This window comes from Chryseobacterium sp. Leaf394 (genome assembly GCF_001424105.1).
In the GTDB taxonomy this organism is placed as follows: Bacteria; Bacteroidota; Bacteroidia; order Flavobacteriales; family Weeksellaceae; genus Chryseobacterium.
On the sequence record NZ_LMQH01000011.1, the window covers coordinates 963,487 to 1,008,545 of the forward strand.

Consider the following 45,059-nt stretch of genomic DNA (forward strand, 5'->3'; position numbering starts at 1 on the left):
TTGGATTTTGTTTTTAAACTGTTACCATTCACCGAAATTACTTCCAACGGAAACCCTATTGCAGTGCGCGGAGGTCTTTCGTATGAGAAAAACGTTTCCTACCAGGGTTATGAAGAGATTTTCAACGAACAATCCATCAGAACCAAAGTAAAAGCATCTTTAAAGAATGTGTATGAGCAGAAATTTATAGAAATCACCGGACTTTCGGATAAACTTTTGCTTGAAAATGTTCTTCCCGAAGAAATTCAGCATCTTGCAGATCAGGAATCTTTAGAGAAGTTTGTTTCCAGTAAAAATATGCTCTGGCTCACCATTAGATTTCCACCACAGTTTACTGCTGAGATTTTAGATAATTTTTCTTTTATTTTAAATGCTTTTCCTGTCTACAACAGAGGCTGGAAGAAAACTGAATACAGTCTTGACGTGATGGGCAACAATATCCCGCTGATTACTGATGTCGGTGAGCATTTTCTCTATGTGGATGAAGTACAGGACGGCGACGGAAATTATTATCAGGAAATTCCCTTTACCCCAAATGATCATCTTAAAAAAGGACTTTATACCGTTCGGAAAGGCGGAATGGAACGATTCAACAACAGAAATGCAGTTGATATGATTGCCAATGTTCTGGAATTGACAAGAGATGAAATCACAGCTTTTTCACTTTTAAACCGCGACAATGTGAAAACGGTTCTCAATGAAATTTCAGGTCAGATGAAAACCATGATGCAGAAAATTAATAACGTACGACAGAATACCAGACAGGATTTTAACTACGTCATTCTTGAACCTCTGGAAAACTCGCGACACACTTTTGCGGCTTTTTGGTACACCAACTGTACTTTAGCCAACCAAATGCGACCGGGAACCGAACTTTCAAATCAGAAAAAATCACAGTTTATGACACTGCTTACGGAAACTTTGGGTGGAGCAGAAGAGCAGACGGGAACAGACAGTATTCAGGCTTTTAAATTTGCTTTGACATCTACAGATAAAATCATTACCATTCAGGATGTGAAAAATTACTGCGAAATGGTACTGAAAGATGAGCTGAAGGAAATCCGCGTGACACGCGGAACGATGATCAGCAGCAAGCCGAAAGAAGGTTTCATCAGAACGGTTCAGATTCAGATTATCCCGCAGAATTATGCTTTTTATGGCAAAAGATATTGGGATAACATGGCGGGCGTGTTGAAAAATCAAATCATTTCCCGTGCAATTGACGGTCTGGAATACATTTTGGAAGTGAAAGACGAAGATGATTTACTCAACTAAATTTCGGGCAGACAATTTATTTTGCCTAAATTTGAATTAATAAAATTTAAAAAAATGAAAAATTATATCTTAGGTCTTTTAGGAGCTGCAACAATAGTTTCATGCGGATCGATGGGTGGAAGTTCTGCTTCATCCAAAGTAGGTAAAACTCAGGCTTCTATTGCCAATACAAAATGGGTTTTGGCGGACAAGGTAAAAGGAACTGTACCAACATTAAACATTGAAGGCGAGAAAATCAACGGTAACGGAGGCTGCAACAGATTTTTCGGAACTGTGGCTATGGATGCGCAGTCAGGAACATTTACACCATCAGGCGTTGGTTCTACAAAAATGGCCTGCGAAAATATGAGTGTAGAAAGCAATTACCTCGGAGCTTTGCAGAAAGTAAATAAATATGTGGTTACTGACTCAAGTCTTGAACTTTACCAAGGCAGTCTGTTGCTTTTAAAATTCAATAAAGCTGAATAAAGAATGTAAATTATAACAGAAAACCTGATCGTCGGTCAGGTTTTTCTTTTTTTTATTCTGTTACAATGGCGTCGCGCTGGCCGTCTTCCTTTTTGCCCTCTTCAATCATTTCTTCGGCTTCGGCTTTCTCTTCTGCATCGGCAGTATCTATTCTTTCTTCCTGATCATCATTCACATAATCGATTTTAAATTTACAGTATACCGGAAGATGGTCTGAACCAAAGTTTTCCAACGTTTTTAAAGTATCAATAAAAATTTCCTCGCTGTGAAACATCAGGTCAATCGGAAATCTGAAAAATCTGTATTTCGCATGGAAAGTCGAAATAAAAGCATGCCCAACTCTGGGATCGATCAGTTCACTTGTTTTTCTGAACAGGATGGATGATTTTGACCATGCCACATTATTAAAATCACCAACAACAATTACAGGCTTATCAATTTCTTTCACTCTTTTTGCCGTGCTGAGAAGGTCGCCGTCTCTTTCTTTTGAGGTTTTTTCTTCGGTAGGACTTGGCGGCGGAGGATGAACTCCGAAAAATACAAATTCAAAACCATCTTCCGTTTTCAGATGCGCTTCAATGCTCGGGATATCGTCAGCTACAAAGTAATGCGTCTTGGATTCTGAAATTTCCAGTTTAGAGTAAAAGTGCATTCCGTAAGTATTCTCCAAAGTAACTTTATGCTGAAACGGATAATCTTTTTCAAGAACTCTCAGTGCATTTTCCCAGTCACCATTGCTTTCCATGGTCAGGAAAACGTCTGGTCTGCATTTATTAATGAGACTTATAAACTGATTGTAATCGGTATTGAACTGATACACATTTGCAGAAATAAACTGTAAAGATTTTGAAGCTTTATCCGATGGCTTGTGATCCTTAACAGGATAGAGGGGTGTGTATTTGATCAGGACAATGCCGTGATAAATAATTAGAAAGGCCAGAATTCCCTGAGCAATTTTCCAGGTTAAATCTTTATCAAGAAAAAATCCGAACCCAAAAGTAAGTACTGCGATAATAAAAACCTGAATTTTACCGAAGTCCGGGACGCGAAAAACCCAATAAGTACCGGGAATTTTTGGAAGAACGGAAAATAAAACGATTAAAATACTCAGTACAAAATATAGTTCCCACATAGTTCATCAAACGAAAGCACTAATTTAGATATAATTAAAAATCTACCAAAAGAAAATATGTTACATTTAAAATAAAAAAAGCCGCCCATTTCTGAGCGACCTTAGGTATATTACCAAATCTTAATTCGTTCTTCAGGAGCTTTATATAATTTGTCTCCTTTTTTTACGTCGAATGCTTTGTAGAAAGCGTCAACATTCATTAAAGGTGCAAAACTTCTGAAATATCCCGGAGAGTGTGGGTCTGTTTTTACCTGATTGATCATGTATTTTTCGCTTGATAATGTTCTCCAGACAGTCGCCCAGCTCAGGAAAAATCTCTGATCCTGAGTGTAACCGCTGATAACACCAGGATTTCCTTTGTCTTTCAGATACATTTGTAATGCATCATAAGCGATATTTACACCACCTAAATCAGCAATATTTTCACCGTTGGTAAACGTTCCGTTCACGAAAGTTCCTTTTACAGGCTCGTATTTGTCGTATTGTGCAGCCAGAGCTTTTGTCGCTTTTTCGAAATTGGCTTTGTCTTCCGGCGTCCACCAGTCTACCAAGTTTCCGTCAGCATCAAACTGAGCACCGGAATCATCAAATCCGTGAGAAATTTCGTGACCGATTACAGCACCGATTCCTCCAAAATTTACAGCTGCATCAGCTTTAGGATTGAAGAAAGGTGGCTGAAGAATCGCAGCAGGGAAAACAATCTCGTTGTTTACCGGATTGTAGTAAGCGTTTACCGTTTGAGGCGTCATTCCCCATTCAGTTTTATCTACCGGTTTTCCTATTTTCTCCAGGCTTTTTCCGTATTGCCATTCTCCAATGTTCTGAAGGTTGGCATATAGATTTCCACCTTTTGATTCCGAAGTGATTTTCAGTTTAGAGTAATCTTTCCATTTATCTGGATAGGCAACTTTTACAGTGAATTTATTTAATTTTTCCAAAGCTTTAACCTTCGTTGTAGAAGACATCCAGCTTAATCCGTTGATGTGAACGACGAAACTTTTCTTTAAATAATCGATCAGTTCCACCATCTGAGCTTTTGCTTCAGCGGGGAAATATTTTTCAACATACAGTTTACCGAAAGCTTCACCAAGAGAACCGTTGATCAGTTCAAAACCTCTTTTGTTTAAAGCTCTCTGCTCCTGCTGACCTCTCAGATTTTTACCGTAGAACGCAAATTTCATATCACCTAATTTCTGACTCAGGTAAGATGCATTTCCGCTGATCATATGGAATTTCAAATAATCTTTAATTACAGGAAGTGTTTTAGCATTCACCAACTGATCAAAGTTTTTATAATAGCCTAATTCACTGATGATTACTCTGTCTGTGTCTACACCAACTTTTTTAAGATAGGCAGGAAGGTCTACATTTTTCACCAAAGTTTTCAGTTCAGACATCGTTTTAGGATTGTACTGAAGTGTGTTGTCACGGCTTTGCTCGTTGGTCAAAAGGTTTTTGGCAATGCTTTTTTCATATTCTACAATTCCTTTTGCAGCTGCATCAGCGTTGGTATAACCCAATTCTTTCAGCATGGAAGCCACATATTTTTCGTAATCGGCAAGAGCTTCGGTATTTTTAGCATCAACTTTCTGGTAGTAATCTCTTCCCATTCCCAATGAAGCGTCACCAAGGTAAACGGCATTCATATTAGAATTTTTAAGGTCAGAGTAAACGCCCCATCCGTAGAAATTATTTTCACCTTCTTTCGTTACAGAAGCTAAATAATTCTGAAGATCGGTAAGGTTTTTAATGGCATCAATTTTCGAGATATTGGCTTGAATAGGCTTGATACCGTCAGCATTTCTCTTCTCCATGTTCATGTAAGTCGCATAGAGATCCTGAATTTTTTTACCTTCACTTCCGTCAGCAAATTTGTCTTTCAGGAGAGAATTTAAAATCGTCATCGAGTTGTTGTCTGTATCATCAGCCAATTTGTTGAAACTTCCCCATGTTGGTTTATCAGAAGGAATTTTCGCAGTTTTCATCCAGCTTCCGTTTACATAATTGTAAAAGTCATCTTGTGGACGGACGTTTTTGTCCATATAACTCAGTTCCAAACCGGTTTCTGTAACCGTTTTAGCAGACTTCTGTGCCTGTACGGCAAAAGTTCCGGCTAAAAGAACTAAAGACAAAGTGAGTTTCTTCATTTTTTTATAATTTGTACTATAAGTAGTTTATGATTGAATATTGTTACTGAAAATCGCAATTATTTATTCAGAAATTAAGATCGAAACCAGATCCTGAATTACTTTCTGCGCTGTGAAATGCATGAAATCAAGCCTTTCGAGATGTGGCATGTATAATTTCGAATTTTGAATTTTGTCGCCGACTCTGATAGAGTAGTACACCAAACCGATGTCTTTACCGTCTTCACCTTTTCCGGGACCGGCGACTCCCGTTGTAGACAGTGAAATATCAGTTTTAAATAGAATCTGACAGCCCGAGGCCATTTCTTCTGCGACTTCCTCACTCACAACCGTATGTTGATCTACGGTTTCTTTTTTTACATTTAAAATATCAATTTTTTTCTGAGTATCGTAAGGTATGATTCCTCCCAGAAAATATTTTGAACTGCCGGGATTGGATGTGATTAATTTTGCCAGTTCGCCGCCAGTGCAGCTTTCAGCGGTAGATAAAGTCAGTTTTTTTTCTGCTAAAATTTCCGCCAGAATCTTTTCAATTTTATCCTCTGAAGTGGCAATTACATTTGGTTTTATTACAGGTAAAAGTTTTTGAATCTCCTCCTCAAGTTCCTGCTTGAGATCATTTTCGTTGTTTCCACTCGCTGTAATTCTCAATTTTACACGGGTTCCTACCGGAAGATAAGAAAGTGAGATGTGCTGAGGCAGGGCAAGCTCCCAGTCTTCAATCATATCTGCCAAAATACTTTCAGGAATTCCTACAACAGAAACAATTCTTGTCGTAAGATAATTTAAACTGAATTTTTCCTTTAAGTAAGGTACAATCTGATCTTTAATCAACGGTTTCACTTCGTAAGGAACGCCCGGAAGGCTGAAAACAATTTTTCCGTTTTCTTCCATCATCATGCACGGTGCTGTCCCGAAATGGTTTTGGAAAACAGTTGATTTCGTTGGAACAAAAGCCTGTTCACGGTTTCTTTCCAGAATTTCTATTCTTCCACGTTTTTCCATGTAGGCTTTGAGATGTTCAAAAGTGGTCTCATCCAGAGCAATATCATCATCAAAAAAATCAGCGATGGCTTTCTTGGTTTTATCATCTCTTGTAGGTCCCAAACCTCCGGTGGTAATCACCAAATCTCCCAATACAAAAGCAGATTTCAAAGTGTTTTTAATGATTTCGATCTCATCTGAAATGGTGAAAATCTGAACGGTTTTGATTCCGATATTTTTAAGTTCGGTAGCTATAAAATTCGAGTTGGTATCGACGGTATTTCCTGAAAGAATTTCGTCACCGATGGTGATAAGAACTGCGTTTTGCATGCTTTTAATTTTGAAAAAAAATTCGTTACAAATGACGTGAAAATCTCGGTAGCGAACAAAAGAAAATGATTTTTTATATCTTTGATTTCTACTGTTGACAACTATAATTATACTATGACAAAATACGATGATGCTTCGTGGCATACTGGCGGAGATTTTCCCGAAGAAATTCCCGGAAAAAACGGAGCAACACACACAGGAATGTTTCTCAACTGGTGCATTAGCCATAATCTGCATTCTGCCGAACTTCAGGAAGACCATGAAAATGAGATTGAAAGCCTTAAAAGACGTGATATCACAGGAGCAGAATTTGTAATGGAAGCTTTAGACGGAAAATTTTCTGAATCTGATCTGAATGATTTCGGAAATGCTTTTGCAAAAGATTATTACGTTGATGAAACGGATTTTGCTGACAAATTCAGTTCATTTGCGACTGATTACATCAATATTTTCGACAGCATTGCAGAAGAAAGTGATTTTGAATATGAAACTTTTTACCACATCGAAGATAATTATGAAAATTACGATGTACTGAAGCAGGTAATTGATCACCGTTTTGAGGAGTGGAAGGAATATAAAAATCTTAATTAAAATTTTGCGAACAAAACCTCACAGGTTGGCGAAAATCTGTGAGGTTTGAGAGCTGATTTAAACCATTAAGATTTGTTAGTTGTTTAGAATAATAAAGATGAGCTTCGCTTTAAGCTAATGCTTAATAAAACTTAACTCCTTAGATGTTCTTAATAGTTGACTTTTGTCAATAATTACGAAAAAACCTTTAGAAACTGCTCTTTAAAACTCCCGGAAACTTCAATTTCAGTTTGATCAGCCAATGTTGCTGTGCCGCTTTTGTGGTAAGATTTCACAAATCCTGTGTTGATGATATGCGAACGGTGAACTCTTACAAAAGGATTTTCCAGCAAGTCATCGAAGTGTTTCAAAAAACGGCAGACCATTTTCTTCGAGCCGTCAGTAAGATATACCTGTGTGAAATTTCCGTCTGCCTGAAGTCTCACGATATCTTCAGTTTTTACCACGTCAAAACCCTGTAAAGTCGGGAGAATGAGCTGTTGTTTTTCAGGTTTTAATTTTAAATTTTCTAAAAGAATTTTATTCCGGTTGAGTTCTTCTTTATTTTGAATACTTTCAGCCACTTTATTTACAGCTAAAATCAGTTCTTGAATATCGATGGGTTTTAAAATATAATAACTCGCAGATTTATTCAAAGCCTGAAGCGAATACTGCGAAAATGCCGTGATGAAAATAGTTTCGTAGGAAAATGCTTTGGTCGCTTCCAACACATCAAACGCGTTCCCGAAAGGCATTTCCACATCCAAAAAAACCAGTTGTGGCTGCATTTCAGCAATCAACGGTACAGCTTCTTTAATATTTTCCGCTTCGCCCAAAATCTTGATTTGAGGACAGTATTTGGTAAGATAGTTTCTGAGAACTTCTCTTGCAATTTTTTCGTCGTCTACGATAACAGATTTTATTTTCATGCTGGAAAATTTAATATTTTAGATTCAATATTTAAAATTAAAGTCAGTTGGACAGTTTAAAAGAAATCTCTACGCAAACACCCTGAGAATTTGGTTTGTCCTTGATTTTGCATTCAATATTTTGTTTATACAAGTCATTCAGTAAGGCAATTCTTTCCAAAGTATTTTTCATGCCGCGGCCTTTTCGGGTTTTCTGATGTTCGGTTTTTTGCTTTTTGCTTTCTTCAATGCCGATGCCGTTGTCTTCGATGGTAATTTTTAGATTCTCGGCGGATTTTTCGAATTTTAATTTCAAAAATCCTTTTGTAGTGCGGTAACGTAAACCGTGCCAGACAGCGTTTTCAAGGAAGGGCTGCACCAGCATTCCGGGAACTTTTAAACTTTGTGTATTGAGATTTTCGTCGACCTCAATTTCATAATCAAACTTATCTGAGAAACGTGTTTTTTCTAAAGCTAAATAGTTTTGGAGCAAATCTAATTCCTGCTGAAACGGAATAAAATCATCTGTTGAATTTTCCATTACGCCCCGCATCAGCTTTGAGAATTTGGTTAAATATTGATTGGCTTCGAGTTCATTATTCGTTGCAATAAAATGATTCACAGAGTTTAAGCTGTTGAAAATAAAATGCGGATTCATCTCACGGCGAAGCGATTGCAAAGCGATTTTTTTGTTTTTAATCTGAACTTTTTTCAGGGTTCTAAAAATAAATATTATTAAACCTATTAAAATAACCAAAGCAGCGATGAGGCTGTAGTTGAAAAGGTTTTTCTTCCTGATGAGCTCATCTTTCAGTTTCTTCTCCTGTTCGAGCTGTGAAATTCTCTGTTCCGTATCTTCAAGAATTTTATTGTCGACCAAACTTCGGTCTTTTGAAACCAAATCTGGTAATTTCCCAAGAAAATCTCTGTACAGTTGTACGGAAGCATCGGTGTTTTCAGAGATTGCATATAAACTGTCGAGTCTTTTCACACTTTTTTGAGCTTCCAAAGTATGACCTTTATTTAAAGCAATATCGTACGCATTTTTAAGTAAAGAAATTGCTTCCTGAGGATCATTTTTTTTGATGTAAATATCAGCAAGTTCCTGAATCTGTTCAACTTTTTTCTGAGAATTTCCGTTAACAAAATCTTCCTTTAGAACCTTCTTTTTAACTTCAATCGCCTTGTCAAAATCTTTATTAACAACATATAGATCGGTCAGTTTTTGGTTGATCGCCAAAGCCTGCTGTGGAGATTCATCTTTTGAAATTTTGTATGCCGTGGTGAGGTTTTCTTCTGCTTTGGGAATATTTTTTACCTCAAGATTGGCCTCGGCCATTTGAGAATATCCGGCCGCAAGATCTTCCTTATTATTTTCCTTTTCGCTGTTCTGAATGTTGTTTTGAATGGCTTCCATCCTCACAACCGGTGAATTGGAATTTAGCCTTGAGGCATCATTGGAATTCTGTACCTTTTTCGACCTAGAATAACCAACTTTTGAAGCGACTTCATAATTTTTTGCCGCCGCTTTCAGTTTATTCTGACTTTCCTGAGACTGTGCCAGTTTTCTTGTGACCTTTTCCAGATTCTGTTTGTCATTCAGCTTTTCATAGATATTTTTAGATTTTAAAAAGTATTCTTCACTTTTAGAAAAATTGGATGCATTAAAATAAGACTCACCGATTTTAAAATAAGATTCAGCTTCTGCAGATTCATCTTTTTTGTCGACGGCTTTTCGTAAAATTTTACTTTCACTGGTCACTTCTTCAACTACTTTATTGCTTTGAGAATACATTTTATTCCCAAGAAAAGTGAAGACCAGTGCGAAAAAGAAATAATAGAATTTCATAAAACAAAGATATACATATATTCAGTTCGCCAAAAACGATTCACCAAGCGAAAAGCTGTTTTTACCAAGTTGAAAATTTTATGAGCAACAACTTTTAATTAAAAACAGAATTGTGAATGGTGATTTTTAATTGTAGTTTTCCCAAAGATTTTAAGGATTGAGCAAATGTAATAGTTGAAAATTTGACCAATGAGTAAAATGTTTCTGACAATTGATTTTATTTAAACTGAAAATTCTTCTTAGTTGTCTCTTTTTTAATTCTACCAAGCGAAAGCCCTAATTGACCAAGTTGGCTTTAAATGGTTTCTCCGAGGCGATTAAGTTTGCAGTATAATCTTAAACTTAATCATTATGAAAAACATTTTATGCCTGGCTTCGGCTGTATTTTTTCAATTTAGTTTTGCACAGGTTTCGGGAAATATTAATTATCAAAATCAGGTACATTATCAGGAAAACAACATGAGCGTCAATGTTCCTTCAGAGAATAATTTAGTTATAAGTATCAAGGGAATGGCAAATGTAAAAGCGGATAAGTATGTTGCAATTTTTAGCCTGACACAGGTGGCAGAAACATCGGATGAAGTGAATTCGCTGATGGATAAACGCCTAAAGAACGCATTAGATCTGATCAGTAGTAATAAAGGAATTGAAACTTATGTTGATATGGTTTCTTTTGTTCCAGTTTATCAGTATGCGGTTGAGAAAAAGATTTTCAGCAGAAAAACGTACAATGAAGTTCCTACAGGTTTTGAACTTAAAAAAAATCTGCACATTAAATTCTCAAATCCTTCTCAGCTGAACGAACTCATTACAGTTCTATCAAAAAATGAAATTTATGATCTTGTAAGAGTAGATTATTTTGCAAACAGCCTCGAAACCATTAAAAAAGAATTGATGAATAAAGCAAAAATTGCACTACAGGAAAAAGTAAAAAACTATGAAACTTTACTTGGAGAAACTTTTGCCAACAGTAGAAAATCGATTAATGATGGCTTTCAAACCAAACTACCGACAGAAATGTATAAATCCTATGAGGCTTACAACAGTTCTTCCTTAGCCTTGACAAAGCTGGCAAATGTAAATCAGACCAATAAATCAACAACCCTGTATTATCAACCGGTTTTAGACAAAGAATTTGATTTTGTTATTAATCCTACAATTATGGAACCCGTTATTCAGGTAATGTACGAAGTAAAATTAGCAATTACTAAAGAGGAAAAGATTGAAAACAAGAACAGCAAATCTTTTATTCTGATCACGCCAAATGGAGAGATGAGAGATTTGAATGTTGGAAAGTAAGTACGTCTAAAATAAATCACCAGCTTCAAAGATATTTTATACAGGTCGTTTAGATGTGTTTTGCCTTCCATGGAAAACACCTTTCACATAAATAAGTTTTTGCTCTTCATCAATCTGATAGAAAATTACATATGGATATTTTTTGAATGGCAACCCTCTAAAGTCTTTATAATAAATTTGAAAAAATGGACTGCGCAGGATGGTTTGCAAAGTTAATTCATAATCTTTAACAAAATTCTGAGCAACTTTTAGTGAAGCAACTTTTTTGTAATAGGCAACAGCTTCTCTCACATTAAATTTTGCAACAGGAGATATTATTGCTTTACAGCCCATATTCCTTTTTTAGTTCATCTAAAAATTCATCATTGTCCTGATATTCAGATATATTCAAATTGGCTTGGCTGTCAAGTATTTTTTTTTGTTCGTCTGACAATTCAAAAGAATCTTCATTCTCCTTTTTGTATTGCGCACCAATTAGTTCTAAAAACTCCAGAAAGAAAGAGTTTTTGTCATCTGGTATAGAAACGTTGTAGGTTGTCATAATGCACAAATTGAATTATTAGAGTTGAATATAAACAAATTTAAGAAATAAAATTTAAAACAGATTTAAAGTAAAAGCCGAAGACGTCTACCAAGCCAAATCCCCATTTCACCAAGTCTGCAGATTTTCAGTTTTAAATCAGAGTAATTTTACTTTAGAAATTTAAAACAACAGAAACATATGAAACTGAAACACCTTTTATTAGTCGGAATTTTTGCAGCAGGAAGTTTAGTGAATGCGCAGGAAATTAAAAAAAATGCAATCGAGGTAACAGGAGTTGCCGAAATGGAAGTGGAACCGGATGAAATCATCTTCAACATCGGAATCAAAGCTGATAACAAGAATCAACTGGCTGATAACGAAAAATTATTGTTTGAAATCCTTAAAAACGATGGAGTAAAAAATGAAGATATCAAATTCAAATCGATGTATCAGAATTTATACTCAAAAACTACGAAGTTTACGAAGAGTTTTCAGTTTAAAATCAATGCGAAAACCAATGTGAGTAAGCTTTTTGAAGATTTGAACCAGAAATGGGTCAGCAATCTGAATATTGCAGAAATTAAAAACACAAAAATTGCAGAGTTCAGAAAAACCGTAAAGATCAATGCATTAAAAGCGGCAAAAGAAAAAGCAGATTATCTTTTGGAAAGCATCGGTAAAAAGACCGGAACTCCTCTGGAAATCACTGAAATTGAAGATTACATGAGCGATTCCGTAATGCCTGTTGCTTACCGAAGCAAAATGGCAAACGTACAGCTGGAAGCAGCCGACCAAAGTCTGGATTATTCTTTTGACAACATCGAAAATATCAAGCTCAAATTCAGCATCAAAACAAGATATGAAATTCTTTAGTGTGTGAAATGACAGTCAGAAATGGCTGTCTTTTTTTAAGCTGAAAACTTCCACCAAGTGAAAACCTTAGTTTACCAAGTCATCAAATTTCCGGTTTAAAATCAAAGTAATTTTACTGTAGAACTTTAAAATAATAAACAATGCGACAATCGATTTTAATACTAATGTTCACGTTTTCTTTATTTAAATCTCAGGAAATTAAAAAGGAAATCGATATAAAACAAGCCACTGTATTTTTGCAGGGAGCAAAAGTTTTCGGAAGCACCAACGTCAGTCTTCAAAAGGGGAGAAACGTGGTAAAAATCATCAATCTTCCAAACGATCTGGATGAAAACACCTACAAAATCAATCTTGAAAAAAACACAACACTTTTATCCATCACTCCACAAAGCAATTATCTGAAAAATGATGAGATGTCTGAAAGCGAAAAAAAACTGAATGATGAAAAGAAAAAATTTCAGAGAGAGGTCAACTTACTGAATATTAAAATTAAAAATCTGACGGGCGAACAGAATATCATCAATGACAATCTTAAAGTATCTACCAACGATAAATCGACTCCGCAGGAACAGATGATCAAACTGACGGAATTTTACAGAAAAAGAATGCTGGAAATCGACAATCAGGTTTTTCTTTTGAATGAACAGAAATCTGTTTTGGATGAAAGTATTGCCAAAATCAATAAGCAGTTTTCTGAGGAGCAGACACACAAAAATCAGAACAAAAAAGAACTTTTGCTTGAAATTCTCGCTGAAAATGAGATGAATCTGAATTTAGGCGTGAGCTACATCGTTTCCAATGCGGGTTGGGTTCCATCTTATGATTTGAGAGCATTATCGACCAAAAAACCGCTGGAAATTGTGTACAAAGGAAAAATTTATCAGAAAACCGGACAGGACTGGAATAATGTGAAACTTTTCGTTTCGACTTACAGACCTTCTTACAATCAGAACCGACCGATTTTGTCTCCACTTTATGTTGCCGAATATATAGCTCACAGTTACGATGATGCGAAAATGGGCTACATGAAAAAAGCTGAAATGTCAGCTGTTAATTCTTACCAGATGCGTGAGGAAGTTGCGGCTCCAAGCCAGATTCCGGTGGCAACGGTTTCAGACAGCCAGATGAATGTTTTGTATGAACTGAAATTTAACCAAACCATCGTCAGTCAGGAGAAAGAGCAGTATGTGATTCTGGATAAAAAAGATGTGGATGCAACCTATAAATATCACACGGTTCCGAAGCTGAACAATCAGGTTTTCCTGATGGCTTTTGTGAAAGACTGGCAGAATTTAAATCTGATTTCAGGCGAAGGAAACATTTATTTTGAAGATAATTACATCGGAAAAACAAATATCACAAGCAATTATGTGAAAGAAGAATTCCCAATTTCGCTCGGCGTTGATGAAAGAATTGTGGTGAAAAGAATTAAACTTGAAGATAAGACATCACAGAAAACGCTTAACTCAAACAAATGGGAAACTGAATCTTATCAAATAACGGTGAGAAACAACACCAAAGAAAATATCGAACTGGAAATTCTGGACCAGCTTCCTTTAAGTGAGAATTCAAAAATTACGGTCAAATCTTTAGAAATAGGAAACGGAATTCTGGATGACAAAACCGGCAGTATTCTTTGGAACAGAAACATTTCGAGCGGAGCTTCAGATAAAATCAATTTCTCTTACGAAGTAAAATATCCGAAAGAAATGCAGATTCAGTATTACAGTCGATAAGATTCAAATTCAAGGTTTAATATTTAAAATTAAATCAAACACGATAAAGTCCCGAAGGGACGATTTAATATAGGATAGGATGAAGTCCTATCAAAAAAATAATATAAGATTAAATAAAATCATTAAAAACATACGATATGAACACTTTAAAATTTTTAGCATTAACAACCGGTGCAGTTGCTTTTTTAAGCGCAGGAAAAATGTCAGACATCCGTTGCAGCAGCAAATCCAATGACAGAGAAGTGGTGGAAAGTAATATTTCTCCAAAACCGCAAATTACCGTTTCAAAGGACAATAAAATTCAGGTTGCATTGCTTTTGGACACGTCAAACAGTATGGATGGACTCATTGATCAGGCAAAATCCAGACTTTGGAATATTGTGAATACGCTGACCACTTTGAAGTACAACGGACAGGCGCCGCAAGTAGAAATTGCCCTTTATGAATACGGTAATGACGGGTTGAAAGATGAAAATTACATCCGACAGGTCACATCGCTCACTCAGGATCTGGATTTGGTTTCAGAAAAACTGTTTGCTTTGAGAACCAATGGCGGAAATGAATATTGCGGTGCAGTCATTCGGGACGCCGCAAGCAATCTGAGTTGGGACGGAAATGAGAAGAGTATGAAACTGATCTACATTGCCGGAAACGAACCTTTTGATCAGGGAAAAATCAGTTATAAAGAAACCATTTCAGGAGCGAAGAAAAAAAATATTTACACCAACACGATTTTCTGCGGAAGCCGTGATGAGGGAATTCAGACATTCTGGCAAAACGGAGCGAGTCTTGGCGACGGAAATTTTTTTAACATCGACAGCGACCAAAAAGTGATTTACATTGAAACTCCTTACGATGTGAAAATTGCTCAGTACAATTCGCAGTTAAATGACACCTACATTTCTTACGGCCGTAGAGGAAGCGAGATGAAAATGAAACAGACCACTCAGGATTCCAACGCCGAAATGCAGTCGGCATCAAATGCTGTGGAACGGGCCGTAAGTAAGTCGAAGAAAAATGCGTACAAAAACGATCACTGGGACTTGGTAGATAAAGTTGAAAAAGACAAAAGCTACATTTCATCCATCAGAGAAGAAGAATTGCCTTCTGAACTGAAAGGAAAAAGCAAAGCGGAAATCAATAAAATTGTGGCTCAGAAATCTGCAGACCGGGATAAAATTCAGAAAGAAATTGAAGTTTTGGCCAAACAGAGACAAAGCTTCATTGAATCTGAAATGAAAAAACGCGGAAATGCCGAAGGCGATGATTTGGGAAAAGCGATTGAGAAATCGATTGTTGAACTGGCGAAGAAGAATGGGTATAGTTTTTAACTTGAAATTTGAAGTTTGAGATTTAAAAATAAAAACTTCATAAATTGAATTGTAATTGTTGCGGAGCTGGTCTCAAAAGCAGTTTTCGCAAAATGATTGGAAGATATTAAAATAGACAGGTGAGTGTTAGTATTGTTTATTGGGTTTGGGGCTGCACATCGATGCCGCCCCAAACGTTTTGTTTACTAATGAATTTTTTATTGATATTTAAGTAACAATTATAAAATCCGGCCAATCAGCAAAATCAGCGTGAGATTTACTGATTATGTTTTACCCAAATCAGATTATCCGTATTATAACCCAGTTTCTGAGCTTTTTCGAGGAAACGGAGTCTGATGCTTTCAGGAATTTCGGTTGTTCTGGAAAGAATCCAGATGTATTTTAAATTGTGACCGACAACCAAGGCATATTGGTAATTTTCATCAATATCGATGACATTATAACCCGCCCAGATCGGCTTGAAAAAAGAAACTTTCAGTCGGGCTTCGTTCGGTGAGTTGACGAATCTTGCTTCACCTACAGACTCCTTCCATTCTTTTTTTACATAATTATAGCCACGGTTTTGAACTTTAATATTTCCTTTATCATTTAAAGAATAGGTTGCCGTGACATTGTCCATATCCTTCTCAAATTTATAATCGAATCTTGCAATTTCATACCATTTTCCGAGGTATTTGTCGGCATTAAAATTCTGCACGGCTACTGCATTTTCAGGAATTCCCACGGAGCATGAATTTAAAATTAAAAGTCCCAAAACTCCAGCTGCCACTGGCAATAATATTTTTTGATAGGTTTTCATAAAGAATATTTTGTGAGTTGATTTTTATTAAATTCAAAAATAATGCCTTGGAAATTTTAAAAGACTTTCCCCGTGTTTTCAGATATTTTTTTTATTTTTAAAATCATAAAACATTAAAAACCATGAAACAGATTGTTGCGTTGACGTTCATTCTGATGTCATCATTATTTACAGCTCAGGAAGTTACGTTTACAGAATCTCAAATAAGACAGAAGCTCGATTCAATCAAAGCAGAAGGTAATTTGCTGTTCTCACTCGAAAACTCGTCGTGGCATTCTACGGATCTTGCGAGAGAAAACAATAAAATCAATGCAGATTTTGGAGGTTATCTGACCTATAAAACAAATGATACGGTGAAGACAGCAATTCTGAATAAGAGGAAAAACAAAGTCATTGCAGAATATTCATTTAAAAGCAATGGTAAAAAACCTGTGATTGAAAATTTTTCTGAACGAAATCTGAATTCTTTTGAAACAGCCTTAAAAGACGTCCGTGAAAAGGTAATTAGCCAACTTTCAGACCCAAAATATGAAGTTGCAGTTCCCGAAGGTTTCAACCTGAATATTATCATAATTCCTTTTGGAGAGAAGTTTAAGACTTATCTAATTGCCGGAACGTCGGAATCCAATATTATCCCTTTCGGGAATGATTATTTGTTCATCACTGATAAAGAGGGAAAGATTATTTCAAACAAAAAATTTCACTCAAGACTGATTCCAATCATGACTTTAATGCCGAAGGACGGAACGGTTACCATGTCTTCACACAGTCATTTAAGAACCAGCCCATTTATTTCGGCTACAGATATATGTACTTTCAGGCTTTACGCACCTTTTACAAATCTCGAAGAATTTTCAGTTTATTCGACGGCTTTGGGAGCATATATGATTTATAATTACAAAAAAGACAGCCTTATAAAAGCGAAAGACATCAAATAATGAAAAAACTTCTTATCATTGTAGCTTCAGTAATCATTTTTATCGTTCTATCCATCACAATTTACTGGAATCTTCCCATAGAAATCACAAGAAAATCTGATATAGAATCTGGAAATAAAATAATTCAGAATATTGAAAATTACAAGAAGACCAACGGAAAACTTCCTGAAAATGGAGACTGGAAAACACTTGAAAAGTTAGGTTTTAAATTTGAAAAGGTTATCCCTTATCTTGATTATACATCTGATAATAAAGGTGTTTATGAATTAACGTACATTGAAGGTTTTGACGGCCCTTATCTGATGTGGAATTCAAACGAGAAAAAATGGACGATAGATTTTCCTAAAATTAATGATTAAGAGAAATGAGTAAAGTAAAAGGATTTAGTATATCAATTGTTAGTTTTATCTTAGGATTTATTTTAAATGGTCTGGCCTGGACAATTTTACCAGGGCCAAATTTGAATACATTAGCATTAATAGTCGGCTTACTTCTTATGCTGATTGGTGGATGTTTTTTTGTAGCAAGTTTTTTCTTTGAAAACTAAAAAAGACTGCTTTCCGGCAGTCTTTCTTAATATATTTTAAAGATCTTAAGCAATCACTCTCACCATGGCTTTTACTTCCACCAACTTCTCCATCAGTTCCTCGCGTGAGTCTGCCAAAACATTGATGTGTCCCATCTTTCTGCCGGGTTTGGTTTCTGTTTTTCCGTAAAGGTGAACGTAGGTTTCAGGAAGTTTTAAAACTTCTTCCATGCCTTCATAAATTACTTTTCCTGAAAAGCCTTCAGCACCAACCAAATTCAGCATGCCGCTGTAAATAATGGCGTCGGTATCAGCTAATGGTAAATTTTTCACCACACGGTACATTTGCTCAAACTGCGAATTGGAATTACCTTCCTGGCTTTGATGACCTGAATTGTGCAGTCTCGGAGCAGTTTCGTTCACCCAAACTTTCCCTTCTTTATCTAAAAACAATTCGATTGCAAACAATCCCGGGGAATTTACAGCATTTAAAAATTTCTCGGCGATGGAATCTATTTGATTTTCAATTTCTTCGCTTAAGAAAACCGGACAGATATTAAAGTCAAGCAAATTTAATTTCGGGTCGGCAACCATTTCTGTTACTGGGAAAGTCTGTGTTTCTCCCTTTTCGTTTCTGGCTACAATGACAGAAAGTTCCTTATCAATATCAACCAGTTTTTCCAATACAGAATCCTGAGTCCAGAGATTTTTCATGTCTTCGTTGGTGCGGATGACCTGTACACCTTTTCCGTCGTAACCGCCAGTATTCAGCTTTTGTACGAAAGGCAGTGCGATTTTAATTTCATCTTCCGTTCCATCCATAATTTCAAATTCAGGACTTGGAATATTGTGTTCTTCATAAAATTTCTTCTGAAGAATTTTCTGTTGAATCGTTTTAATAATTGCAGAATTCGGAACTACCTTCACCCCTTGATTTTCAAGTTCAGCCAAAGCGTCTGCATTCACGTGTTCAATTTCAATCGTCACCACATCTTTATCTCGTCCAAAATCCAGAACGGTGTCGTAATCATTAAAACTTCCCTGAGTAAAATATGAAATATTGTGACAAGGTGCATCAGCAGCCGGATCTAAAGTGTAAAATTCATCATCATACTTCAGCGCTTCCTGAATCAGCATTCTCCCGAGCTGTCCGCCTCCTAAAATTCCTATTTTCATTTTTATTTGATTTATTTTTTTAAATTTAATTTGATTGAACTGCTTAAAAGTTTTTAAATAATTTAAGCCAAAATCAATTCTTTATTTTCAGCTTTTACTTGATTTTATCAAGCATAAGGTAACCCAGAAAAGTATAATTCTGCTGATCTTCCGCCTCTGATTTTCTGATTTTCAGAGAATAATTCTGCTTCATTTCTTCAGGTAAAATTTCATTCACACTGAAAATATCATCAATATCAACCCCGAATTTTTCATCGATATGACTTCCGGCACCTTTGAATCCCATGGTCTGATAAAACTCTGTCGCCTTTGATTTTTTCACGACTTCACCCAGCGTTTTTCCAACCATCAGATGTTGCTCGTGGAATTCTTTGAAATGGTCTGCCTTGTAACCTCCCATATTGACGAAGAACAGTTTTTCCTCATTTTCAAAGCTGTTTTTAGGCTCTACCAAAATCTCGTATCCATCGGCAAACTTCACTTCCTGATAAGCGTCGATGTGAATCTTTCCCTTAGCTTCAGGCCAGAAATCCTTTATAGCGGGCACCAGATCTTTTAGAGTTTCTGCAATTCCGAAAAAAACATCGTGCTGTTCGATATTTCTGCCTTTGGGCGTAGCTCCCAGAATGATATAGAATAACTTCATTTTTGAATTTTACTTTTGCAAAAATACGGCAAAAAATAATCCTGAGTGAATGTTTGCATGAAAACGGCAGCACTTTTACCATAATGAAATCTGAGAATCATAAATCTTTGTAAAGAGGATTGTTTTGATAGCATTCAGTTGCTTACTTGATTGGAAACGAAAAGATTTACATTTTAAAATTTAAATACACTTTTTGCGTTAGAGGAAAAACTTCTCAATAACACATGAAATTTCTATTAAAAACTGCTGCAATAGCACTGCTCCTTTTTTCGGAAAAATACTATTCCCAATCTGATTACTCTTTGGGAATTACGGTAGGTTCAGGCATGAACATTTTTAAAAATAATCTATCCACTGACAAAACCCAGTTCAGTTCAAACAAACCTTTTTCGTTTTATTTTGGAGGAAAACTGGTGAAGAATTTAGACGACAAAAATAAATTGTTCGCGGACCTTCTGATCACAAGAAAGAAAATAGAATATGAGTATAGCCTCACTGAGTCGGAAATTCCATTTACAAATAAGGAAATTTTTGGACAGAAATATGACTGCATTTCAATTTACGTCGGATACAGAAGATTATTTCCATGGAAGGAAAGCTTCATTTATGTCGAAGGAAGTGTGGGTGCCGATTATAACAACAATGTAATGAGCTACAACAGGGGAAATGGCCAATCGCAGGACGCTCTTACCGAAACCATTTACTATGAAGGTTCCTACAACAGCAATATTGGTGAGAAAAGCTATACGATCAGTACAAATATAGGATTTGGTTTCAATTTTGGGTTTAGGAATCAGTTTGACTTAGGAATAACGATGAATGTACCGTTTCAAAAAATTCAGACCAAAGAATCTGATTTTCAATATACATGGAGTTATAAAGGTAAAGAATATGTGCACCAGCTGAAATATTTGGGGAATATCTATTACCCGAGTTTAAGATTTACGTATTATGTTTTTTAGGGATTTTTGTATAATTCATTTGCGAAAAATTCATTCTTTTAAACCGTTAAAATTTAAATTTAAACAAAATCAAAACGGCTTATACCAGCTTTCACGCTTCATCAAAGATGACAAAAAATAATCTTGAGTGAATGTTTGCCTGAAAACCTCAAAGGTTTTATATTTGTAGCATGTCGGAGATCATTATTCTTTTTCTTGGCGCTATCTCAGCAGGTCTTTTAGGTTCACTTACAGGTTTGGGAGGAGGAGTTATCATCATCCCTCTGCTGACGCTGGGTTTTGGCGTTCCGATGCATTACGCAATCGGTGCTTCACTGATTTCCGTTATCGGAACTTCTTCCGGAGCAGCAGTCGCTTTTGTGAAGGAAGGCTTTACCAATATGAGAATAGGAATGTTTCTGGAAATTGCCACCACTGCGGGAGCAATTGCCGGCGCCCTCGTTTCAGGAATGCTGAATCCGAATACCATCGGAATTATCTTCGCAAGTATTCTTTTGCTTACCGTTGTTTTAAATTTAAAAGGAAAACCCGATCATCAGGAACCGCGTATTAAAGGAACTTTAGAAGACAAATTAAAGCTCTACGGAACTTTTCCGGATAAAGGTGTTCTGAAAAGTTACTCTGCGCGAAACACTGTTCCCGGATTTTTTATGATGATGTTTGCCGGTGCGATGTCCGGACTTTTAGGAATCGGTTCCGGTGCATTGAAAGTGTTGGCAATGGATAATATGATGAGGTTGCCGTTCAAGGTTTCTACCACGACGAGTAATTTTATGATTGGCGTAACTGCCGTTGCGAGCTCATTAATTTATTTCCAGAGAGGCGAAATTATCCCTGTAATTGTTGCGCCGGTTTTGGTGGGCGTTGTGGTTGGAAGTTTCATCGGTTCAAAAACTTTAATGGTTTCTAAAACGAAAAAGCTGAAGACATTTTTTGCCATCGTGATTACGATTCTTTCAGTGTATATGATGTATAACGGAATTAGAAACAATTTCTCATGAGAAAGAATTTCACTGATGTAGACCTGAACCGTTCCGTTGGAAATCTCCTCCGTTTAGGCGTAATTTTATCGGTTATCACTTCCCTGATTGGTTTTATTAAACTATTCATGGAAGGTTTTAAAATGCCCCGAAAATACAAGCTTCTCGACATGGGAACCTCTTCGGAAAAAGTCTGGAGTCATTTTTGGGAAACGCTTTGCAAAGGTGAAGGAATGGCCATCATTCAATTGGGAATTCTAATGCTTATTTTCACGCCTTTAATGAGAATTATCTTTGCTCTGATTGGATATTTAAAGGAAAAAGATTATACTTATGTGATTATTTCTTCAATCGTGCTGGCGATTATGGCGGTGAGCTTTTTTACGGGTTATGCGCATTAAATTTCTATATAAATCGGTTTCCTTCATATTTCTTTTTACAGCAAGTATAATATCTGCTCAAACTAAAAGAGAAATGGAGAAAATATTTAAGAATAGCATTAGTCAACCTAAAAAATCAAAAATTATTGTAGGTCAAAATTCTTGGAAGATCTGTGTAGATATTAGTAGTAATACAATCAATCTCTTTGAAACAAAGTTTGAGAAATATGCAGATTGTTGTAGATATGATGAATGGACTTTTTACAAGAAGAATAAGTTTATAAAAAACGAAGCTTATAGTTGTAAAGAACCACCTTACTCAAAAGTTACAACACAAGACGATTGGTATGAAATTGAATATGTGGAAGCCGAAAATTTAGTTCTTGTGATTAAAAGTCAAAAAAGAACTGACAAGTTTATCGTCAAAGAACTTCAAAAACGAAAAGACAACTTACATATTATTAAATTAGTTAAGATATAGTTTTCATTCTTCATAAAACTCCAGCGGCAAACCATCAGGATCCTGCGTAAAGAAAAACTCTTTTCCGGTAAATTCATCAATGCGGATTTCCTCGCAGTTCAAACCTTTCTGAATTAATTCTTTACGTTTTTCATTCACATCTTCAACAGAAAAAGCAAGGTGTCTTAAGCCACACGATTCCGGTCTTGAAGGTCGTTCAGGAGGATTTGGAAATGAGAATAACTCAATCACATAATGATCTCCAATCCCTAGATCCAGTTTGTAGGACTGTCTTTCTTCACGGTACACTTCACGGAGAATGTTTAAACCTAAAATTTCGGTATAAAAGTTTTTTGAGACTTCATAATCTGAGCAGATGATGGCAATGTGATGTATTTTCATCTTCAAATATAAAATTTTTGAATGATAATTTTAGGTGATTATCTGTGATTAATATTGATTTACACAATAATTTTCAATATCAAATTGTTATATTTGGTACGTTTTTCAAAATCATAAATTAAAATTTTAATGAAAAAAATAAATATTGCAGTTTTGGCATTTGCAGGTCTTGTTTATTTAAACTCATGCGGTACCAACAAAAAAGTAGCTGTAAATACAGAAAAACCTGTTCCGGCAATGCGTGATTCCGTATTTGTAGGAGTGAAGGAGGAGGGCCTTAATCTCGCTTACATGGACAAATCTGTAAGACCTCAGGATGATTTTTTCACTTACGTCAACGGAAATTGGGTGAAAGAAACGCAGATTCCTTCTGATAAAGCCAGCTGGGGCTCGTTCAATGCTTTAAGAGAGAATGTAGACGATGCTTCTCTGGATATTTTAAACGGAATTTTAAGTGAAACATATCCCGAAGGTTCTGAAGGTCAGAAAATCCAGAATCTGTACGCGAGTTTTATGGATACTTCGAAAAGAAATGCGGAAGGTTTAACTCCTATCAAAGCAGACCTTGCAAAAATTGATGCCATCAAAAACGTCAGTGATCTTCAGAAATATTTGCTTGAAGCTACAAAACTGGGCGACAATTCTTTTTACGGCTGGAGAGTTTCTGCAGATTTGAAGGATTCTAAGATGAATGCAGTTTATTTGGGTGGTCCCGATCTTGGTTTAGGAAGAGATTATTATCAGAAAGTAAATGAAGCCAACACCAAAACACTGGCGGAATATCAGAATTATATTTCTCAGCTTTTTGTGGTCTTAGGCTATAAAAACCCAGATGTGGTTGCTAAAAATGTGGTTGATTTTGAGAAAAAGATGGCAAACGACCTTTTGACATTGGAGCAGAACCGTGATGCCAATCTGAGATACAATCCGAAGAAAGTTTCTGAGTTGCCTTCCCTGGTTAAAAATGTAAATCTGCCTAAATACCTCAAAGATGCAGGCGTAAATACTGACCGCGTCATCATTGGCGAACTGAAGTATTATCAGAACATGGATCAGATTTTCACTCAGAAAAATATTCCTTTGCTGAAAGATTATCTGAAATACCATATTATCAACGGTAATGCATCCAACCTTGATGAGAATCTGGAGAAAATACGGTTTGATTTTTATGCTAAATATCTGCAGGGGCAAAAAGAACAGCGTCCGATGAACAAAAGAGGTCTGGCAATGGTGAATTCTATTCTGGGTGAAGCTTTTGGCAAACTGTATGTCGAAAAACAATTCACACCGGAATCCAAACAGCAGATGGAAACCTATATCGAATACATCATCAAAGCTTTCGATAAACACATTACAGAAATCGACTGGATGTCTCCTGAAACTAAGGTAAAAGCCCATGAAAAGCTTTCTAAATTCAGTGTGAAAATTGCCTATCCCGATCAGTGGAAAGATTACTCCAAACTGAAAGTGGAAAAGGGAACTTCTTTATATTCAAATCTTCAGAATGTTTCGGCATGGCAATATGAGAAAAGTCTGGAGAAAGTTGGAAAACCGGTAGACAGGAAGGAGTGGGGGATGACACCACAAACCGTGAATGCCTATTATAGCGGTTCCAATAATGAAATTGTTTTCCCTGCAGCCATCTTACAACCTCCTTTCTACAATCCCAAAGCTGATGCAGCTGTGAATTTTGGTGGAATTGGTGCCGTAATCGGTCATGAAATTTCCCATGGCTTCGACGACAGTGGCTCAAGATTCGATGGTGACGGAAATTTAAATAACTGGTGGACAGCCGAAGACCGTAAAAACTTCGATGCAAAAGTGGCTCAGCTGGCTGCTCAGTATAATGCTTATGAACCTGTGAAAGGAAGTTTCGTCAACGGTAAATTTACAAGCGGTGAAAATATCGGCGATCTAGGCGGCGTTTCGGTGGCTTATGAGGCGTTACAAATGTATCTCAAAGACAAAGGAAATCCTGGTCTGATCAGTGGTTACAATCAGGATCAAAGGTTTTTCCTAAGCTGGGCTACCGTTTGGCGTACGAAATCTACCGAGCAGTACATGATCAATCAGGTAAAAACAGATCCGCATTCTCCGGGAGTTTTCAGGGCTTTTGGGCCTTTGGTGAATCAAGATTCATTTATCAAAGCGTTTGACATAAAGGAAGGTGACAAAATGTACAAAGCACCATCAGAAAGAATAATGATCTGGTAAAATATAAAGACCTGCAAAATTTTTGCAGGTCTTTTTTTGATTGTATCTCGCTGATTTTTCAGATTTTTCAGATTTTAAAATTAAATCTAATAATCTTAAACTGTTTCCTGTGTTGTGTAGGCCGTAAACGCTTCTTCCAAACTGTTGAATTTCCCTTTGAAATCTTCAATAGCACAGTCCTGCAGAATATTTCCTTTATGAATTAAAATGACTCTGCTGCAAAGCGCCTCAACTTCCTGCATAATGTGCGTTGAAAGAATAACGGTTTTTTTGTTTCCGATTTCTTTAATCACGCTTCTGATTTCAAGAATTTGATTCGGGTCTAAACCATTGGTCGGTTCATCTAAAATTAAAAGTTCCGGCTGATGAATGATCGCCTGCGCAAGCCCGACTCTCTGTTTGTAACCTTTTGAAAGCTGGCTGATTTTCTTTGATTTTTCTGGTGTCAAACCAACAGTTTCGATCACTTCATCCACTCTCGACATCGGAATTTTATGAATGTTGGCAACAAACTGCAGGTATTCTTTTACAAACATTTCCAAATAAAGCGGATTGTTTTCGGGTAAAAAACCAATTTTCTTTTTGGTTTCAATTTCGTTTTCAACAATATTTTTTCCGTCTAAAGAGATTTCGCCTTTTTCTATTTTTAATGCACCAACGATAGATTTCATTAACGTAGATTTACCTGCTCCGTTGGGTCCCAGAAGGCCGATGATCTCGTTTTTTTCTGTTGATATATTTACGTCATTCAGTGCGATCTGAGTTCCGAAAGTTTTGGTTAAATTATTTATGATTAATGACATGCTGATTTTGATATTTTACAAAAATAAAACAAAAAACTCATCCGTAAAGAATGAGTTTCAATATTGTTGAAGTCTGTGCTTATCTTCTTTTTTTCGAAGATTTTTTTACAGGCTGTGCTGCTGGCGTAGCATTGGGTTGTGTGTAAGTCTGCTGTACTGGCGTTGTTGGTTGGCTGTTCACCGCAGTCTGCTGTTTCACAGGCTTGTTGTAAAGTGCTGCCTTTGGTGTTCCAACTCCAAAAACCTTGTCCAGTTGTTTTTTGTTTAAAAACTGTGATTTCCCAACGTACTTTTTATTTTTGTTGATGTACTGAATAAACTGCATGGTTGGCTGACCGTAGTTTTTCTCAAAATGAAGCTCTATAATGTCATTCGGAAGTTCGAGAGAGATATTTCCCGAAGGCTCGTCGATGAATCCGTCTGAAATCATTTTGTAAAGTCCCATTACATCGCCATTCATGTCAATAAAAGAGAATGATCTGAATGTATTGAGATTTGAATTGTTGATATCCTGATAGTTGAAAGTATATCTGTTATCTTTTTTGTAAAGTCCCACAGAGTTATCTTTTCCGATCTCTACCAAAGTCTCATTTTTGAGAACTTTGATCTGTGAAAATGCAGTAAAACCAATCACTGTGGCGAATAGTAAAAATATTTTTTTCATGCTTCTTCTTTTAATATTTTTTGGTATAGTAACGCTAAATTAGCGATAATAACAAAAATGACAATTTTTTTTCTCCGGCAAAAGTAATATTTTTTTTTCAACAAGATTTTAAACCAAACATGATATTTATTGAAGTATTGGATTACTGTAGAATTACTTTCATTTCTTTCGATCTCATTTTTAAATATTTAAAGTAAAAAAATGATTATGATTAAAATAGTATTAAATTTAATTCAAATAAATTCAAGGGAAGTATTTCCAGCAAAATTTTTCAAAGTATTATGAACAATCTTTAAGCCAGTTTTCGTTAAAAAAAGAAATATTTCTAATTATAGTGATATTTTTTGTTTTACGCAGCCGAAAAAATGTACAGAGATGATTTACTTTTAATTAGATAACTGATGAACTGTGTAAAATTTTATTTTTCAAACTTTACCAGACTAACTTCATAAGGCTTCAGTTTATATGATAATCGGAAATGTGATTTTATTTAAAAAAACCATTCAATAATTGTTAATTTTGTACGCTAAGATTTACAGCATTGAACACCATTTTAATCATCGACGACGAAGCAAAAATAAGATCGCTTCTCTCCAGAATTATCAGTCTTGAAGGTTTTGAAGTCTTCGAAGCAAGCAACCTGAAGAGCGGATTAAAAAAGCTTGAAACCTCAGAAATCGATATTGTGATCTGCGATGTGAAGCTCCCCGACGGAAACGGAGTGGAGTTTTCTAAAATCATAAAGGAGAAATTCCCGGTGGTGGAAGTGATTCTCCTCACCGCGTTCGGCAATATTCCGGACGGCGTTCTGGCGATTAAAAACGGTGCGTTTGACTACATTACAAAAGGTGACGACAATACCCGAATTCTACCACTCATTTATAAAGCTTCTGAAAAGGTAGCGTTGAACAAGCGCGTTCTCCATCTGGAAAAGCAGCTCAACAGAAAACAGTCTTTTGACAGCATTATCGGAAAATCATCAACTATTACAGGTGTCGTAGATTCTGCCAGAAAAGTCGCTAATACTGATGCTACAGTTCTTCTTACTGGTGAAACGGGTACCGGTAAAGAGGTTTTTGCGCAGGCGATTCATCACGCAAGCAAGAGGAATAAAAATAATTTCATTGCCATTAATTGCTCGGCTTTCGGAAAAGATTTGCTGGAGAATGAACTGTTTGGTCATAAAGCTGGCGCTTTTACAGGTGCTCTTAAAGACAGTAAAGGTATTTTTGAAGAAGCCAATCAGGGAACAGTTTTCTTAGATGAAATCGGTGAGATGCCACTGGATTTGCAGGCAAAACTGTTGCGTGTTTTAGAATCTGGTGAATTTCTAAAAGTAGGCGACAGTAAACCGATTAAAACAGATGTCAGAATTGTAGCGGCAACAAACAGAGATCTGGAAACTGAAATTGCAAATGGAAATTTCCGTGAAGACCTTTATTACAGAATCAATATTTTTCAGATTAAACTACCTTCTTTAAGAGAAAGAGTAGCTGATATTGAACTGCTGGTTCAGTTTTTCCTTAAAAGTTTTTCACTTAAGACTGGCAAAAATATATCTTCCGCCTCACAGGATTATTTACAGGCATTAAAAAATCATCCCTGGAAAGGCAATATCCGTGAACTTCGAAATGTGATCGAACGCAGCGTGATTCTCACAGATTCTTCGGAGCTGGATGTCGAAAGTCTGCCTTTGGATATTTCAATCAGCAATGACCAAAATTCTTCTCAGACCAAAATAATGTCCGCTTTTTCTATGGCGAGTGCTGAGAAAATGCAGATTCAAAAAGTTCTTAATCATACCAAAGGCAATAAAGCCGAAGCTGCCAGGTTGCTCGAAATCGGCATTGCGACGTTATACAGAAAGGTGGAAGAGTACAAAATTTCATAAAAAATATTTTCATTCTGATAAAGACCCTATCATTTTGATAGGGTTTTTTGTGTTTTGAAATGTTTTAAAATTTATTTAAGTCGTTGTATTTCAATTATTTGTATTCTATTTTCATTCTGGGGAACAAATCTTGGCATTAGAGATTCAAAACAAACCAAAATGAATCATACAGAAGCCATCAGGGAAATAGTAGAAGTAATTCCTGAAACGCAGGAAGAATTTGATGAATCTTACAAGACAGCCAGTCCTTACATGGTCATCAATGTTTTCACCAAACAAATCAAAAAACTTATTAAAAACAACGAGCAAAAAATTCTGAAAAAATGTATTCGGAAAATGAATAAACTGTACAGCAAAGGCGATCAGAAACTGAAAGGAGCCATCGAAAATGTTTTCGTGTATTCCATAGACAGTTTTACATTTTGTTGCGAGCCTGCTTACAAAAAAATGATCTTCGATAAAATGTCAGTAAGTCTGCAAAACAATTATTTACATCAGGTTTACAAATCAGGAATTTAAATTGAAATAAAATGAAATCAAAAATCAGAAAAATTGGAGACTGGAAACTTCTGAAGTCTACCCGTGAAAAACACGATTTCGAAGTGATCACCATCAATATTGCTGTAATCCTCAGCGTTTTTGTCGCTGCTGCAATTCTGCAGGTTAATTAAAATCAAAAATCAAAATGATAACAATTATTCTATTAATCACTGCAATACTGTTATTCGTATTGTTTTACCGCCTCGTTGAGTATTTTGAAAACATTTAAATTAAAAAAAAATGACTCTACTATTTTTTATATCAATAGCCATATTCATTTATATCTGCTATGTGCTCGTAAAGCCGGAAAAATTTTAAAACCAATTAATAAGCAAATGAACCGTAAGATTATACATCAAATAAAAGAGTGGGGAATTCTGATTTTTTGGATCAGCTTCATCATCGCTTTTTTATATCTGTTGATTACCGTGAAAAAATTTTTACTAATTCATTAAACAAACTATGAACACTGAAATTTTAGGCGTTGTTGCGATGTTTATCATAACATTGCTTTTGGCGATACCTTTTGGAAAGTATATTTCAAAAGTTTACACAGGAGAAAAAACATTTCTGGATCCTGTTTTCAAAACCGTAGAAAGATTTTTCTACAGAATATCAGGAATCGATTCTGATCATGAAATGAACTGGAAACAGCATCTGACCGCACTTTTAACCATCAACTTTTTATGGTTTTTCATCAGTATGCTTGTTCTGATGAATATGAGCTGGCTCCCACTCAATCCAGATGGAAATCCTGATATGTCGCCGGATCTGGCATTTAATACAACCATTTCCTTTTTAGTCAACTGTAATTTACAGCATTATTCAGGCGAAACGGGATTGAGTTATCTTGGTCAAATCTGGTTAATGTTCCTGCAGTTTGTTTCTGCTGCAACGGGAATGGCTGCTTCTATCGTTATTTTTAAAGCTTTCAGAGAAAAATCTACAGAAAAGCTCGGGAATTTTTATGACTACCTTCTAAAATCAACTACAAGAATTTTATTGCCGCTTTCAATGTTGATGGGCGCAGTAATGGTATTTCAGGGAATGCCGATGACTTTCAGTGGGAAAGATAAAATGATTACGTTGGAAGGTAAAAATGTGGAAGTTTCTACAGGACCGGTCGCAGCTTTTGTTCCTATAAAACACATTGGAACCAATGGTGGAGGCTTTTTTGGAGCGAACGGAGCGCATCCTTTGGAAAACCCGAGCTACTTTACCAATATGGTTGAGATGTTTGCGCAGTTTATTATACCGATGGCGATGGTTTTTGCATTCGGACATTTTATCCGCAGAAAGAAATTCGGATACATGATTTTTGGAGTCATGACCATTGGATTTTTATTGCTTGCAGTACCAACGGTTATTATGGAAATGAACGGCAATCCTGCCATCAGCCAAATGGGAATCGACCAGTCACTGGGAGCAATGGAAGGTAAAGAAGTCCGTTTCGGAGCTGCCGCTTCAGGCTTCTGGAGTATTGTAACGACTGTAATTTCTACAGGATCAATTAATTCAATGCATGACAGCGCAATGCCGCTTTCAGGAATGACTCAAATGCTTGCCATGATGGTAAATGCTTTCTACGGCGGTGACGGGGCAGGGATTCTGAATATCTTCATCTACATTATTCTCGCGGTTTTCATCAGCGGATTGATGGTAGGCCGTACTCCGGAATTTATGGGTAAAAAAATTGAAGCCCGCGAAATGAAAATTGCCATGATTGTAGCACTTTTCCATCCGTTTCTTATTCTTGTCGGAACTGCGATTGCCACTTATTTTCCTGAAGTCGGAACTTCTACACTCAGTAATCCTGGATTCCACGGTTTCAGCGAAGTGCTTTACGAATATACTTCTTCGGCTGCCAATAACGGAAGCGGTTTCGAAGGTTTGGGTGACAATAATCTTTTCTGGAATATTTCCACGGGAATTGTCCTTTTACTCGGTCGTTTCTTACCGATTATCGGTCCGGTTGCAATTGCAGGTTTACTTGCTCAGAAAAAATACATTCCGGAAGGAGAAGGAACTTTAAAAACAGATACTTCAACATTTGGACTGATGACTTTTGCAGTAATTGCGATTATTGCAGCGCTGGCTTTCTTCCCGGCACTGGCATTGGGGCCGATTGCAGAATATTTTTCAATGAAATAAAAGTTAGATAAAATTTAAATAACAGAAAATTAAAATGGCTCAAAATAAATCTTTGTTTCAAAAAGAATTGGTTCAGGAAGCATTGAAACAGTCTTTTGTGAAACTGAATCCGAAACTGATGTTTAAAAATCCCGTCATGTTTCTCGTATGGCTCGGAACATTAGTGATGTTCTTCGTAAGCATCTGGACGTTGACAGGAGAGAAATCTCAGGGCAGTTTTGCTTACAATTTCACGGTATTCATCATTCTTTTACTCACCGTTTTGTTTGGAAACTTTGCAGAAGCCATCGCCGAAGCGAGAGGAAAAGCTCAGGCAGACAGTTTGCGTAAAACCAGAGAAGAAACACCTGCAAAACTTCAAAATGGTGAAACAATTTCTTCATCTAAATTACAGAAAGGTGATATTTTTGTTTGCGAAGCCGGAGATATTATTCCTTCTGACGGAGAAATCATCGAAGGTCTTGCTACGATAGACGAAAGTGCGATTACCGGAGAATCTGCTCCTGTCATCCGTGAAGCGGGTGGTGACAAAAGCTCTGTAACGGGAGGTACAAAAGTTTTGTCGGATAAAATTGTAGTTCAGGTGACCACGCAACCCGGCGAAAGCTTTTTAGATAAGATGATTGCCCTGGTAGAAGGTGCTTCAAGACAGAAAACACCTAATGAAATTGCACTGACGATTTTGCTGGCTGGTTTTACATTGGTTTTTATCATCGTCTGTGTGACTTTAAAACCGTTTGCGGATTATTCTAATGTAACGATTACCATCGCGTCATTCATTTCTCTTTTTGTCTGTTTAATTCCAACAACCATCGGTGGATTGTTATCTGCCATCGGAATTGCAGGGATGGACAGAGCATTACGTGCCAACGTCATCACCAAAAGCGGTAGAGCAGTAGAAACAGCTGGAGATATCGATGTTTTACTTTTAGATAAAACAGGTACGATTACTATAGGAAACCGTAAGGCCACTGGATTTTATCCGGCTCATCAGATTGATGAAACACAATTGATCAAAGCAGCGGTTTTAAGTTCGATGACGGATGAAACTCCTGAAGGAAAATCAATCATTGAGCTGGCGGGAATCAATCCTTTAAGCTATGAAATCAGTAATCCTCAGTTTATCAAATTCACTGCAGAAACCAGAAGTTCGGGGATTGATTACGACGGAAACCGCATTAGAAAAGGCGCAACTGATGCCATCAGAAAAATATCGGAAGCTGCCGGAAATGCTTTTCCACAGGAAATCGATTTAAAAGTTAAAGAAATTTCACAAAACGGAGGAACGCCTTTGGTAGTTTCAGAAAATGAAAAAGTTCTGGGAGTGATTGAACTTCAGGACATTATTAAACCCGGAATCAGCGAACGTTTCGAACGTCTCCGAAAGATGGGTATCAAAACGGTAATGGTTACCGGTGATAATCCTCTGACTGCGAAATTTATCGCCGAAAAAGCAGGTGTTGACGATTTTATTGCCGAAGCAAAACCGGAAGATAAAATGAACTACATCAAAAAAGAACAGCAGGAAGGCCGTTTGGTTGCTATGATGGGTGATGGTACCAATGATGCTCCTGCATTGGCTCAGGCAGACGTAGGTGTTGCCATGAACAGCGGAACTCAGGCTGCAAAAGAAGCCGGAAATATGGTTGACCTCGACAATGATCCTACCAAATTAATTGAAGTTGTTGAAATCGGAAAACAGTTGCTGATGACAAGAGGAACGCTGACTACATTCAGTATTGCCAGTGATGTTGCGAAATATTTTGCCATTATTCCTGCGTTGTTTATCGCCGCAATTCCTGCGCTGCAAGGTTTAAATATCATGAATCTTCACAGTCCGGAAAGCGCGATTTTATCCGCGGTCATCTTCAACGCAATCATTATTCCGATCCTGATTCCGCTGGCGTTGAAAGGCGTGGCTTACAAACCCATCGGTGCATCGGCGTTGCTGAGAAGGAATCTGTTCATCTTCGGTTTAGGCGGAGTCATCATTCCTTTTATCGGAATTAAAATTATAGACATCATCGTATCCTTATTTTTCTAAATATCCAAAAGGCAAAGCAGGAAGAAAGTTTTCATCACATCACTTTTCGTCCAATATTTATCTCAGTTCTTCCTGCATTTGTCTTTGTTAAATTATTATCAAATGAAAAAACATATTTTACCTGCAATCAAACTGACTGCTTTGTGCATCGTTCTTCTTGCCATTGTTTATCCTATTTCCATCTGGGCGATTGCTCAGCTCTCACCAAACCAAGGAAAGGGAGATTTAATTCAACATCAGAATAAAACCTATTACGAAAATATCGGACAGTCTTTCACCAGCGACAAATACTTTTGGTCAAGACCTTCAGCAGTTGATTACAATGCAGCAGGTTCAGCAGGAAGCAATAAAGGTCCATCGAATGAAGATTATTTAAAACAGGTTCAGGCCCGTATCGATACTTTTTTAATGAAAAATCCTGAAATTAAAAAATCAGATATTCCTGCAGATCTCGTTACAGCAAGCGGGAGCGGATTGGATCCAAATTTCTCAGTTCAGGCAGCAAAAATTCAGGTGAAAAGAATTGCAAAAATCAGAAATATAGATGAAGCAAAAATAAATAATCTCATCGTTCAGAATACAGAAAAACCTTTGATAGGGTTGTTTGGACCTGAAAAAATCAATGTTCTGAAATTAAATATCGCGCTCGATCAGTTGAGCGGAAAATAATTTTAAAAAATCAATCTGTCATCATGAGTTTTATTTTTTTTTAATAAAATTCTAATTCTTTCTTAAATTTAAATTAAATGAAAAAAATACTGTTTGTTTTGTTAGCCATATGCGGAATCACCGCTTCTGCTCAAAACGATTCAATAGCTAAACCTCTAACTGTTAGCGGATACGCTGAGGTTTATTATACTGCAGATTTTAATAATCCAAAAAACAACAGCCGCCCTGGTTTTGTTTACAGTCACAACCGAAACAATGAAGTGAACGTCAATTTAGCTTATATAAAAACCGCATACAATACAGAAAAAGTAAGAGCCAATCTGGCTTTGGCAGTCGGAACATACATGAATGCCAATTATGCAGCCGAGCAAGGTGTGATGAAAAACATTTACGAAGCCAACGTTGGTTTGAAAATCTCCAAAAAGCATAATCTATGGATTGATGCCGGGATTTTCCCATCCCATTTAGGATTTGAAAGTGCGGTCGGAAAAGACAACTGGACACTTACCCGAAGCCTTTTCGCAGACAACTCACCATATTTCGAGACTGGAGCAAAAATTTCATACACTTCAGAAAGCGGAAAATGGTTCTTAAGCGGTTTGGTGCTCAACGGTTGGCAGCGTATTCGAAGAGTTGACGGAAATTCTACACCAGCTTTTGGACATCAATTAATTTTTAAACCTAATGAAAAACTGACCATCAACAGCAGTTCATTTATCGGAAACGATAAACCCGACAGCATTCGCCAGATGAGATATTTTCACAATCTGTATGCAGTGTATCAAATTAATAAAAAGTTTGGGGTAACTGCAGGTTTTGACATCGGTGCCGAACAAAAAGTAAAAGGTAGTGAGCAGTACAACATTTGGTACACACCGGTGTTAATTGCGAAATACAATGCCACAGAAAAACTGAGTTTTACAGCAAGAGGAGAATATTATCAGGATGAAAAAGGAGTGATCATTGCAACAGGGACGGCAAATGGTTTTAAAACTTTAGGATATTCTTTCAATGCCGATTATCAAATCTTTCCTAATCTTGTCTGGCGCACAGAAATCAGAAATTTAAACAGTAAAGACGCCATCTTTATGAACAGGACAGATAAGTTTAATAAAAACAGTCTGACGGCAACGACAGCATTGGCTATTTCATTTTAATAATAGCAAATATAACTTTTGGTTAACTTAAGTTAGCTAAAAAAGATTGTGAATTTTCATAAACCATTAAGGGAATTAATTGATTAAGGAATGTTAAGGATCAATAGGTTCATTTAAACGTGTAACTTAATGATTCGCCTTCGTGAATCTAAAAAAATGAAAATTATTTTTGTCCTTAAAAACTCAATACCTTAATGGTTTAAAACATTTTTCTTACCTGAAATAATCAATTCTACAAATGAATGAATCAAGAAAATCCGCGGAAGAATTTCTGCATCTCATCAATAAATCCAAAAGAGGAAAACTCAAAGTTTATATTGGGATGAGCGCAGGCGTAGGAAAAACCTACAGAATGCTGCAGGAAGCTCACGTACTTCTCCAAAACGGAATTGATGTAAAAATGGGATATGTAGAAACACATAACCGCAAAGAAACGCACAGTTTGTTGGAAGGTCTTCCTGTTATTCCCAGAAGAAAATTATTTTATAAAGGCAAAGAACTGGAAGAGCTCGATGTTCCTGCAATTCTAATCCTCCGTCCTGAGATTGTAATTGTTGACGAATTGGCTCACACCAACATTGAAGGAAGTAAAAATAAAAAGAGATGGCAGGATGTAATGGATATTTTAGACGCTGGAATCAATGTGATCAGCGCTGTAAACATCCAGCATATAGAAAGTTTAAACGAAGAAGTGAAAGCTGTGACCGGCGTGGAAGTCACTGAGAGAATTCCCGATACGGTGCTTGCTGCTGCAGATGAGGTTGTGAATATTGACCTTACTGCCGATGAATTGATTGCACGACTGAAGGAAGGAAAAATCTATGACAGCAGTAAAATACAGTCAGCACTGAATAATTTCTTCAAAAACGAGCACATATTGCAACTTCGGGAATTGGCTCTGAAAGAAGTCGCTTCACAGGTTACACGAAAAGTAGAATCAGATATTACGATTGGTAAAATTTTAAAAAAGGAAAGATTTCTTGCCTGCATCAGTTCCAATGAAAAAACAGCAAAAAATGTCATCCGAAAAACAGCGAGACTGGCAAATTATTACAACAGTCAGTGGTTTTTGCTGTATGTTCAGATTCCGAAAGAGTCGGCGGACAGGATCAATTTGAGTAAGCAGAGGCATTTAATTAATAATTTTAAACTGGCTACAGAACTTGGTGCAGAAATTATAAGAATTGAAAGCAAAAATATCGCCTTATCAATCATGGAGCAGTGTGATGAAAGAAGTATCACAACGGTATGCATCGGAAAACCACATCTTGATATCTGGAGAATTATTCTGGCAACTGATACCTTTAATTCATTATTAAAAAGGCTGTCTAAACAGAATGTAGATTTAGTAATTTTGTCGTAATGAAAATAAAAACGAAACTGAATGCGGGCGTTGGTCTGCTGTTTTTTATGATAATTATTCTGTCGACTTTGGGTGGATGGTTTATTTATCAGCTTAAAAAAGACACCCAGAATATTCTCGCTGCCAACTACAATACGTTGCAGTACTCGAGAAATATGCTGCTGTCACTCGAAGTAATTTCAACGGAGCCGTTTGCAATGTCAGAATTTCAGAAAAATCTTGACCTCCAGCGTCAGAATATTACAGAAAGCGGAGAAAAGGAAGCGACTCAAAATATCAATGATCATTTTTCGGAACTGAAAGTTGACAGAGGAAATTCAAACATTCATTCAGAGATCCGGAAAGATATTGCCGAACTAATGCAGCTGAATATGAATGCCATCCAGATTAAAAGTGGGATAGCAAACACGACCGCTCAAAATGCGATCGCCGTAATTTCTGTCGCAGGAACCCTGTGTTTTCTGATTGCATTTATTTTGATGGTGAATTTGCCGTCCAATATTTCCAATCCGATTCGGGAACTGACGTCGAGTATTCATCAGATAGCCAATCAGAATTACAGAGAACGGGTACATTTTGAAAGCAACAGTGAGTTTGGTGAGTTGGCGAGGTCTTTTAATACCATGGCAGAAAAACTTCAGGAATATTCCGAAAGCAGGATTGACAAAATTTTAAAAGGAAAAAAGCGCATTGAAACGCTGATCGACAATATGCATGATGCTGTAATCGGGATCGACGAGAATAAGAAAGTGCTTTTTGTAAATGATGAAGCATTAAAAATTTCAGGTTTAAAAAAAGAAAATTTTGTAGGAAAACTCATTCAGGATGTAGCGGTGAGCAATGATTTGGTCAGAGATTTAATTAAAGAGATTATTGATGTCAACCATTCTAAAAATGAGTCTGAAACCTTGAAAATTTTTGTGGAAGGAAAAGAAAATTATTTTGAAAAGGAAATTTTAGACATCAATGTAATTCCCACAGGAGAATATGAAAGCCGTTTTATCGGTCAGGTCATTATGCTGAGAAATATTACGCCTTTCAAGGAACTGGATTTAGCAAAAACACAGTTCATCGGAACCGTTTCACATGAATTTAAAACGCCTATTTCATCCATTCAAATGGGCCTGCAATTGCTGGAAAATGAGAAAGTAGGAAAACTGAATACCGAACAGATGAAACTCCTGAAAGGTATTGATGAAGACACTGTAAGATTGCTGAAAATTACACGGGAATTACTGAATCTGGCGCAGCGTGAATCTGGAATGATGCAGCTCAATGTCCATCCGTTTGATGTAAGTTCAGTAATTCAGGAAGTGGTTGATACCAATCAGTCTGCTGCTGATGAAAAAAATATCCGTTTTAAAACTTATATTGATCCTCAGGTAGAAAAAATAACTGCGGACGAAGAAAAAATTGTCTGGGTTTTAAACAATTTTGTTTCCAATGGAATCCGTTATTCTCCTGAGAATTCTGCGATAGAAATTTCAATTGATAATGCGGGAAATAATTCAGTTAAATTTTCAGTTGCAGATCAGGGTGCAGGAATTGAGACCCAGTTTTTAAAGCAGATATTCATCAGATATTTTCGTATTCCGGGAACTAAAACTGAAGGTAACGGATTAGGATTAAGCATATGCAAAGATTTTGTGGAAGCACACGGCGGAAGGATATCTGTTGAAAGCAAAATCGGGCAGGGAAGTGTTTTCAGTTTTGAACTGTCGGATGAATTTAAACCACTTTAGTAAAAAATAGCTTTAATTATTAAAATGATGTACTGATTAGTAAATATATGAGTCTGGATTTTAAGTTGTATTTAATAATTCTTCTTATCAAAAATATTCACCTTTTATTCTTTACGCTTACAGCAGGCATAGTAAGACTAACCATAGCTATGCAGATCCTTGTAAAAAAAAGGCTCAAAAGATATAATCTTCGCTGTATGTTACAAGATAAAATTTATATCACATATTCCGTTGATTCTTTAAGATTCATCGTGATAGAGTAGGAAAGGTGGTCGTGTACCTTTTCTATGAATTTCAGCTCTTCAGAAATTATTTTTGAGTTCAGTTTTTCAAACACATATTCTATTTCAATTCTGAAATTGAAATCAGAAAGCGAAAATTCCTGAGTAGATGAGTAGACTTTGTTAAAGAATTTTTCAGTGATTTCATCTTTATTGTTAAGTACAGCATGAAGTTCCAGAGAACTGTGGTGGCATCTTCGACAAGCTTTACCTCAGGTTTTTTCCTCCTAATTTACGGCATCTTTAACACGTTATACATTGGCATTGCCGGCAATTTGTCCTTTGTTTGCCCGACTTTAAATAATCATTTTCAAAACAAAAACCACTCAAGGCGGTTTTTTTATTTTATTTTTCCCAATGTCTGAACTATGATAGAGATATGTTCTTTAAGTTTTACTTTTTCTAAATTCTCAGCTTTTTCTGATCCTCCTAAGCCTAATAAAGGAACATAACCAAAACACTCATCAAAATTTAGATCTCCAAGCATCTCTTTTGCGGTGTAAAAGTTTTTTCCTAACAAATCAGCATCAATAAACTCCTCATCTTTTAAATCCTCAAAAAAATATTCAAACCCAGATTCCAAAACTTTAGATAAGCCATGTCTATAATCAAGCAAAATAAGGTAATTGTTTTCCCAAATTATCAAATCGGCCAGTCCAGTGATAAATAAAACTATTGGGTTTGGATATACAGATGTATAGGAAAAATCTAACAATTCTTTATATTCATCAGGATTAACTATTTTCAGGTATGAGTTCATAAAAGAACCAAAACCATAATTATTCCATATATAAATAATTTCATCTGGAACTGATCCTTTATATTTGCTAATTAAATCTTCTGTCGGAGTATCTTGAACATTATAATGAGGATATTTTTCTATAAATTTGTTAAACATTTTAATTGATTTTATTATTATAAACAATTGCTTACTTCAGCAATTTCAAATCTTTCAATTATTTTGCTGGTAATATTATTACGGTTACAATTTATTTTAAAATTAGCTATGTACAGTATTAACTAAGGATTATAATTAAGAAGTTCATTTCCCAGAATATCCCTTATTTCAAGTGCTTTATTTACATTTAGAGCAGATAATTCAATTTTATCACTTAAATATATTAGTACTCCCTTACTTAAATTTATGATATTGGTGTTTTCAAAATAATTTTCTGCTATTTTATTGTTAAAGTAGGTAAAATAACCAATCCAAAGATTTTGTCCACTCTGCTTAACCTTTCTTCTCAATTCATTAGAGATGATAACTGCATAGTATAAGTCATCTGTTTTTTCTAATGACTCTACTAGTTTTATAACAAACTCCTTCGTAATACTTTTCATAAAGTCGTCAGAGAATTCAATATTAACTAAAGCAGTCTTATCACTGTTGCAAGCTCCTTGTGTTATATTAATTGAGAGATCACTGCTTGCGTTCTTATCCTTACTTAAATATAATAATGAATTAAAACCTATCCAGCTTTTTGAATAACTATACAGATCTTTATTGCTTTGATCATCATTCAAAAACACATCCTCAGCTTCATTATATATTAAGAATCTCTTTAAATTTTGACCGTTAAAATCAGATAGATTATTATCAAAATAAAACTTAGAATTTGTAGATTCATCCCAAGTCGAGATTACTTCAAGGTAAGGAAAAGTAATCTTTAGATTAATAATAATTTTTTTACAGTAATCAATAAAGTCTTGTGCTGTCATTTCTCGGTTAGTCAAACGGGAAATCAATTTTATTTTTTCCATTTCAATTATTTTGGTACAACAATAACATCGATATTTATATTGGCATTATCAAATAAATCTGCCAGTTCATCGGCTTTTGCTTGAGTATGGACATGACAGTCTAATTTTGAACCTGTTTCCTGAGCTATCTAAAAATTTTTTTTAGCTGGATCAAAATACGGTTCACTTTTTTGTGAATCGTATTTTTAACTTCCTTGCTGTAAAAAGTATAATGGAATGTTAGGATAATTTGTATTTTCGCCTGTCCATAAATCTAATCCTTCGAAAAAATGATGATCCTCTTTTTCTAAATTAGTACAAACTTCATTATGAATTTTAAATAGTAACTCAGCCGTAGTAAAATAAATATTATTATCTGCTTTTAACAGAAAATCTGGCTCAATACTATCTTTTATTTCCTCGTCCCAATATTCATACTGAATAGTAACCTTGGGAACGTTTAGAATAGTTTTATGTAAATTCTCTATAAAAGTTTTGCCAGTAATTTTTTCATTATAATTCTTTAAGGCAATAAGGAAATTTTCGACTGATAAAAATTTTTTTTCTTGAAAGTTCCATAATATATTCTTTAACAGTTCTTTTTGATTATTCATTTTATAAATATTAATAAAATCTTTGCAAGTCAAAACCGTGTTTCAAAGCTAAGTCGTAGTAAGATAAATTGGGATTCTCTCCTATAGATTGATATACCTCTATTCTCTTTTCAGGCAAACTCCTCAAATCTGAAAATTTGAAATAATTATCCAATATATCGTTTTGGTCAACTATTAAATCTCTTCTACCCGAAAAATCTAAAGTTGCCAATTCCAGATAATATGCTTTTCCTAATGTTGGAAAAACCTTTATATTATCATAAGCATAATCTGTTGAAAAATTTGTTTTTAATGATAATTCACCAACTGTAAATAACGAATTGTTTTGATGGTTTTTTAAGGTTTCAGGGAAAGAAACTTTCGTTGGATCAACTTCTAAGTTTTTTACAATTTTTATATCCTGTTTTAATAACTCTTTCTTTGGAATAAACTGTGAAATAATTGCAGTTTCAAATTTTTCTATGTCTAGTGAATCAGAAATATGCTTATAAGTTTCAACAAGAACACTATCTTTATGCCAATCCAAATAATTATTATCTTGTCCACTATTATCGTATTGTGCTTGAACATCAAACACCACTCTTCCAAAATAATACAGTTCTGATTGCTCAATTTTTATTGCGAAGATGTCGCCTACTTTAATATTTTTACTCATTTTTTATAAATTTAACAAGGATTATGCAGATTTTTGTATTTGTCATATTTTGCTTTTGTTACTTCATTTCTTCTATTTTCTAAATTTGGTTTTCCACCATTTTTTTTCATGAATGTTGCTATCACATTCAAGGGTAATATTTCAGGCTTTATCCATTTTCAACATAGAATTTGCATTGCCACCTTTTATCCCACTTACAGAAGGCTCAGACTATGTAATCTTCGCTGTGTGTTATGAGATAAAATTTACATCACAGATTTCATCGATTCATTAAGATTCATCGTGATAGAATAGGAAAGGTGGTCGTGTAACTTTTCTATGAATTTCAGCTCTCCAGAAATTATTTTTGAGTTCAGTTTTTCAAATACATATTTTATTTCAATTCTGAAACTGAAATCAGAAAGCGAAAATTCCTGAGTAGATGAGTAGACCTTGTTAAGGAATTTTTTAGTGATTTCATCTTTGTTGTTAAGTACAGCATGAAGTTCCAAAGAAACTGTTGTGGCATCTTCGTCAAGCTTTACCAGTTTCAGTTGATATTGATATTCCATTCCTTCCACGAGTCTGGAATTCAACTCGGACTGGCTACATAAAAAAGTGAAATGCTGGTTTGGTGGAAAAATAATACTGTAGATTTCTGGTAAAAGAAGAAGATACTGTAAGTTTTTTTTAAAATTCTGCTCAAAATTTACCATTCCATTTTCGTAATTACGGATAAATTTTTGCTGTTCTTTTTGTTCAGTGAAAACCATTTCAAGCTTATTGGCTTTCCAGGAATTCCAGTCGTTTTTCAACAAATGTTGATCTTCTACAGATAGTATTTTCCCGTCTAAATTTCGCTTAACCCGAATTTTAGGACTGATTCCAGAAAGGGCTAAAGTTTGCTCCAGAAAAGACTTCATCACTTCATTTTCTGTATACCCTTCAAGGTTTTCTACAAGTATATTGTTGTAGATCAGATCGTCCTGCCGTTCCTGTTCTATTGTAATTTGAGATACCGTTGAAAGAGAAATCGGAGTGTTGTCTTTACCCATCACAAAGGTATTTTCAACAATTAAAACATAAGATTGGGAAAAGTTCCCCACCTGAAGAAGAGGTATATTTTCGCCAAATATAAATTTCGATATGCTCATGAATTTTTCTGAAAATTATAAAAAACCGAGAAAATACAATCAGTTGTTTATCTTAAAACTAAAACAATATGATAATTTTGATTAATAATATTAACTAAAAAATATTTCATTTGTACTATTATATACTACTTTTTATAAGCTCAAAATATTTTTTATCAATGTCGTCAAAAATTTCATTTCCTTCCAACATATAGGAACTCATCAATGCATCTTTAGCTTTATCAGTCATTCCTAATTCAAAAAGCGACTGACCATAGCCGAGCCAAACATAACCATTTGCTGTTCCTTCGGGACATTGCAATGCTTGATTATAATTATAGGATGCTTTTATATAATCTTTTAAGTTAAAATAAGCATCAGCTAGAGCAGTATACAAGTGTAACGCAATTTCCCAATCAGTTTTAGGTGGTACGAGTTTTTCAATACCATTTTGATAATTAACAATTGCCAAATTATGCTCTTTTCGCTCTTCAAATTGATCACCTTTTTCTAAATCAATCATAATCGAATTGAATAACTCGTCAGATAATTCTTCCATAATAAATCTACTTATTTAATATATTGATCTGGATTGTTATAAAACTCTAAATATGCAGGATTATCATCAGGGAATGCTCTTCCTTCAGATTTTTGGTAAGCTATTTTAAAATACTCTAATGCTCTTTCTAAATTATCAGCGGCAAAATGAACTTTTCCTGCGACAAATTCCCTTTCACCATCGTCCAATCTCTCTACATCACAACTAAATAATATTTCTGCCCATTTTTTTGAATTGTTGTGATCTTGAATTTCCGTATATTCATTTGCTAAAGAATGAGCTATAAAAAAACTTTCATCATATTTTTCCTTAGGTAATGGAAGCAAATTCCATTTTTGCAATTCTAACTCAATAATTCCACTGTGATTATTATTTTCAAAACAATCTTCAATTTGATTATCAATTTTTTCAAATTTGTCTTGAATTTCTATAGGTAGATCCATTTCTTCTTTTTTTTAATAATTAAATTTTCGGAGGTAAATATACTTGTCCAAGTTTAGCACCAGCTGACCTATTTATTGATCTGTGATCTAAATAGTAATTTTTAGAATCTAACATCCACTTCCTAACTTTTTCAGATTTTGCTCCATATTTTCGTCCTGTTTTATTCCACCAAGTAACAGCGTCTTTTTTATGTGACATATCAGCATATTTCATGTCATACCATTTCCCATCTGAAGCTTTAAATTGTTGTACGCCCTTTTTTGTCCTAATTTTACCTTCCTTCTTCATTGCTTCAATAACTTTTTCACCAGTTTTACTTGTTTTACCTGGCGTTCGCCCGAGATACTTTAAACGGTTCGATACTTTTTTTATGCTTCCAGTTATACATTTTCCAGCATAATGCACAAGAAAAGCAAGCAACCCTACAAAATAAGTATGAAAATGTGCTACCTCAAAGTTAAAAACTTTCTTGGGTTGACTTAATTAGTTTACAGAAACAGAATATTATGTACTTTAACTTCTAAGCCCTTTTACTTTTTAAAATATCTGAGTCATATTGAAATAAAAATTTCAATTTGTAGCCTTCTATCAAATTAATGCGCTGTGTTTAGTTCCTCATCTCTTTCTCTCCAAAAATCTATGGGATGCGAAAAGTCTAATATTTTATCATTATTAAGGCTTTCGATTATATAGTCGTATAATTTATAGATAATTGAGAAAATAACATCAACATCTTTTAATCGCTTAGGTGTCCTTGAAAAAGCAATTAAATGATAGCCATCTACATTCTTTAAATTCTCTAAATATCCAATTAGGGAATTTTTATCAGTCATGAATGAATAAAAGTCAGCTAAGATTTCGTTCGGATTATCTTGATTTACAATCCATTTTCTGCAGAATTTATCAAATTTTAAGCTGTCCTATCTCTGGTAACCAAAATAAACGTTCCCAAAATCGTTGATAAGCCTTCGTATTATCTAAAGGCTATAATTTTATTAAATCATTTTCCGATGCATTAGATTTAATATTTGCTACAAATGTTTCTGTTGTCATTTTAAAAACCTCTTTTTCTTAAATATTATTCTGTTAATTTGTCAATATCCTTTTGCTTTTTGATGATTTTTTTTTGGGGTTTTAGATATTGTTTCTTAGACTTTCCCAGAAAGAGAATTTTGTGGATTGATAAACAAGCAATTAAATGTAAAGAACTATTCGATAAAAGATATACTAGATTTAAGATGTCGTTCGTAAAAAAGGTTTTATGCAAATTTTAGTCTTTACTTTTTTACTTTCTGCAATCATTTGATTTAACAAGTCATCAAATTCATTTCTTTGAGGTTCTATTCTAAATATTTTGATACACAATTGTTAGTTAAAAAATTAATTAATCTTTCACTACAAAATAATTTTTTTTCAGATCTTATATAGAGGTCATCCATATTTTCAATTCCATTGATTTTAAGCCAGTAAAATTTGGGAATTGGTTTGTCTAGAGTATAATTATTAAAAAAATACTCAGCCATTGAAATTTCTACATCTTTAATCATGTATCCTGTAAATGCTTGATTTTTTAAATTTTCTTTCAAATTTTCCGTAATTAAATAGCACGGCTAGCACTCCATCAAATCGTCTCCCAGCCAATCTTCCAATTTAATATGGAGTTTAGAAACTGTTTTGGATGTGAGTTTTTGCTCTACAAACTCTGTCTTCTCACCAAGACCA

The 45,059-nt window shown here is 35.4% G+C and carries 47 protein-coding genes (1 of these 47 running past the window's edge); 24 read left to right on the forward strand and 23 right to left on the reverse strand.

All coding sequences use genetic code 11. From position 1 onward, the window contains the following. Both ASG21_RS08840 and ASG21_RS08845 read left to right on the forward strand, forming a co-directional pair. Window positions 1-1,275, forward strand: partial view of a type VI secretion system baseplate subunit TssF gene (locus ASG21_RS08840; protein ID WP_056078473.1) — the 3' portion only. The gene continues 600 nt to the left of window position 1, outside the view; 1,275 of the gene's 1,875 nt are visible here — the last part of the coding sequence; its start codon lies beyond the left edge, outside the window; its stop codon occupies window positions 1,273-1,275. 54 nt (window positions 1,276-1,329) lie between these two features. Next, on the forward strand, window positions 1,330-1,743 hold the full coding sequence (locus tag ASG21_RS08845) for an META domain-containing protein (protein ID WP_056078476.1): 414 nt from the start codon (window positions 1,330-1,332) through the stop codon (window positions 1,741-1,743). 52 nt (window positions 1,744-1,795) lie between these two features. Here ASG21_RS08845 and ASG21_RS08850 read toward each other — a convergent pair whose 3' ends face one another. From ASG21_RS08850 to ASG21_RS08860, 3 genes are all read right to left on the reverse strand, one after another. Next, on the reverse strand, window positions 1,796-2,875 hold the full coding sequence (locus tag ASG21_RS08850) for an endonuclease/exonuclease/phosphatase family protein (RefSeq protein WP_056078481.1): 1,080 nt from the start codon (window positions 2,873-2,875) through the stop codon (window positions 1,796-1,798). A gap of 110 nt (window positions 2,876-2,985) precedes the next feature. Further along, complete coding sequence (locus ASG21_RS08855; RefSeq protein WP_056078484.1) at window positions 2,986-5,022, reverse strand: M13 family metallopeptidase; 2,037 nt, start codon at window positions 5,020-5,022, stop codon at window positions 2,986-2,988. A 63-nt stretch (window positions 5,023-5,085) separates the two neighbouring features. After that, on the reverse strand, window positions 5,086-6,336 hold the full coding sequence (locus ASG21_RS08860; RefSeq protein WP_056078487.1) for a CinA family nicotinamide mononucleotide deamidase-related protein: 1,251 nt from the start codon (window positions 6,334-6,336) through the stop codon (window positions 5,086-5,088). 114 nt (window positions 6,337-6,450) lie between these two features. On the opposite strand from ASG21_RS08860, the gene ASG21_RS08865 reads away from it, so the two are divergent. After that, the gene (locus tag ASG21_RS08865; RefSeq protein ID WP_056078489.1) at window positions 6,451-6,927 is read left to right on the forward strand and encodes a hypothetical protein; all 477 of its coding nucleotides are present in this window, start codon (window positions 6,451-6,453) and stop codon (window positions 6,925-6,927) included. Between the two features lie 173 nt (window positions 6,928-7,100). Here ASG21_RS08865 and ASG21_RS08870 read toward each other — a convergent pair whose 3' ends face one another. After that, window positions 7,101-7,835, reverse strand: coding sequence for a LytTR family DNA-binding domain-containing protein (locus ASG21_RS08870; protein WP_056078491.1), 735 nt, complete (start codon window positions 7,833-7,835; stop codon window positions 7,101-7,103). A 43-nt stretch (window positions 7,836-7,878) separates the two neighbouring features. Further along, window positions 7,879-9,663, reverse strand: coding sequence for a histidine kinase (locus ASG21_RS08875; RefSeq protein ID WP_082482405.1), 1,785 nt, complete (start codon window positions 9,661-9,663; stop codon window positions 7,879-7,881). Window positions 9,664-10,014: 351 nt separating this feature from the next. Here ASG21_RS08875 and ASG21_RS08880 point away from each other — a divergent pair, with 351 nt between their 5' ends. Further along, complete coding sequence (locus ASG21_RS08880) at window positions 10,015-10,962, forward strand: SIMPL domain-containing protein (RefSeq protein ID WP_056078494.1); 948 nt, start codon at window positions 10,015-10,017, stop codon at window positions 10,960-10,962. 36 nt (window positions 10,963-10,998) lie between these two features. Here the strand turns inward: ASG21_RS08880 and ASG21_RS08885 are convergent, their stop codons facing one another. Next, window positions 10,999-11,295 carry a type II toxin-antitoxin system RelE/ParE family toxin gene (locus ASG21_RS08885; protein ID WP_056078497.1) on the reverse strand — a complete coding sequence of 99 codons (297 nt, stop codon included), beginning with the start codon at window positions 11,293-11,295 and terminating at the stop codon, window positions 10,999-11,001. Continuing rightward, window positions 11,285-11,503, reverse strand: a complete 219-nt coding sequence (locus ASG21_RS08890; protein WP_056078501.1) for a hypothetical protein — start codon at window positions 11,501-11,503, stop codon at window positions 11,285-11,287. Before ASG21_RS08890 ends, ASG21_RS08885 begins: the two co-directional genes overlap by 11 nt. 180 nt (window positions 11,504-11,683) lie before the next feature. On the opposite strand from ASG21_RS08890, the gene ASG21_RS08895 reads away from it, so the two are divergent. From ASG21_RS08895 to ASG21_RS08905, 3 genes are all read left to right on the forward strand, one after another. Beyond that, on the forward strand, window positions 11,684-12,358 hold the full coding sequence (locus ASG21_RS08895; RefSeq protein WP_056078504.1) for an SIMPL domain-containing protein: 675 nt from the start codon (window positions 11,684-11,686) through the stop codon (window positions 12,356-12,358). A gap of 140 nt (window positions 12,359-12,498) precedes the next feature. Then, the gene (locus ASG21_RS08900) at window positions 12,499-14,094 is read left to right on the forward strand and encodes a DUF4139 domain-containing protein (protein WP_082482406.1); all 1,596 of its coding nucleotides are present in this window, start codon (window positions 12,499-12,501) and stop codon (window positions 14,092-14,094) included. Between the two features lie 137 nt (window positions 14,095-14,231). Further along, window positions 14,232-15,425 carry a VWA domain-containing protein gene (locus tag ASG21_RS08905; RefSeq protein ID WP_056078511.1) on the forward strand — a complete coding sequence of 398 codons (1,194 nt, stop codon included), beginning with the start codon at window positions 14,232-14,234 and terminating at the stop codon, window positions 15,423-15,425. A gap of 256 nt (window positions 15,426-15,681) precedes the next feature. On the opposite strand, the gene ASG21_RS08910 is transcribed toward ASG21_RS08905, so the two are convergent. Then, window positions 15,682-16,224: a lipocalin family protein gene (locus tag ASG21_RS08910; protein ID WP_056078513.1), complete on the reverse strand. Its 543-nt coding sequence runs from the start codon at window positions 16,222-16,224 to the stop codon at window positions 15,682-15,684. Between the two features lie 122 nt (window positions 16,225-16,346). On the opposite strand from ASG21_RS08910, the gene ASG21_RS08915 reads away from it, so the two are divergent. The 3 genes from ASG21_RS08915 to ASG21_RS08925 are packed head-to-tail and all read left to right on the forward strand — an operon-like array spanning window position 16,347 to window position 17,709. Further along, window positions 16,347-17,162, forward strand: a complete 816-nt coding sequence (locus ASG21_RS08915) for a hypothetical protein (RefSeq protein WP_056078516.1) — start codon at window positions 16,347-16,349, stop codon at window positions 17,160-17,162. Further along, window positions 17,162-17,521 (forward strand): hypothetical protein, encoded by a 360-nt coding sequence (locus tag ASG21_RS08920; protein WP_056078519.1) that lies wholly within the window; start codon window positions 17,162-17,164, stop codon window positions 17,519-17,521. Before ASG21_RS08915 ends, ASG21_RS08920 begins: the two co-directional genes overlap by 1 nt. Window positions 17,522-17,526: 5 nt before the next feature. Continuing rightward, the gene (locus tag ASG21_RS08925; protein WP_056078520.1) at window positions 17,527-17,709 is read left to right on the forward strand and encodes a hypothetical protein; all 183 of its coding nucleotides are present in this window, start codon (window positions 17,527-17,529) and stop codon (window positions 17,707-17,709) included. A gap of 45 nt (window positions 17,710-17,754) precedes the next feature. On the opposite strand, the gene ASG21_RS08930 is transcribed toward ASG21_RS08925, so the two are convergent. Together ASG21_RS08930 and ASG21_RS08935 are read right to left on the reverse strand one after the other, a co-directional pair. After that, window positions 17,755-18,864, reverse strand: coding sequence for a 5-(carboxyamino)imidazole ribonucleotide synthase (locus ASG21_RS08930; RefSeq protein WP_056078523.1), 1,110 nt, complete (start codon window positions 18,862-18,864; stop codon window positions 17,755-17,757). Window positions 18,865-18,958: 94 nt separating this feature from the next. Then, window positions 18,959-19,510: a DUF1543 domain-containing protein gene (locus ASG21_RS08935; RefSeq protein WP_056078526.1), complete on the reverse strand. Its 552-nt coding sequence runs from the start codon at window positions 19,508-19,510 to the stop codon at window positions 18,959-18,961. Window positions 19,511-19,734: 224 nt separating this feature from the next. On the opposite strand from ASG21_RS08935, the gene ASG21_RS08940 reads away from it, so the two are divergent. From ASG21_RS08940 to ASG21_RS08955, 4 genes are all read left to right on the forward strand, one after another. Then, window positions 19,735-20,472: a hypothetical protein gene (locus tag ASG21_RS08940; protein ID WP_056078529.1), complete on the forward strand. Its 738-nt coding sequence runs from the start codon at window positions 19,735-19,737 to the stop codon at window positions 20,470-20,472. A 170-nt stretch (window positions 20,473-20,642) separates the two neighbouring features. Further along, window positions 20,643-21,473, forward strand: a complete 831-nt coding sequence (locus ASG21_RS08945; RefSeq protein WP_056031008.1) for a sulfite exporter TauE/SafE family protein — start codon at window positions 20,643-20,645, stop codon at window positions 21,471-21,473. After that, window positions 21,470-21,853 (forward strand): DUF1634 domain-containing protein, encoded by a 384-nt coding sequence (locus tag ASG21_RS08950; RefSeq protein WP_056078532.1) that lies wholly within the window; start codon window positions 21,470-21,472, stop codon window positions 21,851-21,853. Before ASG21_RS08945 ends, ASG21_RS08950 begins: the two co-directional genes overlap by 4 nt. 73 nt (window positions 21,854-21,926) lie before the next feature. Beyond that, window positions 21,927-22,313, forward strand: coding sequence for a hypothetical protein (locus ASG21_RS08955; protein ID WP_128414262.1), 387 nt, complete (start codon window positions 21,927-21,929; stop codon window positions 22,311-22,313). A 3-nt stretch (window positions 22,314-22,316) separates the two neighbouring features. Here the strand turns inward: ASG21_RS08955 and ASG21_RS08960 are convergent, their stop codons facing one another. Next, window positions 22,317-22,694, reverse strand: a complete 378-nt coding sequence (locus ASG21_RS08960; RefSeq protein WP_056078538.1) for a VOC family protein — start codon at window positions 22,692-22,694, stop codon at window positions 22,317-22,319. A gap of 129 nt (window positions 22,695-22,823) precedes the next feature. Between ASG21_RS08960 and ASG21_RS08965 the strand changes: the two genes are divergently transcribed. Continuing rightward, window positions 22,824-24,908 carry a M13 family metallopeptidase gene (locus ASG21_RS08965; protein ID WP_056078541.1) on the forward strand — a complete coding sequence of 695 codons (2,085 nt, stop codon included), beginning with the start codon at window positions 22,824-22,826 and terminating at the stop codon, window positions 24,906-24,908. A gap of 95 nt (window positions 24,909-25,003) precedes the next feature. Here the strand turns inward: ASG21_RS08965 and ASG21_RS08970 are convergent, their stop codons facing one another. Together ASG21_RS08970 and ASG21_RS08975 are read right to left on the reverse strand one after the other, a co-directional pair. Next, on the reverse strand, window positions 25,004-25,711 hold the full coding sequence (locus tag ASG21_RS08970) for an ATP-binding cassette domain-containing protein (protein WP_056078544.1): 708 nt from the start codon (window positions 25,709-25,711) through the stop codon (window positions 25,004-25,006). A 79-nt stretch (window positions 25,712-25,790) separates the two neighbouring features. Next, the gene (locus ASG21_RS08975) at window positions 25,791-26,375 is read right to left on the reverse strand and encodes a hypothetical protein (protein ID WP_185113722.1); all 585 of its coding nucleotides are present in this window, start codon (window positions 26,373-26,375) and stop codon (window positions 25,791-25,793) included. Window positions 26,376-26,916: 541 nt separating this feature from the next. Here ASG21_RS08975 and ASG21_RS08980 point away from each other — a divergent pair. The 9 genes from ASG21_RS08980 (at window position 26,917) to ASG21_RS09020 (ending at window position 37,932) form a co-directional block, all read left to right on the forward strand. Further along, window positions 26,917-28,266 carry a sigma-54 dependent transcriptional regulator gene (locus ASG21_RS08980; RefSeq protein ID WP_056078547.1) on the forward strand — a complete coding sequence of 450 codons (1,350 nt, stop codon included), beginning with the start codon at window positions 26,917-26,919 and terminating at the stop codon, window positions 28,264-28,266. A gap of 159 nt (window positions 28,267-28,425) precedes the next feature. Next, on the forward strand, window positions 28,426-28,785 hold the full coding sequence (locus tag ASG21_RS08985; protein ID WP_056078549.1) for a hypothetical protein: 360 nt from the start codon (window positions 28,426-28,428) through the stop codon (window positions 28,783-28,785). Window positions 28,786-28,796: 11 nt separating this feature from the next. Further along, complete coding sequence (locus ASG21_RS20220; RefSeq protein ID WP_157844526.1) at window positions 28,797-28,937, forward strand: hypothetical protein; 141 nt, start codon at window positions 28,797-28,799, stop codon at window positions 28,935-28,937. A 331-nt stretch (window positions 28,938-29,268) separates the two neighbouring features. Continuing rightward, a complete protein-coding gene (kdpA, locus tag ASG21_RS08995; protein WP_056078555.1) occupies window positions 29,269-30,957 on the forward strand; it encodes a potassium-transporting ATPase subunit KdpA in 1,689 nt (562 codons plus the stop codon). Between the two features lie 34 nt (window positions 30,958-30,991). Next, window positions 30,992-33,001, forward strand: a complete 2,010-nt coding sequence (gene kdpB, locus ASG21_RS09000; protein WP_056078559.1) for a potassium-transporting ATPase subunit KdpB — start codon at window positions 30,992-30,994, stop codon at window positions 32,999-33,001. Window positions 33,002-33,103: 102 nt separating this feature from the next. After that, the gene (locus ASG21_RS09005) at window positions 33,104-33,670 is read left to right on the forward strand and encodes a K(+)-transporting ATPase subunit C (protein WP_056078562.1); all 567 of its coding nucleotides are present in this window, start codon (window positions 33,104-33,106) and stop codon (window positions 33,668-33,670) included. 77 nt (window positions 33,671-33,747) lie between these two features. Then, a complete protein-coding gene (locus ASG21_RS09010) occupies window positions 33,748-34,827 on the forward strand; it encodes a porin (protein WP_056078565.1) in 1,080 nt (359 codons plus the stop codon). Window positions 34,828-35,065: 238 nt separating this feature from the next. Next, a complete protein-coding gene (locus ASG21_RS09015; RefSeq protein WP_056078568.1) occupies window positions 35,066-36,190 on the forward strand; it encodes a histidine kinase in 1,125 nt (374 codons plus the stop codon). Then, window positions 36,190-37,932: an ATP-binding protein gene (locus ASG21_RS09020; protein ID WP_056078572.1), complete on the forward strand. Its 1,743-nt coding sequence runs from the start codon at window positions 36,190-36,192 to the stop codon at window positions 37,930-37,932. Before ASG21_RS09015 ends, ASG21_RS09020 begins: the two co-directional genes overlap by 1 nt. A 621-nt stretch (window positions 37,933-38,553) precedes the next feature. On the opposite strand, the gene ASG21_RS09025 is transcribed toward ASG21_RS09020, so the two are convergent. From ASG21_RS09025 to ASG21_RS09070, 10 genes are all read right to left on the reverse strand, one after another. Continuing rightward, window positions 38,554-39,111 carry a T6SS immunity protein Tdi1 domain-containing protein gene (locus tag ASG21_RS09025; RefSeq protein ID WP_056078575.1) on the reverse strand — a complete coding sequence of 186 codons (558 nt, stop codon included), beginning with the start codon at window positions 39,109-39,111 and terminating at the stop codon, window positions 38,554-38,556. A 122-nt stretch (window positions 39,112-39,233) separates the two neighbouring features. Further along, the gene (locus tag ASG21_RS09030) at window positions 39,234-39,974 is read right to left on the reverse strand and encodes a hypothetical protein (protein ID WP_128414263.1); all 741 of its coding nucleotides are present in this window, start codon (window positions 39,972-39,974) and stop codon (window positions 39,234-39,236) included. 185 nt (window positions 39,975-40,159) lie between these two features. Further along, complete coding sequence (locus tag ASG21_RS09035; protein ID WP_056078579.1) at window positions 40,160-40,567, reverse strand: hypothetical protein; 408 nt, start codon at window positions 40,565-40,567, stop codon at window positions 40,160-40,162. 10 nt (window positions 40,568-40,577) lie between these two features. Then, entirely contained in the window at window positions 40,578-41,222 is a 645-nt protein-coding gene (locus tag ASG21_RS09040; protein WP_056078582.1) for an Imm26 family immunity protein, read from the reverse strand. A 245-nt stretch (window positions 41,223-41,467) separates the two neighbouring features. Continuing rightward, window positions 41,468-42,355 carry a hypothetical protein gene (locus ASG21_RS09045; protein WP_056078584.1) on the reverse strand — a complete coding sequence of 296 codons (888 nt, stop codon included), beginning with the start codon at window positions 42,353-42,355 and terminating at the stop codon, window positions 41,468-41,470. A 118-nt stretch (window positions 42,356-42,473) separates the two neighbouring features. Further along, a complete protein-coding gene (locus tag ASG21_RS09050) occupies window positions 42,474-42,893 on the reverse strand; it encodes a hypothetical protein (RefSeq protein WP_056078587.1) in 420 nt (139 codons plus the stop codon). A gap of 11 nt (window positions 42,894-42,904) precedes the next feature. Then, window positions 42,905-43,336 (reverse strand): hypothetical protein, encoded by a 432-nt coding sequence (locus tag ASG21_RS09055; RefSeq protein WP_056078589.1) that lies wholly within the window; start codon window positions 43,334-43,336, stop codon window positions 42,905-42,907. A gap of 19 nt (window positions 43,337-43,355) precedes the next feature. Then, window positions 43,356-43,625 (reverse strand): GH-E family nuclease, encoded by a 270-nt coding sequence (locus tag ASG21_RS09060; RefSeq protein WP_082482445.1) that lies wholly within the window; start codon window positions 43,623-43,625, stop codon window positions 43,356-43,358. A 305-nt stretch (window positions 43,626-43,930) separates the two neighbouring features. After that, window positions 43,931-44,170 carry a hypothetical protein gene (locus ASG21_RS20475; protein WP_056078595.1) on the reverse strand — a complete coding sequence of 80 codons (240 nt, stop codon included), beginning with the start codon at window positions 44,168-44,170 and terminating at the stop codon, window positions 43,931-43,933. Window positions 44,171-44,677: 507 nt separating this feature from the next. Further along, complete coding sequence (locus ASG21_RS09070) at window positions 44,678-44,923, reverse strand: hypothetical protein (RefSeq protein ID WP_056078598.1); 246 nt, start codon at window positions 44,921-44,923, stop codon at window positions 44,678-44,680. Window positions 44,924-45,059: the final 136 nt, after the last annotated feature.

Coding starts and splice junctions, on each gene's coding strand:
- ASG21_RS08925 (WP_056078520.1), top strand. CDS start 17,527: ATGAGTAAAGTAAAAGGATTTAGTATATCAATTGTTAGTTTTATCTTA.
- ASG21_RS08880 (WP_056078494.1), top strand. CDS start 10,015: ATGAAAAACATTTTATGCCTGGCTTCGGCTGTATTTTTTCAATTTAGT.
- ASG21_RS09015 (WP_056078568.1), top strand. CDS start 35,066: ATGAATGAATCAAGAAAATCCGCGGAAGAATTTCTGCATCTCATCAAT.
- ASG21_RS09010 (WP_056078565.1), top strand. CDS start 33,748: ATGAAAAAAATACTGTTTGTTTTGTTAGCCATATGCGGAATCACCGCT.
- ASG21_RS08870 (WP_056078491.1), bottom strand. CDS start 7,835: ATGAAAATAAAATCTGTTATCGTAGACGACGAAAAAATTGCAAGAGAA.
- ASG21_RS08960 (WP_056078538.1), bottom strand. CDS start 22,694: ATGAAAATACATCACATTGCCATCATCTGCTCAGATTATGAAGTCTCA.
- ASG21_RS08865 (WP_056078489.1), top strand. CDS start 6,451: ATGACAAAATACGATGATGCTTCGTGGCATACTGGCGGAGATTTTCCC.
- ASG21_RS08945 (WP_056031008.1), top strand. CDS start 20,643: ATGTCGGAGATCATTATTCTTTTTCTTGGCGCTATCTCAGCAGGTCTT.
- ASG21_RS08890 (WP_056078501.1), bottom strand. CDS start 11,503: ATGACAACCTACAACGTTTCTATACCAGATGACAAAAACTCTTTCTTT.
- ASG21_RS08965 (WP_056078541.1), top strand. CDS start 22,824: ATGAAAAAAATAAATATTGCAGTTTTGGCATTTGCAGGTCTTGTTTAT.
- ASG21_RS09045 (WP_056078584.1), bottom strand. CDS start 42,355: ATGAGCATATCGAAATTTATATTTGGCGAAAATATACCTCTTCTTCAG.
- ASG21_RS08950 (WP_056078532.1), top strand. CDS start 21,470: ATGAGAAAGAATTTCACTGATGTAGACCTGAACCGTTCCGTTGGAAAT.
- ASG21_RS20475 (WP_056078595.1), bottom strand. CDS start 44,170: ATGACTGATAAAAATTCCCTAATTGGATATTTAGAGAATTTAAAGAAT.
- ASG21_RS08915 (WP_056078516.1), top strand. CDS start 16,347: ATGAAACAGATTGTTGCGTTGACGTTCATTCTGATGTCATCATTATTT.
- ASG21_RS08935 (WP_056078526.1), bottom strand. CDS start 19,510: ATGAAGTTATTCTATATCATTCTGGGAGCTACGCCCAAAGGCAGAAAT.
- ASG21_RS08985 (WP_056078549.1), top strand. CDS start 28,426: ATGAATCATACAGAAGCCATCAGGGAAATAGTAGAAGTAATTCCTGAA.
- ASG21_RS08975 (WP_185113722.1), bottom strand. CDS start 26,375: ATGAAAAAAATATTTTTACTATTCGCCACAGTGATTGGTTTTACTGCA.
- ASG21_RS09005 (WP_056078562.1), top strand. CDS start 33,104: ATGAAAAAACATATTTTACCTGCAATCAAACTGACTGCTTTGTGCATC.
- ASG21_RS08860 (WP_056078487.1), bottom strand. CDS start 6,336: ATGCAAAACGCAGTTCTTATCACCATCGGTGACGAAATTCTTTCAGGA.
- ASG21_RS08940 (WP_056078529.1), top strand. CDS start 19,735: ATGAAATTTCTATTAAAAACTGCTGCAATAGCACTGCTCCTTTTTTCG.
- ASG21_RS08905 (WP_056078511.1), top strand. CDS start 14,232: ATGAACACTTTAAAATTTTTAGCATTAACAACCGGTGCAGTTGCTTTT.
- ASG21_RS08970 (WP_056078544.1), bottom strand. CDS start 25,711: ATGTCATTAATCATAAATAATTTAACCAAAACTTTCGGAACTCAGATC.
- kdpB (WP_056078559.1), top strand. CDS start 30,992: ATGGCTCAAAATAAATCTTTGTTTCAAAAAGAATTGGTTCAGGAAGCA.
- ASG21_RS20220 (WP_157844526.1), top strand. CDS start 28,797: ATGAAATCAAAAATCAGAAAAATTGGAGACTGGAAACTTCTGAAGTCT.
- ASG21_RS09020 (WP_056078572.1), top strand. CDS start 36,190: ATGAAAATAAAAACGAAACTGAATGCGGGCGTTGGTCTGCTGTTTTTT.
- ASG21_RS08885 (WP_056078497.1), bottom strand. CDS start 11,295: ATGGGCTGTAAAGCAATAATATCTCCTGTTGCAAAATTTAATGTGAGA.
- ASG21_RS08900 (WP_082482406.1), top strand. CDS start 12,499: ATGCGACAATCGATTTTAATACTAATGTTCACGTTTTCTTTATTTAAA.
- ASG21_RS09025 (WP_056078575.1), bottom strand. CDS start 39,111: ATGTTTAACAAATTTATAGAAAAATATCCTCATTATAATGTTCAAGAT.
- ASG21_RS09030 (WP_128414263.1), bottom strand. CDS start 39,974: ATGGAAAAAATAAAATTGATTTCCCGTTTGACTAACCGAGAAATGACA.
- ASG21_RS08910 (WP_056078513.1), bottom strand. CDS start 16,224: ATGAAAACCTATCAAAAAATATTATTGCCAGTGGCAGCTGGAGTTTTG.
- ASG21_RS08855 (WP_056078484.1), bottom strand. CDS start 5,022: ATGAAGAAACTCACTTTGTCTTTAGTTCTTTTAGCCGGAACTTTTGCC.
- ASG21_RS09050 (WP_056078587.1), bottom strand. CDS start 42,893: ATGGAAGAATTATCTGACGAGTTATTCAATTCGATTATGATTGATTTA.
- ASG21_RS08850 (WP_056078481.1), bottom strand. CDS start 2,875: ATGTGGGAACTATATTTTGTACTGAGTATTTTAATCGTTTTATTTTCC.
- ASG21_RS08930 (WP_056078523.1), bottom strand. CDS start 18,864: ATGAAAATAGGAATTTTAGGAGGCGGACAGCTCGGGAGAATGCTGATT.
- ASG21_RS08845 (WP_056078476.1), top strand. CDS start 1,330: ATGAAAAATTATATCTTAGGTCTTTTAGGAGCTGCAACAATAGTTTCA.
- ASG21_RS08895 (WP_056078504.1), top strand. CDS start 11,684: ATGAAACTGAAACACCTTTTATTAGTCGGAATTTTTGCAGCAGGAAGT.
- ASG21_RS09035 (WP_056078579.1), bottom strand. CDS start 40,567: ATGAATAATCAAAAAGAACTGTTAAAGAATATATTATGGAACTTTCAA.
- ASG21_RS09055 (WP_056078589.1), bottom strand. CDS start 43,336: ATGGATCTACCTATAGAAATTCAAGACAAATTTGAAAAAATTGATAAT.
- ASG21_RS08875 (WP_082482405.1), bottom strand. CDS start 9,663: ATGAAATTCTATTATTTCTTTTTCGCACTGGTCTTCACTTTTCTTGGG.
- ASG21_RS08920 (WP_056078519.1), top strand. CDS start 17,162: ATGAAAAAACTTCTTATCATTGTAGCTTCAGTAATCATTTTTATCGTT.
- kdpA (WP_056078555.1), top strand. CDS start 29,269: ATGAACACTGAAATTTTAGGCGTTGTTGCGATGTTTATCATAACATTG.
- ASG21_RS08955 (WP_128414262.1), top strand. CDS start 21,927: ATGGAGAAAATATTTAAGAATAGCATTAGTCAACCTAAAAAATCAAAA.
- ASG21_RS09040 (WP_056078582.1), bottom strand. CDS start 41,222: ATGAGTAAAAATATTAAAGTAGGCGACATCTTCGCAATAAAAATTGAG.
- ASG21_RS09060 (WP_082482445.1), bottom strand. CDS start 43,625: ATGAAGAAGGAAGGTAAAATTAGGACAAAAAAGGGCGTACAACAATTT.